We start from the raw sequence: 56627 nt of genomic DNA, 5'->3' as shown, positions 1-56627 counted from the left end.
GGATGCAGGCCCGCACCAACGCCGACGACGACACGCGTTGCCGGGAGAGCGCTGAAGTTGCTGAATGGCGGGCAAGGACCCGGTGAACCCATCAACTCGCTGCATCCTCGGACACCATTATCTGAAAAGGCTGAGGGATTCGAGCGAAGTTTCCCGCGCTGTAGAGCGACATTCCCGAAGGTACACACGATTCATAGCTAGTCACCGGAGCGGGCGGCGGCCTGCCAGCCGCCGCCGTACTCGCTGTGCCTGCCGGGAACTCCAGAAGTGATGGGTAGAATCGGGGGCCAGACGAACGAACACTGCTTTGCCGGAGGTACGGAGAAACAATGTCGGAATGGCTCGAAGTCGGTACGAACAATTATGTGCTGGCCACCGAAGGATCGCTGCTTAATACGGGGCTGATTGTGGGATCCGAACGGGCCATGGTGATCGACACCGGCTGCGGTCCTCGGCAGGGCCGGGAGCTCCTAGACGCGGTTCGGGACAAGACCCAACTGCCTCTCGTCGTCGTCAACACCCACGCCCATTACGACCACTTCTTTGGCAACGCAGTATTCGCCGAAGCCGGCGTCACCGAATTCTGGGGTCATCAGAACTGCGCCACCGAAATTAATGAGCGAGGGGACCTCCAGCGCCGCTTCGTCGGGACGCTGGAACCGGAGATGTCCACCGGGGAAGGCCAGAACGTGGAACTCGTGGTGCCCAACGCCATCGTGAAGGACCAACCCGTCCTGGTGGACCTCGGTGGGCTCGCAGCCACGCTGTTCTACCTAGGCCGCGGCCATACCGACGGTGACCTGCTGGTGGGCACACCCACTACCCTCTTCGTGGGCGATCTTGTGGAACAGGGCGCTCACCCGTCTTTCGAAGACTCCTTTCCGGAGGAGTGGGCGGACGCGCTCCGGCACATCTCAGCGCTGCGCCACCGCTACGAGTTCCTTATTCCCGGGCACGGGAAGCCGTGCAGCGACCAATTCGTCAAAACCATGGCCAACACCATGACAACCGCTGTTCGCCAAGCACGCCAGTCAATCCGCGATACTCCGAGTGATGCCACTAAGGCAATCCCGGTCCTGCCCTATGGACCGGAACAGTCGCGCTGGTTCATTAAGCGCCTCCAGGAGACCCGCCGGGAGCATTAGCTTGCCAGCTCCTGAGGGCTTGACCGAACCCTCGGGCGATCCTTCACGCAATCCTGCGCCTGATCGCGTAGCTTGTCGATTGTCATGCAGTGCAGAGCAGTACGGAGGGAGCAGGACATGACCATCACTGACTACGTTGTAGCCCTTGGCGGGATGCTGGGATCACTCGGGGCCATAGGCATTCTGGCCGTTGGACTCATCCGTGCCAAAGCACCTCACTAGCCGGAAAACCATAGCCGGTTGACCCCCGGAGCCGCCGTAGCGACGCGACGAAGCTCACTACGCCAGCACCGGCGGCTCGAACCGTGTCCCCGGCGAGCCGCCGGCCATTGCCTTGAGGATGTTCTCCGCAACGCTCCGGACCTTGAGGTTCCGCTGGCGCGATACTCCGGCAAGTTTGCTGAACGCCTCGCTGTAGGAGCAGCGGTTCTGCGCCATGATCACCCCGCACGCCACGTCGATGGACGTCCGGCTTTCCAGAACCGTCTTCAGGTTGTCCCCGGCAGACCGGACGCTCCGCACCTCCCGAGCCAGCTTCATACTCGACGACGCAACCTCCGCCAGCCAGTTGGCCTCGCCCACGAGCTCGGGCGTGAACTCGAACCCCGCCGGACCGAGGAACACCAAGGTGCAAGTTGTTCGTGCCTCAAGCTCCAGCGGAACAGCCAGCGCTCCGCCGTAACCCGCGCCCGCCAGTCGGCGCCGGTACGCCTGCCACCGCTGGGGCGTGCCGCCGGTTGTCACCACCACCGGGCCTGCCGTGGCGGCTGCCTGCTCCATGGGACCGTCGCCGTACCGGTCCTCGGAGGACGCCACGTTCACAGCCGGGCTGGTGTTGCCAGCAGTGACGGGGGGACTTCCCGCACACACCATTGTGGCGGCACAGTCAACCCCCGTCCCCGCCGATCCTGTTAGGGCCAGCGCGGCAGCATCAGCCAGCCGCTGTACCGACGCCAGTTCTGTATCCGCTCCACTAATCAGGTCCAACAGAAACCCAGGGCGTTCGGTGCGCTTGCTTCCGGATGCCGGCTGTACTGTCACGCTTCTGCCCCCACTCGACGATCGCTTCCGCACCGCAACAGCGCGGGCCCCTTCCTCGAATCTAGGGGTGAGCCCGGGCGCGGACACGAGTAGCCGGTACTCTAGTTTTCCGGCTAGTTCTGGCCAGTACTTGCTTTACTCTATGGGCGCCATAAGACGCTGCAGAAATGCCAGTAGGCGTCGAGCTAAGGCTCCGAGCACTCCGAACGCAGGCGGGGGGATGCTATTGCCGCACTATCTGCCGAATGCACTGGGTAAGGGGTAGAGGGACTAAAAGTCCTACCGACTGCACAACCAAACGCTGGCAACCAACATGCTCCGGGCAGGCGCAGAAGGGCAGTCATTAGGGAATTGGCTAATAAGGGCATTATGTTCCTCGGTACCAAGCCTAGGCGGTCATTCCGCCGCCGAGACAATGACCGCCTGGGCTTGGCGGTGGTGGCTTAGGTGATCATTTCAGCGTCAGGACGGGCAGTAGTCGAAGGCGCCGGCGACCTTGGTTGTCGAGCGGTGACACCGCTACCGTGGCCTGTCCCGTCCCCCCGAAGTTGCTGCACAGCAGTATATGGCTCGGCACCAAGAGCGACGTCCGCGCCGTATCCCGTGCCGTGGTCGCAGCGCCAGCGGTATAGAAGTCGCCCACGAGCGCAACAGTGGTTGTCGCCGATGTAGGACCACTAACGGCCTGTTTGCCTCGTAGTACTGCTGCACCTTTTCCGAGAAAGGCACGGGTCGCCAGCGCAACCATAGGTACCGGCCAGAGTGCCAGCCACGGCGGCAGAGGAGCCTGGGGGACTACGCGCATTCATACAGCGTGGGATAATTGAGCCCCTGCCGCTAAACACCAGCGCGCTCCTTGAGCACCTACATGAACAGTTGGACTTCATCGATAGCTCCTGCTTCTCTTTCGATGCGGGAGCCAAACATGAGGCAAAGCGCCTAGCGACCCACGTGCGGGTGTTGTTGCATGACACTCCCCGGAGCACCAGCCTGCTGGCTCACATGGAGCTTAAAGAGGGCATGGAATTCACCGAAGGCGTGCCAGCCCACGTATTGGAAGCCGCTAGAAGGGCCAACGGAGCCGGCACGTTTCCGGGGCTAGCCGTGATTGAGATATCCGGCGGCGGGGCGCGGTTTGTTCCCACATTCCGGGCTTTGCCGCTTGGATCCGTAACGCTGCCTTTTGACCCCTGGTGGACTGAACAGCGAATGTTTGACCCGCAGGGAAACGCGGTCAGCCGGAAGCAAATAGTTACGTGGCTCGCGAACAAAGACGGTGGAGCGCACATTGACGAGTTGCCGCCGACCTACGAGGCGCTTTCCCGCAACGGCTCGATGGGCCTCACGTACGACCCTGCAGGTGACGATGCCGGCACTTGTCCTTCGCCGATTCCCGCCGCGATGAGGCAGATCGCCGAAGAAGTCCGCATCTCGGTCCGGCGCAGGATTCCGGAGCGGGAAGCATAAATCCGGTTATTGTCGTTGCCATTTTAGACAAAGTATCGCCCAGTTTCATGAAGGTTGAGCTGCCATTGTTGGTTTTTGAGCTTCGAGCTCTTGATGACGCTCCTCTTGCCAGGCTCGTGCATTAGCGCAACGCGCGGCCCCCTCTTGAGTATTCAGCTGGCACCCCTGACGCTGCGGTGTCCGCACTCGTTCGCAGGGTCAGCGCGTATCCACGTCCTCGAACACCAGGAACGTCTGCGTGTCGAGTACTCCGGGCATGGACTGCAGCTGGTCGAAGATGACCCGCCGCAGGTCGATGTTGTCCACGGCGCGGACCAGCAGGATCACGTCGAAATCGCCGCCCACCAGGGCAATGTGGTGCACCTCCGGGATGGCGCCCAATTGGTCCCGCAGTTCCCGCCACGAATCCTGCCTCAGCTTCAAGGTCACATAGGCGGAGGACCGGAGCCCGGCCTTGATGGGATCCACCAGTGCCGTAAACCTGGACAGCACCCCTTCACTCGTGAGCCGGCCGATCCGGGTGTACGCATGCGCCCGGGAGATGTGGACGTTCTCCGCAACCTGGGTGACGGACATCCTGCCGTCCCGGGTGAGCTCGGAGATGATCTTTCGGTCGATGTCGTCCAACGGCACGGGTTCCGTCCCGGCATCCCTGGCTGCCATTTGTCCACGGCCCCTGTTCGGCGAATTCTGGTGAGACTTACAATTCGTCTTCCAGCATAGGCAGAATCAGCCAGCTTCTCCACGGAACCGGCAGATGCTGGATACGAACCTCCCACGGCAGGGCACTGGCAGTGGATAGTGGCTTCAGGAAGGCCGGTAGCAACGGGTCGCCGTCAGGAGTGCGGATACGGGACGTTACCGCCGTTGGGCATCATGCAGTTCCGCTGCCCGCCGGATGAAGTCGCAGTCGCTGGGGGAGAGGATGCTTTCACCGTGCCGGTCCTGTTCGAACTCGGCTCCGGTGGCTTTTTTGATCTCCGCCGCGATGGTCCGGGGGAGGATCCTGCACCCCGGATTGTCCAGCAGCCACTGCCGCGTTTCTGGCTCGAGCCGGTCCCACAGCTTGTCGATGCCCATTACAGTTACCCCACTCTTGTCATTCCCGGTCCATGAAATGCCGCCTCGCCCACGGGACGGATGACGCAAGTCCCCAGTCCCCGCCAGCCGCAGGGAAGGCTGGCCGCGAAGAGTGATCCAGAGGCGGAGGGGACCTCACTGTCCCCTCCGCGTCCGTCGCCGCACCATGAGCCCCCAACCACGGGAAATCCCTGCCACCTGATGCGGAGTTTTCTGCCTGTAATGAACGGAAGAAATCTTCCGGACATTGACCGATTGACCTTTTCGTCAATCGCGACCATCCGAGTGTGGCCCTCCCGTTGGTGAAGGTCAAGGGCTCATTGAAAAGAGATGAACATTTACTCGAAGGGGCAGGCCGGCAGCATTGGGTTTCTTCAGCAACCGGGCAGGCAGGCAAGGGAGTGCCGGGGGTTCAGGTGGGGCGCTGTTCCTGCCCGTTGCCAAGTTCGTCCCTGGCGGCTTCCAGGAGGGTGACGCCGCGGGTGCGTGCTGTCCGGAAAAGCTCTGCGGCCGCTTCCTCCGGCGTGCAACCGCGCCGCGCGGCGATCGATGTGCGGGCCTCCGCGATCACCGAGCGCGATGCCAGAAGTGACTCCAGCATGGACAACTGTTCGTCGACTAATGCAGCATCCGGCAACTCCTCCCGTACGGGCTGCAGGGAGCCGTCGGCGGACGCCGTCCGGGCCTGGAGTACGGCTTGGGCGGCGGCGAGCAGGCCGGCGGCCTCTGGGTATGCGAGCCGGTAGACAAGACGCCCGCCGGACCAGATGCGGTGAATCAGCTGCTGCCCGCGCAGCTGGGTCAGGTGCCGGGCAAGATGTGTGTTCTTCACCCCCGTGCCCTCGCACAGCTCCGGGATGGAGGATTCGCCGCGGGAGAGCAGCTCCAGGATCTGCGCCCGCACCGGATGGGCCACGGCCTTGAACACGTCCGCCGCAGCAGACATCGTGGGCCCGGCGCCGCCTCCGTGGACCGGTGCGGCCGTCGGAGCCGTGCGGCTCTCGGAGCCGGTGTTATGGCTGCTCATGTTCTTCGCTCCCTGGGCTATGCACGCCATTATCCTCCGCTCTGCGGTCAACCGTCGGGAGATCACGTCCCTACATTCGGGCATCAGAGTTCGCGGGCAGATTCCGTCGGCTCGCTGCCCCCTGATGAAGGTTCGGCGATAAATCTATGTCGCGGCCCCACGGATTGAGTTGTGTTGCTCACCTTGCAGAAGCCCACTCAAGCCAACCTTCAGGGGCAGCTGGTGCTCTTGTCCGTCTAGATTGCCTAAGCCCTGTTATGGTCGCTGTTCGAGAAAGCGATCACGTCTCAGTCACGCACTGATCATGGCTCACAGCTTAGCTAGGCATATCTAGCCCTTGTGACCTGGAGGCAGAGCATGGCCCCTTTTTTGCCCACCGGCCATCAAGCGTGGCCGACCCCTTGTGCTCGCCGGAGAAGCGGTGAGAGCGACGCGCTTCCGATGCTGAGCATCGGTGTTCCCGAGTGGGTGGACACTGCGCGAGCGAGTGGGTGGGGCAAGCCGATCTGGCAGGCCTGCAGCGCTGCACCTCCTACACCTCTTACGTTGGCGCAGGACCCAACCACCCGGCCATGAGCGTCTCTCGATTAGCACAGCCAGGCACACGGCGTTTGCCGCCCAACCACACCCCATTTCCACGGGTGTTCTCCGTGCCCAAAAAGGGTCTGCAGTCCAGCCAGACAGAGACCCGCCCACCTTGGCGGAGGCTCTACGCTAAGAGGCTGATAGCCGCGGATACGGCGGCAATTTGCGCAACTGTCGTGCTGGCTCATCATGGCCAGGCGGGCTTGGTTTTTCCATCTGTGCTGCTCGTGGTTCTGTGGGCTTCCGCACTGATCATTTCTGACTCCAGGTCCGGAGAAGTCGTGGATGTGCGCATTCAAGAATTTCAACGGGTAGCAGGGGCCTCCATGGCCGCATTGGGGGCTTTTGGCATTGTCACACTAGTGACCAAACTTGAGGTACCCGCAGGATATCTGGAGGTAGTACTGCCGGTAGGAATGCTGGCCTTGTGGCTTAACAGGTTAGTTTGGCGCAAACACTTGACGCGCAAGCGCTTGTCCGGCAGCTGTTGCAACATGGTCCTGGTCATCGGCAGGCGCAATGACGCCGCACAAATGGCCGAGCAACTAACGTCACAGCCGAAGAATGGCTACCGCGTGGTGGGTTTTGGCATACCGGGGCAAGATCCTCGCCCTGACGAGCACTTGCACTTTGACGGTCGCACGGCACCTATTCTGTGGGGCGGCGGCCCTGTCACGACCGCGGCGGGCGCTTGTGGTGCTGACACGGTGGTTGTTGTGGATACTGGCGAATTCAGCGGTCAAGACTTCCAAAGACTGACTTGGGATCTGGAGCCTATGGGCATCCATCTCATCATTGCCCCCCGTCTCACGGGTGTTGCGTCCTCCCGACTGTCGGTGCGGCGATCAGGGGATGTTTTCCTGCTGCATGTTGAGGAGCCGCGATACCGAGCTGCGGAACACTCAGTTGTAAGGGCTTTCGATTGCTGCTTTGCCTTGCTCGCGCTGATGGTGAGCCTGCCCATCATCGTGCTGGCCGCCCTAGCAATAAAGATCGACAGCAGGGGTCCAGTCATATACCGGTCGGAACGTATCGGGGTCAACGGCCAGCCCTTTGTGATGTTCAAACTCCGGACGATGGTCGAAACAGCTGATCAGCAGTTGGATGGCTTGTTGGGCTCCAGCGACTGTGAAGGCCCGCTTTTCAAGATCCATGACGATCCCCGTGTTACGTCAGTCGGGCGTTTTTTGCGGCGCTATAGCATCGATGAGTTGCCTCAGTTCATCAATGTCTTGAGGTCAGAGATGCGCATTGTGGGTCCTCGGCCGCCTTTGCCCCGGGAAGTTGAAACATACAACGGGGACATCAGCCGCAGACTTCTTGTCCGGCCAGGAATTACCGGTGCTTGGCAGGTAAGCGGACGATGCAATCTTTCCTGGGAGCAAGCTACACGCCTGGATCTTGCCTACGTGGACAACTGGTCTTTGTGGACCGACCTATTGATTATCGCGAAGACCTTCCGGGCCGTGCTTAAGCACGAGGGCGCCTACTGATCAACACATGCTGAATCGGATTTCGAATCAAAACACAGGCGAAACCTGGACAAATTAGGGAGAAGCTGGCTTGAGCAAACGTGCGTTTATTACCGGAATCACCGGTCAGGACGGTTCATACCTGGCCGAACTGCTGCTGGCCAAGGGATACGAGGTTCATGGCCTCATCCGACGGGCTTCAACCTTCAACACGGCCCGAATTGACCACCTGTACGTCGACCCCCACGATCCTTCCGCCCGGTTATTTTTGCATTACGGTGACCTTAGTGACGGCGCACGACTCGTGACGCTCCTCGCTGAGATCCACCCGGACGAGGTCTATAACCTGGCCGCACAGTCCCACGTTAGGGTTTCCTTTGACGAGCCTGAACATACGGCCGATACCACCGGCGTTGGTACTATCCGGCTCCTTGAAGCGGTTCGCCTTTCCGGAATAAAAACCCGGTTCTATCAGGCATCATCTTCTGAGATGTTTGGCAGCACACCGCCGCCACAACATGAAGACACGCCTTTTTCCCCGCGTTCTCCCTACGGAGCAGCAAAGGTCTACGGCTACTGGATTACCAGAAACTACCGGGAAGCGCACGGCATGTTCGCGGTCAACGGTATTCTCTTCAACCATGAGTCTCCGCGGCGCGGTGAGACCTTCGTCACCCGCAAAATCACCCGGGCCGTAGCATCCATCAAGGCCGGGGACCAGCAGCACCTTTACCTGGGAAACCTCGATGCAGTACGTGACTGGGGCTACGCTGCTGAGTACGTTGAGGGCATGTGGCGCATGCTCCAAGCAGACCAGCCTGACGATTACGTGCTGGCAACAGGTTCTGGCTACACGGTGCGTGACTTCCTCCAAATTGCCTTTCAGCATGCAGGATTGGACTGGCAGCAGCATGTGAGATTTGATGACCGCTATCTCCGACCATCAGAGGTTGACGCACTGCTGGGCGATCCGGCCAAGGCACGCGAGAAGCTGAACTGGAAAGCGACGATCCAGACGCCGGAACTTGCCCGCCTTATGGTGGATGCGGACATTGCAGCGTTGGAGTGCGCTGGCGGGAATTGGACAGACACAGTGCACCTCCACAGCTGGGAAGCCTAGGCCGATGCCCCAGTCCCCGTATCAACCAGGCGTCCTTGATCGAGACTCGGCCTTCTATATTGCAGGGCACCGGGGTTTGGTTGGCTCCGCCATTTGGCGCCTCCTGGAGTCAAAAGGCTTCACGAACCTGCTGGGAAGGAGCTCCTCTCGACTGGACCTCCGCGATCGCGATTCGGTGTTCGCCTTTTTCTCCGAGGCTAAGCCCCGATATGTTGTCTTGGCTGCAGCGAAGGTAGGCGGGATTGCGGCCAACAGTTCGGCACCGGTTGAATTCTTCAGCGATAACATCAGAATCCAAGCCAACGTCCTGGACGCCGCCCTGAAGCAGGGAGTGGACCGGCTGCTGTTCCTCGGCTCCTCCTGTATCTATCCGAAATTCGCCAAACAGCCTATTCGTGAAGAATCACTGATGACGGGTCATTTGGAAGAAACCAATGACGCGTACGCCATTGCGAAGATCGCGGGAATCCTGCATGTTCAGGCTGTCCGTCGTCAATATGGGCTGCCGTGGATTTCAGCGATGCCAACGAACCTCTATGGCCCAGGGGACAATTTTTCCGCCGCCGCCTCCCACGTCCTGCCCGCCCTCATCCGCCGTTACGAGGAAGCAGCTCGCACTGGCGATGCCGTCGTGACCAACTGGGGTACCGGGGCCCCCCGCCGCGAATTCCTGCATGTTGACGATCTCGCTGCAGCCTGCCTTCATCTGATGGAGAACTACGACGATTCGCTGCACGTCAACGTCGGCACGGGCAGCGATACAACCATCAAAGAGCTTGCCGCCATGGTTGCCACGGCGGTGGGCTATTCAGGCACAACGGTGTGGGACGACACCAAGCCCGATGGAACTCCTCAGAAGCTTTTGGACACTTCGAGGCTTACAGCCTCCGGATGGAGTGCGCAAATTGGTCTCCCCGAAGGCATAGCATCTACCGTCCGCTGGTTCCAGAACAACACCGAAAGTGTGCGGACGTAGACTCCCAACCAAAGCCGGCTGCCTAGACTAGGCAGTTCACGGCCGTGCTAGACCTCTGAACTGGGGTGGACATGGAACGAATGGCGGGCAGGACGGGCAAGGGCGCGGTTCATGCGGTGCCTCTGCCGGTTATGCCGCGTACTGTCACGATTGGGCTGCTCTTTGCGTCCGGGGATTATGCAGGATGGTCCACGCACGGCCCCAATGCCAGGTACCTTGCCGTCCTGTTTCTTGTAGCAGCAGTGATCGCCGATTACCGGCGCACCGTCTCCTCTACGCAACACACGGTTGCCTTGACGTTGCCGGTATATCTTTTCCTGGCATGGCTGTGGGTCCTGGCCATCCGCGCGCTGTCCATGGGGACATGGGCGAACAGTACAACGGTCCTCATCGTTCCGCCGTTAATTATCCTTGCCGCCAGTCTGCTCATCAATTCCGGATGGTCCGCCAATTCCAGATGGCCCGCCGTGCCCAGGACGAACCCCACCTGGATCTCGTACGCCCCTTATGCTGCAGCCCTTGTCTTCGGGGGTCTCAGCCTCATAGACACAATAAACGCTCCATTCGGCAGACCGTTGAATCTACTCAACCATGAAAAGACTTTCATCGCTGTCTACATCCTGCTAATGCCCCGGTACAAAGGCAGCCTGCCGGTCAAAGTCGTGGTCGGAGCAGCGTCGGTGCTTTCCCTATACAAGTATCCCGCCGCAACCACAGTTATCGCCCTTGTCCTGGCACTGGGGGCGCTGGTCCTGCTGCGAATTTCCCGGAACCCAAGGCCGTGGTCTCTTTTAGCATTCTCCCTGTTCTTCGTCTTCGTCATAACCGGCGTCCTGAAGGAACTGCTCGATTCCTTCTATAAGACCATCGGCCGCGGAGACAACAACGAGACGAGACTATCCTTGTGGGACCAGGCTTGGTCCCTCATTCAGCCTGATCCCCTGGCTGGTGGAGCAATGGAGCTAAGAATCACCGGTGTAGGACGGATTGATGGTGTGTTGCAGTTGGTTCCGTTCCACAATTCCTATTTGACGTTGATGGCCGCGGGAGGACTTGTTGCCCTTGTCCTATTTTCAGCATTTATTACTGCAGTTTTTTTCAGGACCTTAAAGAGGCCGCGGCCGTTCCGCACCCGGTATGCGGCTCAATGGCTGCCGGCCATCCTCGCGGCACTTGTCAGTATGACTGTGAACCCGGTTTTGGACAAGCTTGGGTCTGCCGTTTTTGTCTATGTGCTCCTGGCCGTTGCCGTAGTAAATCTGACCCGGGTGAGCCGGGAATGGACTGCCGGTTCGCTTGAAGTGCAAGGTGTCGAACCCGGGTCACAGTACTTTGCAGGTACGCCCTTCGCTGCACCCAGGAAATCGCCATGGTGAAAAGCACCCATAAGCGAGCGCTGGACACGGCTGCGTCGCAGGTTCTCCAGTCAGCTTCGAGCTTCCTGATGACGCTCGGCTTCGCGCACTTTCTCCTGCCCGAGGAGTTTGGAATCCTTTCAGGCATCTGGCTGGTTTGGATGCTCGTGTTATCCATGAACAGATCGGTGTTTGCGGAACAATTGCTGGCACAGGGGGTGGGCCACCGTTCCAAGGGTTATGCAGAGTTCTCCGCTTTATGGATAAGTTCACTCCTTGTTGTCACGGTAGTCGTGATCGTCTGGATGCAGGCGTGGTCGGTGTTGCCCGGCAGCGTGTTCGTAGCACTTTTCATGGCCGCCGACTCCATCCGCTATTGGACCATGGCAACTGGCGAACTCCGTTTCTTTGCCGTGCGAACGTCGCTGACGGCGCTGGAACTGGTCCGTTTTTTCCTGGCTGCAGGGTTTCTGTGGCTGTCATTCCGCTTTCCATTTGTCCCCGGCCTTGCCTGGACGGCGCTCCTGCCGGGGGTGGTCTGGCTTGTCCCGGCCATGCCCGGCTTCCGGAGGTTGCGCTACCGCCATGCCTGCACTTACCTCAGGCGACGTGGCAAGTTCGAAGCATTCATGACCACTCAGTTCCTGACTGTCACGGCTGTCTCCCAGCTATTGCCAATGCTGGCACTGCCTGGGTTCGGCGCGGCCCAGTTCGGAGGCTTGCGCCTTACCCAAAGCATTGTTTCACCGGCGGCCTTGGTGGGAACTGCCTTCCAGCCGGCCTTGATTGCCCTTTTTGCGGAGAAAACGGCGCGACATCAGCGCGTGAGGCTCCTCCTGGGGGCGATTGCCAGCTTCTCGCTGTTCTCCGGCCTTATTGTGGCAGGGGGCGTTCTGGTGGTCGAACTCACGGGACACTATTGGTTTCCCGAAGGCTATCGGGCCGCCTTTGATGACCTCCTGCTGCCGTCCCTCGTTGCAATCGCCTTCATTGTGATCGGGCAACCCGCCGGGGCGTTGCTCAGGGTCATGCGTTGGGGGGGATTGAGCCTGTGCGGCCAAGCGGGGGGCGTCGCCGCAGGAATCATCCTGGTTCTGGTGGTCTTTGGAATGGAAGAGGCATCAATCACTCAGTTTGCGTGGGCATTATCCGGTGGCCAGGCCGTCACCGTTATTCTCACCTATACCCTGATATTCCTGCGTCTTACCCGCCGATCGGCTGCTCAGCTGGCCAGCAGGGGGGCCAGCAGTGGTGCGTCTGCCAGGCGTTCTCTAGTTCGGTCCGAAGAGGAATGAGAACGAAAGGGGAAACATTGACTGCTGCATGCTGGCCCACGAAAGTTTGAGGCCAAACAGCTGCAGCCCTTGAAAAGGAACTGTCCAGGATCGTTACCTAATTACAGTCAGGGAAATGATGGTATCAATTACCGTGCTGACGCCGTCCTTCAATTACGGCCAATACCTCCACGTTGCTCTGAATTCGGTTACATTGCCTGGTTGTCCAGTCGAGCATGTGGTGATGGATGCAGAGTCCACAGACGGCACCTCAGAAGTTTTGGCTGCCAGCGCTCAATCGGTCATCTGGCGAAGTCAGCCCGATTCCGGCCAATCTGATGCCCTGAACAAGGCCCTGAAGCTAAGTTCAGGAGATGTCATCGGATGGCTTAACGCGGACGACTTCTATCTGCCGAGCACCTTGCAGCTGGTCATGAAACACTTTAAGGAGGATCCAGCACTCGATGTACTCTACGGCGACACGGTTCTGGTGGACGCCGATGGCAGAATTCTCAGGCTGCTGAAGGCTTATCGACGCCCTGGCAAAGTGATCGAATGGCGAGGCCCCGTCTTTCTTAGTACCGCCACCTTTTACCGACGAAAGGTTTTGGGTGAAGATCCTTTTGATGTCCGGATGAAGATGCTGATGGACTGGGACATTTTCCTTACGCTTGTGAAGAACGACGCCCTGAAGTTCAAATATCTACCCGTGCCGTTGGCCGCTTTCCGCATGCACGAACTGCAGGTTACGCATAACCGGTCCGGGTACAAGTCCCCAGAGCATTCCCTCCTGCGTCAAAAACACCACATTGATGAGCGCCTTGTTCCGCTCACCCGTCGTCTGGGGGTGGCTCTCCACAGAGCCAACAAGCTTGCACGGGGAGCTTGGTTGCCGGAACTCCTGGTGGCACACCGGCTGCGGGGCAGAAGCTTGTTGACCTCGGCTGGGCAGGTGGATGTAACGACCGCGAAGGACTTGATGAAAACAGCACATCAGGCACCCTTTCAACGCCTGCTTTCAACATTGCAAGGTGGCCAAACCATATGACGCCGCTCGCCTATTCGACTCGTGCCGGGACAGTCAAATGAGGATCCTGCATTATTACCGCGTGATGACGAAGGCATCCGGTGTCACCAGCGCAATCGGCAAGTGGCAGCAAGCACTGTTGGATGCCGGAATCGAGAGTCTTGTACTGCACAACGCACCCGCCGACACCTGGCAACTCCCCAGCCGGCAGGTCCGCCACGTGGGTTATGGACGGCACGGCGAGGTTCCTTTATTGGCCAAGCACCTCCTGCCGGGCGACTTCCTGGTCATCCACGAAGGTTGGACGACTTCCAACATTGTCGCCGCGCTCACTGCCAAACAGGTTGGCGTGCCGTATTTGATCATGCCACATGGGGTTTACCAACCGCAGATTATCCGCGATCTCAAACCGCCGCTAAGGCTCCGGATGGCGGCCGAACGGCAATACCTGCGCAACGCGGCAGCAGTGCATACATTTTTTGACACGGAAAACATCTTGGCGAATGATGCGGCAGGACAAGCACTTCGATACATCACAGTCCCCACTGGTATGGAGGTTGGAGAGTCCGCCTGGACGGCCGGCGGTTCGTACCTCGCCTGGTACGGCAGATACAGCGTTCGGCACAAAGGGATTGATCGAATGCTGCAGGCCTATGCCCTAATAAGGCCAGAGCGCCGGCTGCCACTGCGGCTGCACGGCTTCGAATACCACAATGGCCGCGCTGAGGTTCTCGAACTTGTCAGGAAATTGGGAATCGCGGATGACGTATCCGTCGGCGGTCCTGTATCCGGCAAGGAGAAGACTGAGTTCCTGAAGGAGTCGGCCGGATTTGTCTTTCCATCCCGCTGGGAAAGCCACAGCATTGCGCTACTGGAAGCTTTGTCCCTCGGTCTGCCCGTGGTGGTGGGCGAAACTCTTCACAATTCCGGCCAGTTGAAGGAAGCCGGAGCAGCTGTAGTCATTGACTTCGACGACCTGCACTGCGCTGCAGCGGCTATGGCAGATCTCCCAGGGCAAGCGTCAATTGGAAGCCGCGGGAGGGAATACGTGCAGAATCAGCTGAATTGGTCCACCGTAATGAGGGAGTACCTGGCGCAATTGGCCACGCTTGCCGACGGACATGTTCCCCCTCCGAAACCTACGTCATGACCGCCTCAGGAGTACAAACCATAGGCCATGTGGACCTTCTGGCCACCACAACCGAAAAGGCCGCCCACCATCTGATCCAGTTGGCACTAAGCGGACACTCCCACGCCTCACACGTACATCTGGTCAATGCCTACACTGTCGCGCTGGCAGAGAACGAACCACTATACCGGCAGGCGCTATCCGGGACTGCCTTAAATCTTCCCGACGGGAAACCGGTGGCCTGGGCTTCCGCTTTACGACGCCAAAAACCCCATCTCACTCAAGTACGCGGACCTACGCTCTTCGTGGATGTCTTCCGGCTGGGCGCACCCCTGGGACTGAAGCACTACCTGCTTGGGAGTACACCGGAGGTTCTCGCCCAGTTGGTTAGGGAACTTGAACGACGTTACCCCAACGTCAAAATCGTGGGCGCGGAAAGCCCGCCATTTCGGCCCCTAACGCAGGACGAGTTGAACCGGCAGGATGCACGGATTAGCGACAGCGGCGCCCATATTGTCTGGGTTGGGCTGGGGACGCCGAAACAGGACTTTGAGGTTGAGCGCCTGGCGTCCAATGTGACCGCTCTTCCCATCGCTATAGGAGCCGCCTTTGATTTCATCGCGGGGAGCAAAACAGAAGCTCCTGCCTGGATGATACGGATGGGGCTGGAATGGGTCTTCCGCCTCGCCACAGAGCCCAGGAGACTGTGGCGGCGATACTTGCTGGGAAATCTCCTCTTTATCCGGGCTGCGACACGAAGGCCGGATAAATGAAGATTTCGATTGTTCACAGCTTTTACTCCGGCGACGCTCCAAGCGGAGAAAATGTCGTGGTCCAGCACCAGGTGCAGCGACTCCTGGACGTCGGTCACGACGTCCAGGTGGTCAGTGTAAGAACAGACGACCTTAGTCACCGGTCGTCCTACAAGTTCGAAACAGCGTGGAACGTGGCAACCGCTGGGGGCGTGAGCCCTGTCGCCGAGCTTAGGAAATTCGCGCCCGACGTCGTCCATATCCATAATTTGTTCCCGAACTATTCAACCCGTTGGCTGGCTGCTTGGCCCGGGCCCGTTGTTTCCACCGTCCACAACTTTCGCGCCGCTTGCGCCAACGGGATGCTTCTGCGCAACGGTTCGCCGTGCACGTTGTGCCCCGATAAATCTCCGGTGAACGCGGTGGTGCATGCCTGCTACCGCGGCTCGAGGCTGGCCACCATCCCCTTGGCCATCAGGAACCGCCGGGGTGTGGCAGGCGACGCAGTGATAGCCCGGAGTGACCGCATCATTTATCCGGCGGAACACGTGCGCGAGCAGTACGAAAGAATGGGCGCACCGGTGCCGAAAGGGACGGTAATACCCCACTTCACACTGCCGGCAGGACCCCTGCCACCGCACTTTGCAGTTCCCGGGCCTGAAGCCCCGTGGCTCTACATAGGGCGCCTCTCAGAGGAGAAAGGGATTCTGCCCTTGCTGGACTACTGGCCCGCAGACAAGCAACTGGTGATTCACGGCAGCGGCACCCTCCAGGACACGGTCATGGATCGCTGCCGCAGGAACATCCGCTACGGCGGCTTAGTGCGGCATGAGGACATTAGGGCCCTCATCCAATCTTCGCGTGGGGTGGTCATACCGTCGCTCTGGCTTGAAATTGGTCCCCTGACCTACGCGGAGGCCCTGTCCTGTTCCCGACCCGTCATCGCAAAAAGTGGTAACGGGGCTGCCTTCGACATCGAAAAAGCCGGAACCGGGGGCGTTTTCGAAACCTTCGAAGGGCTGCCGCAGGCAATTAGGACGGTTGAAGCGGACTGGCCGGGCTTCAGTGCCCGAGCGAACGTCCGGTACGCGGAAATGTATTCTCCACAAACGTGGACGCGAAAGATGGTCGGCTGCTACGAGTCCGTGGCTGGACAGTAGCCGATGCAGGGCAGAACACGGATTATAGAAGGCCACCCGTATTGGGTGGCTCCTGCAGCATAACCAAGTGGGGAGTTATCAGTGATGATGCAAGACTTCACGACCATGATCCGGCGCCGGTGGTTGCTTATTGTCGCCTGCACTGCTCTCGGAATCACGGCCGCCGTCGCCACACTGGCGGCCATACCACCCACCTATACTGCAGAAACCCAGGTGCTTGTGTCGCTCAACAACGCCCGCACGCCCGCGGAGCTTGAGCAGGGGAACAACTTCATCCAGGCCCGGACCCGATCCTACGTCGTGGCGGCCCGCTCACCATTGGTTCTCGATTCTGTTATTGATGAACTGGGTTTGCCTGAGAACGCACAGAGCTTGGCCAGAAAGATAGATGCAACCGCGGAGCTGAATACGGTGGTGATCACCATCTCCGTCAAAGATGCTTCGGCAGTTCGAGCAACCAGGATCGCCGAGTCGTTGGTGCGTAACTTCATCCGCAGCATTGAAGACGTGGAGAGTACTCCGGATCGCTCCGCGTCACTCATCAAGCTTTCCTTGATTTCCCCCGCGACGGAGCCAACCAGTCCGTCTGCTCCAAACAGCGCTGTCGTTCTGACTGTTGGAACACTGTTGGGGCTTGGTCTCGGTCTTGCCGTGACGTTGGCCCTGACCCGGCTGAATTTTCGTATACGGGATGTGCGGGAATTGGGCTGGCTCACCCGACTGCCGATCCTCGGCACACTTGTCTTTGACACTGCAACTCCAACGAGGCACCGGGAACGCTCACCTCTGCACTTCTCCCGCTCGGAGTCATACCGGGCAATCCGTAACACAATCCTGGCCTCGAGCGGCCCGGCCGCAAAGCGAACGATGCTTGTTACATCGTCCATTCCTGACGAAGGGAAAAGCGCCGTCGCCCTGGACCTTGCGGACTCGCTTTCCCAGGTGGGCGAGAAGGTCATTCTGGTTGACGCCAACTTCAGGTGCGCCAGCCTCACTGATTATCTCGGGCTGACCCCCGCACCGGGACTATCGGACATCCTCAACCGGAGACTGGAGGTAGGGGACGCCCTTCATAAGCACGGGACTCATGACGTGCACGTCCTCACGGCAGGCACGAGCGTGCCCGACCCAGCAGAAGTGATTGATTCCCCTGCCTTGGGTGAGCTCATACAGGACCTTCGTCACAACTATGACACTGTAATCCTGGACGCTTCACCGCTTTCCACCGACGCAGACGCAGCTGTCCTCTCAAGACATGTTGATGGGGTCATCCTCGTGGTGCGCCTGGGCACGTCTTCGTCGCGTCAACTGAAACAGGCGCTCCTCCTACTTGAGTCCTCGAGGAGCAACGTACTGGGAATCATCGTGAATTCATTCCCACGGAAAAGAGGACTCGATAAAGAGACCCTTCAGGGAATGCACTCGTCCTTCCGACCTACCGAGCCAGTGCGGCAACGAAGCGGGCGCATCATTTGACAATGTTCCCCGGATTTACGAACGGACGGTGATGCGGGACGTACACCTCCAGGCCGAGCGGACGACAGTCATGGGGTTGGGCCGCGCCCAGGAGTGACGACCGCCGGGATACCATCCGCAGCAGTGGCTGGTCTAACCGGCAAGACATTGATGGGCCGTATTCCGAGTCACACTGACAATTCGTCTTCCAGCAGAGGCGGAACCGGCCAGCTTCTCCACGATTCCCGCAGATGCTGGATACGAAACCTTCCCGGGGCCAATACTGGGAGTAAATAGTGGCTTTCGAAGGATGGACCAATGACGATCTCCGCAGACCACACCGCACCGGACACGGCCAACGCCAACCAGGCTGGGAATCCGCCGGCCGAGGACGCCCTCACCGAGGCCGTCAAGAAGTTCGGGATCACGGTGGAGGACTATATGCTCCCGGCCCGGCATCAGATCCAGATGGTGGACCCGGACGGGCGGCTCAAGCCCGAAGGTGAGCAGGGCACCGAACCCGGCCACGAGTACCCTTTGCCCGGCGATGCTGAACTGCTGGCAGCGTACGAGCAGCTCGTCGTCGGGCGCCGCGTCAACGACCAGAACTCGGCACTGGTCCGGCAGGGCCGCATGGCGGTGTACCCGTCCAGCCACGGGCAGGAGGCCTGCCAGGTGGCGGCCGCCCTGTGCCTGTCCGGCGGCGACTGGATGTTCCCCACCTACCGTGACGCCGTCGCCGTGATGGCGCGCGGCGTGGATCCCGTCCAGGTGATGACCATCTTCCGCGGCGACTGGCACGGCGGCTTCAACCCCCTCGAGCACAAGGTGGGCATCCAGTGCACGCCGCTGACCACCCAGCTGCTCCACGCCGTCGGCGTTGCCCACGCGGCCAAGCTCCGCGGCGAGGACACCGTGGTGCTGGCCATGTGCGGCGACGGCGCCACCAGCGAAGGCGACTTCCACGAGGCCCTGAACTTCGCGGCCGTCTTCCACCTGCCGGTGATCTTCTTTGTCCAGAACAACAAGTACGCCATCTCGGTGCCGCTGGCACACCAGTCCGTGGCGCCGTCGCTCGCGCACAAGGCCGTGGGCTACGGCATGGCGGGCGAACGCGTGGACGGCAACGACGTCGTCGCGCTCCTCGCCGTCCTGGACCGGGCCGTGAAACTGGCCCGGGAAGGTTCCGGGCCCCTGCTGGTTGAGGCGCACACCTACCGGATGCAGGCCCACACCAACGCCGACGACGACACGCGCTACCGGGAGAGCGCTGAAGTTGCGGAGTGGCGGGCCAAGGACCCGGTGCACCGGATGCGGACCTACCTCACCGACCGCGGTCTGCTGGACGACGACGGCGAGGCACGGATCCGCGAGAAGGCGGAAGCGGTGGCCACGCAGCTGCGTGACGGCCTCAGCGAGGACGTGCCGGTGGACCCGCAGGACCTCTTCCGCCACGTCTTCGCTGCGCCGACCCCGCAATTGAAGGAACAGTCCGCCCTGCTCGCCGACGAACTCGCCCGCGACGCCGCATCATCTACCAAGGAGGCCGCCAAGTGAGCCCCACAGTCACCACCTCGTCCGAGGCCAACGGCAACGTTTCTGCCGCAACTGCCCGTGCCGCGGCTTCCGCCGCCGCTTCAGCGGAAGCCGCCGGGCCGCAGCCGGTCACTCTTGCCAAGGCTCTTAACACTGCCCTGGCCGACGCGATGCACGCCGATCCCTCCGTCCTGGTGTTCGGCGAGGACGTGGGCATGCTGGGCGGGGTCTTCCGGATCACCGACGGGCTCACCGCGACGTTCGGCGAGCAGCGATGCTTTGATACTCCGCTGGCCGAGTCCGGCATTGTGGGCATGGCCGTGGGCATGGCCATCAACGGGATGCGCCCGGTGATTGAGATGCAGTTCGACGCGTTCGCGTACCCGGCGTTCGAGCAGATCGTCAGCCACGTGGCCAAGATGCACAACCGTACCAAGGGGGCGGTGAAGCTGCCGCTGGTGATCCGGGTGCCGTACGGTGGCGGCATCGGGGGAGTGGAGCACCACTGCGACTCCTCCGAGTCCTACTACGCCCACACCGCCGGGCTGAAAGTGTTCACCCCGGCCACCGTGGCGGACGGGTACCGGATGCTCCGCGAGGCCATCGACTCGGATGATCCCGTGATGTTTATGGAGCCCAAGAAGCTGTACTGGTCCAAGGACCTGGTGGACCTGTCCGAGCTTCGGTCTGCCCACTCTGCCGCTGCTTCGGCGGGGCAATCCTCGGAGGGGCGTGCCGCCGTCGCGCGTTCCGGCACCGACGCGACCCTGATCGCGTACGGGCCGTCCGTCCCCACGGCGCTCGCCGCCGCCGAGGCCGCCGCGCTGGAGGGGCGCTCGCTGGAGGTCATCGACGTGCGCACCATTGTCCCGTTCGACGACGTGACGGTCTGCGAGTCGGTCCGGAAGACCGGCCGCGCCGTGGTGATCGCGGAAGCGCACGGCTTCGCGTCCGTGTCCTCCGAGATCGTGGCCAGGGTGCAGGAGCGCTGCTTCCACTACCTGGCCGCGCCGATCCGCCGCGTGACGGGGTTCGATATTCCGTATCCGGCGCCGAAGCTTGAGAAGTATTACCTGCCCGGCGTGGACCGGATCCTCGACGCCGTTGACGACCTGCAGTGGGAGAACTGACCATGAGTGAAGCACGCGTGTTTTTGTTGCCGGACCTGGGTGAGGGGCTGACCGAAGCGGAGCTGGTGTCCTGGCACGTTTCGGTTGGTGACACTATTACCGTGGACCAGCCGATCGCGGAGGTGGAGACGGCGAAGTCCACTGTTGAGGTGCCGTCGCCGTATGCCGGAGTTGTTGCGGAGCTGCACGGGCAGCCGGGGGAGACCCTGGACGTGGGGAAGCCGCTGATCTCGGTGACGCCCTTGGCTGAGCTGGGCAACGCCGCAGATGATGCCGCCCCCGCCCCTGCGCCGGACGGCAATGCTGCAAGCAGCATGCCGTCCGGCTCCGACAGGCCCGATGCCACTCCCGGGGCGGCATCATCCGCGTCGGCAGTTGCTGAGGCGGAAGCCGAGACCTACCGGGAAGAGGAGAAAGCGGGATCGGGGAATGTCTTGATTGGGTACGGAACCCCGGGCGGTCATGGTGTTGCCCGACGCACCCGGGCGCCCAAGTCATCAGTTGCGGTGGTTGAGCCTGTCGAAACCAAGGAAACCAAAGAGGACGACCTTTCCCTCCTGCGCACCCGCGTCCCCGGCAAGCTCGGCGCGGTGATTTCCCCGCTGGTCCGGCGGATGGCGCGGGAGCACGGCGTCGACCTCGGCGAAATCCCCGGCTCCGGCGACGGCGGACTGATCATGCGCAAGGACGTCGAAGCGGCCATCCACCCGGCGGTGGTTGAGCCGAGCCCGGTGGTTGAGCCTGGGGCCACGACCGCAGGGTTCCCTGGCCGAGCTAGCGAGGTTAGGGAGCGGGTGGGGAGCGAAACCAAGGGCAGCACAGACGCCCGCACCGGCCTGGCCGTCTCCTCGCGCACACCGGTTCGAGGAGTACGCAAAGCCGTGGCTGCCAACATGTCCCGCAGCCGCTCGGAAATCCCCGAGGCAACTGTGTGGGTAGACGTCGACGCTACTGCCCTCGTTGAGCTTCGCAAGGAACTCAAAGCCGGCGGCTCCGAAGTCCCCGGCTTGCTCGCGTTCATTGCCCGCTTTGTCACCGCTGGGCTCAAGAAGTACCCGGAGCTGAACACGCGCATCGAGACGGCACAGGACGGGTCGCAGGAGATCGTCGGTTTCGACGGAATCAACCTCGGCATCGCCGCCCAGACGGACCGGGGACTCGTGGTGCCGTCGGTCCGCTCCGCCGAAAAGCTCAGTGCTCGCGAACTGGACGCCGAGATCCGCCGACTGACCGACGTCGCCCGCCAGGGCAAGGCAACTCCCACCGAACTGGGCAGCGGTACGTTCACGCTGAACAACTACGGAGTGTTCGGCGTGGACGGCTCGGCGGCGATCATCAACCACCCCGAGGTGGCCATCCTGGGCGTGGGCCGCATCATCGACAAACCGTGGGTGGTGAACGGCGAGCTGGCCGTCCGCAAGGTCACCGAGCTGACGCTGACCTTCGACCACCGCGTCTGCGACGGTGGGACTGCCGCCGGCTTCCTCCGCTTCGTGGCCGACGCCATCGAAAACCCGACCACCCTCCTCGCCGACATTTAACCCGCAATGCGCCTCGATCCTGACGTCTAAACCCTGACGTCATTCTCGATGCACATACGCACCGCCGACGCGCAAAGAGGCTGGCGCTACCCGAATAAGGGGAGCGTCAGCTTTTTTGCGCGTCGAGATCAAAATTGCGTGTCGCCCGGCCGGTCCTGAAAGGTGAGCCCCAGGGCAATGGCGCATGCCGCCATCGTATGAGCTTCGTGCCGGCGGGCCCTGCTGCGCCTTCACGCTTGCAACACGGTGCACTGTGCACTGCCGCGGTCAGGCCACCTCAATCGTTACTACTGCCCGGCTTGGGATGGTCTGCGTACCAGCCTGTGAACCGTCTTGGTGCAACAACCCGGGAAACGCAGCAACATATTTTTGCGGCAGAGTTCTTTTGGCGTTGGCTGTAGAACCCGCGGTGGTCGAGGGCGCCGTCGAGTTGCAGGACGCGCACCTCGTAGAGGCCACATTCCCCCTTGCGGCAGTCGAGCAATTTGTTGATGGTCGAACTCATGGACTGGACGGTAGTCATCGCATATTTCCTCCGTTTAGGGGCATCCCGTCGCCAATGACGGGGGGCGGCCCCGGTTTGTTTTCTGGATGCTACTGGCTCAGGTGAGCTGGCGGTCCCGCTCAGGTGACGTTATCTGGACACCGCGGGGGTTCGTGATGATGTGCGGAAGTATGGTGGTCGCTTGCTGCACCGCCAGGGCTCCCCATGAGACGGCGCGCCGCAACGCATCATGAGGCCACCCCGGCACGTGGCTGTCACGACGGGCGACGCTGAGGTAGCCCGCCAGCGCAGCATCGCCCGCACCCGTCGTGTTGACCACCTGCGCATGGGGCCCGTGTGCCCAAAAGGTTCCCCGGCCGCTGACTTCAAGAATCCCATCCGGTCCAAGGCTGGCCAGGACCGTCTCGACTCCGCGCGCCCTTATGAGCGTGGCTGCCTCGACTGCGTCCTGCAGTGACCGCACACTCATCCCGGCCAGGCTGGCCAGTTCCTCGGCATTGGGCTTCACCAGATTGGGTTGGCATTCTTTGGACCAGCCTGCCACAGCGCCGCCAACGGGAGTGTCCAGGCAGATGGCGACCCCAAGGGAACGCACCGCGTGGAGAAGAGGCCGTATGTCGACCGGCTGCCCGGTAGCCGTGTTGATGGGCAAGGCACCGCCGAGGACAAACCAGTCCGCGCCGATCCTTTCGATTTCGGCCGTAGCTGCCTCACATAACCGCGTCCACTGGACCGGAGCCAGGGGGGCCGGGAGCGCATTGATGTTCGTTGTCGTGCCCGATTCGTCGACAAGGATCACATTTGTTCGTACCGGCTGCTCCACTTCCACCCGACACATCACCAGCCCAAGCCCATCGTCGGCATCGCTTGTGGAGGTTCCGTTGTTGCCCGCCGGGAGCACGGCAGACACTGCGTTCCCGGCCAAGTGAAGGCTCCTGGCTACGTTGACACCGTTTCCGGCAAGATAGGTGGTTACGCTCTTGGCCCTGTTGACATGGCCTTCCCGGACGCGTTCAAGGAAGTACACCCTGTCAATTGAGGGTGCGGGTGTCAGGGTGACCACCCGGGGGTAAGCCTGGACGTGCGGGCCGGAACTACGGGAGCCTGCCGCTCCGCTTCCGCTGTCCGGCTCCGCGCGTGTTGTTCCAAAGCTGCCCCCCACGATGTGCCCCGGCAGGGGCATGGTCGCAGTCATGTCTTATCCCTCTCGGCGTTGCGGTCCAGGGATGAGCCCGTCACAGCGGGTAGGACCCAGGCTCCCGGCGCATGGTGATCCAGCGCGTCTCGGTGAACGCATCGATGCTCGCCTGCGCCCCACCGTGGCGGGAACCGGTGCCTGAAGCGCCGACGCCTCCGAAGGGTGTATTCGCTTCATCGTTGACCGTCTGGTCGTTGATGTGCACGATGCCCGTCGGGATGCGGCGCGCCATTTCGAGCGCCGCCATCGCATCAGCCGTCACGATGCCCAGCGAAAGCCCGAAGTCGGTGTCGGCGGCAAGTTCAACGGCCTCGTCGTCCGAGGAGAACGGCACTACCGAGGCGACCGGGCCGAAAACTTCGTCGCAATAGGCGGCTACGTCATGGGGTGGATTGGCCAGAACGGTCGGCCGGTAGAACAGTTCCTCGTAAGTGCCTCCCGCACGAAGAACAGCCCCCTGTGCAACAGCATCCTGAACCAACGCGTGCACACGGTCCCGCTGCACTTCGTCGATCAGCGGACCGAGGTGCGCCGGTCCGGCGGCCGGATCTCCGACGTGCATAGTTTCCGCCTTTGCCGCCAGTTTGGAAACGTACTCCTCGAACAGGGACTCATGCACGAGGTGGCGCCCCACTGTCATGCAGATCTGTCCCTGGTGCAGGAAGGACCCCCAAGTGGCGAGGTTGACGGCTTTGTCCACGTCGGCATCGTGGCGTACAACGAACGCTGAATTGCCTCCGAGTTCGAGGTGGGCGCGGGTGAGGTGCCTGCCGGCCAGCTCGCCAACAATACGCCCGGCGCGCGTGGAACCGGTGAAGGCGATGACGCGGACGCGAGGATCCGCGACCATAGACTCACCGACGTCGGCGCCGCCGGGGATGAGTTGAAGCAGGCCCGGAGGCAGTCCGGCTTCCTCAAAGATGCGCACCATGGATACCCCGCCGGTGATGATCGTGCGGGGGTCCGGTTTCAGCAACACGGCATTGCCCAGCGCAAGTGCCGGCGCGACAGCGCGGATGCCGAGGATCAGTGGAACGTTGAAGGGCGAGATCACGCCTACGACGCCTACTGGAACCTGCTCGGTGAGGGAGAGGCGGGGCTGCTCGCTCGAAAGGACTGCACCCCGCGGTGCGGAGGGAAGAGCAGAAGCTTCATAGCACTCAGCAGCAGTGACGTGGAGGGCGAATGCCGCCAGTGGGGGAATGGCCCCGACCTCGCGTATGTTCCAACCCGCGATCTCCTCGGTGTGCTCCTCCCACAACTGTCCGGCCCGCCGCAGCACAGCGGCGCGGACAGGATGGGGTGTGGCCGCCCACTCCTTCTGTGCCATTGCGGCTCCCTCCGCGGCCAGTGCCACATCCTCTGGACCGGCAAGGCCAACCATCGCGAGGGTGTTCCCGGTGGCGGGCTCGATTGAGGCAATTTCGCCTGCAGCGCCCGTGACCCACTTGCCGTCGATGTAGATCTTGCCCGCGAAAGTTGCCTCGTCAATGAGGCTGCCACGGGTTTCCAAGGTCGTAGTCATGTTCCTGCCTTTCGGTGTATTCGTTTGGTTGTTGTTCAGACGCGGGCGGCGCTCTTCGCCGCCCAGCCCGTGTCGATTGTGGCGGCTGCATCCGCGGAGAGGGCTGCAGCGCGTTGGTAGGGGCTCCGCCAGATGGAGAGCATGTCGGACGCCGGGAGGCCGAGGGTGGAGCGCGAGAACGCCTCGATGCCCCACCTTCCCTCGTAGCCGTCTTCCAGGGCCTGGCAGACGACGCCGGCTATGTCCACCGCACCTGAGGACAATAGACCTCGTCCGGACTGGCCCAACTCGAGGTAGCCGAGCCGGGGCATAGCTGTACGGATTGCCGCAGACGCGTCGGCTTCTTCGATGGCCATGTGAAAGGTGTCCAAATGGATCCAAAGGTGCTCGGAGCCGCTTGCGGCGACGTATTCCATTGCCTGGGCGGCAGTGTTGACCACGGAGGTTTCGTAGCGGTTTAGGACTTCGAAGGTCATGAGTACACCGCGACCGTGAGCCTCGTCGGCGATGGTTCCCACCTCAGCCGCCGACCTTTCGAAGACATCACGCCCAGTGGGGCCAGTCGGATGGCCGAAAATGCCGTAGGGCACCCCGTTCATCTGGTCTGCACCGAGGGCGACGGTCAGATCCAGCGTCCTCCGAAGGAGGGCGGCTCCGGCTTGCCGCACGTCTACATGTGGTGAGGAGACGTCCGCATCAGGGCTCTGGCCTACCATGGTGATCGGAGCCAAGCCACGGCCCGCCAGGAGCCCACGGAGTGCTGGCACGTCAACGTCGTCCGGGTTCAGTGGCGGCAAAACAACCCGCCGGTAGCCGGCGGCGGCCATTGCATCCAGTGCCGCGGGCAGCTGCTTCGAGGAAAGACCGGGCGCGAAGATGTTCAGGTGACAGGCCACATCCAGATCGGCGTACATCATCCGTCTCCCTAGAACGTGGGCAGATCGAGACGCTGTTTAAAGCTGGAGTATCCGTCGTCGACGTGCACCACGGTTCCGTTGATCGCGTTGGCTTCGTCGGACGCGAGGAAAGCGACGACATCGGCAATCTCGTCGGGTTCGGTCAGAACGCCGCGCATCTGCTCGGTTGCGAACGTACGCCTCAACTCATCGCTGAACTGGTTAATGATCGGGGTTCCGACCCTTCCAGGGGTGATTGCCACCGAACGTACCCCGTATTCGGCGAGCTCGTATGCCGCCGAACGGGTGAAGGAGATGACGGCGGCCTTCGCAGCGCTGTACGAGAAGGACAGCTCTGCGGCCTGCTCGCCGTAGATCGATGAGGTGTTGATGATGACCCCGCCCCTGCCCTGGTCACGGAACTGGCGGCCCGCTGCGAGGATGCCGTGGTAGACGCCGTCCTGGTCGATGCGGATCATGGGCGCGTAATCGCGCGACGGGTCGTGGTCGAGCAGCGGCCTGCCGCCTGCAATGCCCGCGTTGTTGAAGATAATGTCGAGTCCGCCGAACAGTTCCACGGCACGGGCAACAGTGGCTTCAACCTCGGAGAACTGCGACACGTCTAGTTGTGCCGCCGCGGCGGCACCCTCGAACCCGGCTGCCGTTACCTCGGCCACGACCTTTTCCGCCTGTTCCATATTGAGGTCGGCGACCAACACCCGGGCGCCCTCGCGGACGAACTTGTGTACGGTGGCCCGGCCGATGCCGCTGGCTCCGCCGGTGATGATGGCTACTTTGCCTTCCAAACGCATGATTGTTCTCTCTCTGATTGCTGGTGGTTTGCCTGTGCAGTGCCCGGGGCCGGCTTTACCAGCCCCGGGCGAACGTGTCAGTCGGTCGGCTTGATGTCGTTGACGTTGGTGCGGTCAACCAGGGTGACGTCGGTCTCGATGAAGTTCTTGGCCGGTTTGGCGCCCGTTTTCTCGTAGGCCGTCATGTCATCCATGACCAGGTTGAGAACCAGCGGCCAGTCCTGCACCACCGTCGCGTAGAAGGGGCCGTTCTTTTTAATCTCCGCGAGGGCGATGCCTACCGCGTCGACGCCGGTTACGGGGGTGTCCTGGCGGCCTGCCTCGTTGAGGGCTTGCACGGCGCCCAGTGCGGCGTGGTCAAAACCCACCCATACGCCGTCAAGCCCGTCCGGGTTGGCCTGGAGGTAGTCGGTGACGAATTTCAGCGCTTCTTCCTGCGACGTTCCGGGGTTCAGGATCTGCTTGATTTCGCCGCCGGCAATGTTCGCGCCGGCAGACTTTAGAAGGTCTTCCGCCATGTGGCTGCGGGTCATGATTCCGACGTGCGGGTCGTGACCGATGACCATGACATTCTTGCCCTTCAGGCTTCCCATGGCCTTCTCGAGGGAACCCACGGTGAGGTCGGCTATTTGTTGCTGATTCGTCGTCGCGTCAACTACGAAGTCGTCGTTGGGCTCTACGCCGCCGTCAATGGAAAAGATGGGAATGTCCGCGGCCTTCGCGGCGTTTGCCAGCGGTGCAATTTGGCGGGGGTCCGGGAATCCGGCGAAAATTGCGTCCACGCCTTGGGTTATTGCGCCCGTGACATCGGTGTTGATCTTGTCGTAGTCGAATTCGCTTGTATACAGTCGTACGTCCCAGCCGCGCTCCTTGCCCTTTTGGACGAAGGCGTCGACTGTGGATTTGCCAACGGGGGTGCCATAGCCGGCGGTGAAGGCGGCCACGGTGAACGTGTCCGAATCTCCTGCGGCCGGACCGGAACAGCCGGAAAGTGCCATTGCCGAAGCCATCGCCAGTCCGGCGAGGGCAGTCATTGTCTTACGCATCATCTACTCCTTTGTTTGAATGCGTGGTTGGATCAGGGCGGTAGTTGTCGTGCTGGTTGGTGATGCTGCTGCGCTACGCGTCACGGGCTTTGAGCGCTGAGAGGGTGACGGCCGCGATGATGATGAGCCCGGTGAGTACTTGCTGGATGTAGGTGTTCACGCCGATGATGTTCAGGCCGTTGCTCATGACTCCGATGATGCCGACGCCCACGAGGGTGCCGCCGACATTCGCTTGTCCGGATTTCAGGATGGTCATGCCCAGGAAGACGGCCGCTACTGCAAGCATCATGTAGTTGTTCGCGCTTGCCGAGCTCGCGCTGCCCAGGCGGCTGACCAGGATGATGCCGCCGATCGCGGACGCCAGACCGGCGATGACGAAGGCCAGGAAGCGGGTCCACTGCACGTTCACGCCGGAAAGCCTTGCAACCTCAGCGTTGCCGCCTACGGCATACCACCGGCGGCCCAGGGTGGTGAACCGCAGGACCAGCCACAAAATGAGGCCCACAGCCACCGCAAAGAAGATGGGGAGAGGGATTCCAAGTGGCCTGCCCTGGCCGATGACAAAGAAGTCTTCCGGCATTCCGTAGAGCGTCGTTCCACTGGTGACGAGGAAGGCCAAGCCGCCCACCGTCGTCATCGTTGCCAGGGTGGCCACGAATGCGGAGAGCTTGAGGAAGGCGACGAGGAAACCGTTCACCATGCCCACGAGGATTCCGACACACAGCCCCGCGATGATTGCCAGGGGAACCGGGGTTCCTCCGATCATTAAAGCTGCTGCTGTTGCGCCTGAAAGCGTGGCGTTCGTGCCCACTGAGAGGTCGAAGTCGCCAACAACCATCACGGTGGTTTGTCCCACGGCGATGATCGTGAGAATGGCGATCTGCTCGAAGATGTTCCGCACGTTACCGAAGCTGAGGAACACTTCCGGCCGCATCAACGTGAAAAAAGCGATGAGCAGGATCAGGGCGACAACGGTGCCGCCCTGCCGGAAGAGCTGAAAGAGGGGGTTTTGCTCGCGTGTGGGCAAAGCTGTCGCCGGCGAGAGCGTGTCGGTTTTGGTCATGTCAGTCGACCCTTCCGTAGCAGTAGGAGAGGAGTAGTTCGTCGTCGGCGCTGGCGGCCGGCACTTCACCGGAAATCCGGCCCTCGTGCATGATGATGATGCGGTCGGACATTCCGATGAGCTCGGGCAGCTCTGAGCTGACGGCTACGACGGTGGTGCCGCCGGCAACCAACTCGCGGATGAGGCGGTAGATTTCGGCTTTGGTGCCCACATCGATGCCGCGGGTTGGCTCGTCCATCAAGAGCACCTTGGGTTTGCGGGCGAGCATCTTGGCCAGCACCACTTTCTGCTGATTGCCGCCGGAGAGCTGACCGACGGCCTGGCCCGGTCCGCGGGCCTTAATCCTCAGGTCGGTGAGCCCCTGCCGGGAGAGGTTTGAGATCTTTCGGCCGGATACCCAACCCAGCGAGCTCACCGCCTTGAGGTTGGCGATCGCAATGTTGTCCCGGATAGGAGCGCTCAGGATGACGCCCTGGCTGCGTCGTTCCTCGGGGACGAGGGCTATTCCGGCTTCCAGGGCTTGCCCGACGCCGAAGGCGCGCGGCAGGAGTTGGCCGGCGACTTCGATCGTTCCCGAGGAGTGCTTTTGGGCGCCGGCGAGAAGCCGCAGCAGCTCGCTGCGGCCGGAACCGGCCAAACCCCCGATGCCGAGGACCTCTCCGGCGCGTGCCTGAAAGGAAACGTCTTTGACCCGGCGCCCGTTCAGGCCCTCGACGGAGAGGACCACCTGGTCGGTCGCGGTGCTGCGCTCCGGGAAGAGCTCACCCGCCGGACGGCCAACCATTGTGGAAATGACCTCGTTGACGGTGGTCTCAACGACTGGTTTGGTAATGATGGTCTCGCCGTTGCGCATGACGGTGAGGCGGTCGCACAGTTCGAAAACCTCCTCGAGGCGGTGCGAAACGTAGACAATGGCGACTCCTTCGGCACGCAGGGCCCGGAGCACCGCGAAAAGGTCGGTTATTTCAAGATCAGTGAGCGCCGCTGTGGGTTCGTCCAAAATCAGCACCCGGGCGTCGGTCGCCAGCGCACGGGCGACGGCCACCATGGTCTGCTGGACCGGTGAGAGGCTGCCTGCGAGCTTGCCAAGGGGTATGCGCTGATTCAACCGGTCGAGCTGCTCCTTGGCGCGGTTCCGAAGGGCACGCCAGTTGACTACGCCGCCCCGGCTTGGTGTCTGCTCACCGAGCAGGATGTTCTCCGCCACGCTGATCGTGGGTACGATCGAGAGCTCCTGGTAGAGGGCTACGACGCCTTCTTTGTGGGCATCCCGGACGTTTCCGAACTCAAGCTCTTCTCCGTTGCGGAGGATCTGCCCGGAGTCAGGGGTGTACAACCCTGTCAGGATCTTGATGAGTGTCGATTTGCCCGCACCATTTTCGCCAAGCAACGCGTGAATCTCACCCGGCCGGACGGAGAGGCGGACGCCATTGAGAGCGTGCACGCCGTCAAAGCGTTTGACGATGTTTCGCGCCTCCAGGGCAGCTGCAGGCTCCAGTAGGGCCGTCTCGGTCTGAGGCGGATTCAGGATGGTCATGACGCCTGTCCTCCATCATCAATGGGGTTGCACCGGATGACTACTTTCGCGTGTTTGCCGCTAACGTGCATGGCGAAGGCGGCCTCTGCGTCGTCGAGGTCAAAAACCATCCTGGTCAGCTCGTCCACCTCGAGATACGGCAGGATCTGCAGCGCCCGCGGGAATGCGTACGGGGACACGAAGACCCCGGTCAGGGTAAGTTCCTTGAGATAGAGGTGCTTCGAGAGGTTAAGGGGCATCTCGAAGTCGTGCGGATACATCGCGCCGTAGACGACGGTTGCCCCCTTGGCAGCGATGTCGAGGAGGCCGCGCACGGCGCGGGCCGATCCGGATGCGTCAATGACCACATCGAACCCCCGGCCACCAGTGATCTTGTCCGTGCGCTGGTATTGGTCTTCGCTGACCGGGTCGATCACGACGTCGGCACCGTGGCGGAGCGCCGCCTCCCGCCTCTCCGCGATGGGTTCAATGAGGGTCAGCGAAGTGGCGCCGTTCATTTTCAGTACTTGCAGGGCGAGTTGTCCGATGGGACCACCGCCGCAGATGGCAACGCGGTCGCCGACCTTGATATTGGTCTTGTCGGCAATCCGTACTGCAACGGAGGCGGGTTCAAGCAAGCAGCCCTTCAATAAGGAAACATTCTCAGGCAGCTTGTAGACCTGTGACTCATGCCAGGTGACTGTCTCGGCCATGCCGGGCCGGTTGTACTCCTGAATGTGCTCGCAGAACTGCTGTTGCCCGCCACGGCAGGGTGTGCAGGTACCGCAGAACCGCAGGAAGTTGCCAGCGACCCTGTCGCCGACGTTAAGTCCGTTGCGATGCGCCCTCTCTCCCAGGGCCTCGATCACCCCGGATAGCTCATGACCGAGCCCAATCGGCACATCCGTGCCAAAGAAGCCTTCCGCGAGGTGGGGATCTGAGCCGCAGATGGCCGAATATGCGACTCGGATCCTGACATCCTCAGGTCCCAGTGGCGGCTCCGGGAAGTCGACGAGACCGATTCGGCCGCGGACCTGCTCGTCGGGATCGCGGAGGCTCCCTATTTTGGTGACAGCTACTGTTTTCATAAGTCTCTCCGTTGAGCGCGTAACCGGTTCTTTGATCAGGGCTGCGCGGCGATAACGCGCCTGGTGGCGGCGATCGTCGCCTCAAGTCCGTAGCCGTGTTTGTTGCGTAGCTCCTCGTCGTCCCCGAAACCCGCGTAGACCTGTGGGATTCCGAGCCGCTCGAAGGCAGAAAGGTGGATGTTCCGGTCGGCGACGACGTCGGCTACCCGCGTGGCGAGACCACCGTACGAGAGGTGATCCTCCACGATGACGAACCTGCCGCCGGTTTCCGCGGCGCATTGCACGATAAGTTCCTCGTCGATCGGCTTGAGCGTAAACATGTCAACGACCCGTACTGAACGGCCGTCCTTTGCCAGTTCTTCCGCTGCGTCCAGGGCCTGCGAGACGACGGTCCCGTGGGTGAAGATTGTGGCCTCTGTGCCTTCGCGGGCGATAATTCCCTTGCCGATGCGCACATCGTGCTGGCCGGGCTCGTAGAGAACCTTGTCCTTCTTGCCCACGGCAAGCCGGATGTAGATCGGCCCCTGCATCGTCATCGACTGGCGGATAATTTCACCGACCATCAGCGGGTCGCCTATGGAGGTAACGGTCATGTTGGTGAGGGCGCACATCAGGGCGAGGTCCTCGACGGCGTAGTGGGTTGAGCCCCCGTTGCCGACCAGCCCTCCATGCGTACCAATGATCTTTACGGGGAGGTTGGGGTAGCAGATGTCGCTACGGACTTGCTCAAGAGCGCGCATGCTGAGGAAGGGGAGCATGCCTGAGACGACCGGGATGTTCCCGTCATAAGCAAGGCCTGCGGCGATTCCGACGCATGCCTGTTCGGCGAGGCCAACATCGAGAAAGCGTTCCGGGAACTTGTCGCGGAATTCAACCAGTGTGGCTCCGATGTCGGGCGTGAGCACCCAAAGGTTGTTGTAGTCGTCACCGAGTTCGGCAAGGGTTGACCCGATGACGGATCGTGCGGAGAGCATCTCTCCGAAGGTGAATGTGACGGGCATCAGACTGACTCCTTTTCGCGGGATGCTTCAAGCGCTGCAAGGGCGCGGTCCAGGTCTGCAGCTCCAAGGGAGCCGGCGTGCCAGGCAAGGTTGCGCTCCATGAAATCGACGCCTTTGCCTTTGACGGTCTCGCAAATGACGACGGTAGGTCGGTTGCTGTCGCTCGCAGGCAGGGCGTCCAGCGCGTCGACCAGTTCCGCCATGTTGTGCCCGTCGATGGTGACCACGTTCCAACCGAAAGCTGCCCACTTGTCCGGGTAGGGCTCAAAGACCACACGTTCCTCCGCGAAACTCGTCATCAGCTGACGGTTCCGATCGACGAACGCAACAAGATTGCCAAGTTTGTTGCTGCGGGCAGCCATTGCTGCCTCCCAGACGGATCCTTCACCGGTCTCCCCGTCACCGAGCAGGCAGAAGACTCGGTGCGGTTCACTGCGGCCGCGAGCACTCATGGCCATTCCGACGGCCAGGGGCAGGCCGTGTCCGAGAGACCCGGTGGAGCACTCCACACCAGGCAGCTGCACTTTGCACGGGTGCATGCCGTACGCGGAATCAAGTTGGCCGTAGGTCTCCACAATTCCTTCGTAGGAAAAGAACCCCCGCATTGCCATTGCTATGTACATGCAGACAGCCGCGTGGCCCTTGCTCAGAACGAAACGGTCCCGCCCAGGGTTGCCGATGTCCGCGGGGTCGACGTGCAGCCCATAGTGGTAGAGCGCTGTAAAAATATCCGCGGAGGACAGGTCACCCCCGATATGCACGGCACCCTCGTACGTGCCGCACAAATGCAACAGCTTCGACCTCAGCTCAAAAGCGAGGTCCTCCAATTCCTTGACGGTATGCGGGCTTTCACCCCGCCGCAGCGTTAACTGGCTCATCTCATGCCTCCTCATTGAATGACACGGATGCCGATGTACCGCCTTCTCGTGGCGTTTTCATCGACTCGATCGTGGTCAGTGAGCCGCTTTTCCGGCTCCAACGTGATGAGACTAACAAAGTGTGGTTTACCTGTAAACAAGTACACCGTTAAACTTGTTACTGTTGCCTGGCAGTGGATTCCCGCATGGCGGGTTCACGACATAATCGTTTGACAGGCACTAGGACGGGGAACCCTGCGTGAGACAATCCATCACTACCGGCCCTTACTCGGCAGAAGGAGGGTCATGACCACCGAAAAGGATGAACGGCCGCGTTCACTCGCTCCACCCGAAGCCGTCACGGATCCGCTTGAGGTGTCCATAGATCCGGAGAACTTTACGCCAAGGCTTCTTCACCTGCTCTCCAACTCCCTTGTGTGGCGGGAGTCCCATGAGATGCGGCGGAACTTCGGGCTTGGCACCAACGATTGGCGGGTCATCTCGGCCCTAGCGAGCCGCCCCGGCGCATCCGCAACGGAGGTGACGGAATTCCTTGGGCTCAATAAGGCGGTCGTCTCCAAGAGTGTGAATACTCTGCTCAAGCGTGACCTCCTTTTGATGATCGATGGGCCTCGCGGCTCGAGGCCCATGTATCTGACCAAGGCGGGAGCGGAGATGCACGATGCCATGCTGCCCATCTCGATGCGGGGACAGGAGATTATCCTGGCCGACCTCTCAGACAGCGATGTCGACCGGCTCAATCACTTGCTGCGCCGCATGCTCGAGAAAGCCCGGGACTTGCAGACTTTCGAGAACGGGGCATAGCTCTGCCCCGGGACTACGTGCCTCTAACCGCTGCCGTCGTTTTGGACGTGTGCAAGTTATTTCGATACGCAAAGAGGCTGGCGCTACCCGGATAAGGGGAGCGCCAGCCTCTTCGCTCGGCGAGATCAAAAGTGCGTGTCGCCCGGCCACTGCGGAAGGTGAGCCCTAAGGCAACGGCGCGTGACGCCCTCGCACTGAAGTAAAAACCCGCGGCCGCAGGCCGCGGGTTTCGGCAAACTCAACCACCGCCGATTACTGGGTAGTCAGGGTGAACGTGGCTGCCTTGTCGCCAAAGTCGTCGGTGACCACGATGGTGGTGGGGCCCTTCTTGACGTCGAACACCACCACGCCCTGGCGTGCATCGCCGGCGGCGACTTCCTCGGTGGGCAGGCCGTCAAGCCCGTCCTCCAGGTAAATTCCTTCGCCCTCGTTGCCGTCGGCGTCGTAGGCCTCGAAGTTTGAGGAGCTGGCCAGGCTGGTTCCGGTCAGCGTCTCCCAGGAGACATTGATGGCGAGGAAGCCTCCGTTTGCCGGCTTCATGTAAGACATCCCGGGAATCTCCTGAGTGTAGATGGCGTCGATGACGCCCACCTTCACGGTGTTCCCATCGGAGACGGTGACGGTGAAGGAGGTGTCATCACCGGCGGTAACGGAGGGCTGTGATGCCGCTTCGCTGACCTGGGGATCGGCGGCCTGGGTGACCTCGGGTGAGGATTTTCGCAGCTCCTCCAAGGCGCTGTTGGCCAGGGCAAAGGACATCACGGTGTACAGGATGCCGACAACCATCCCGACGAGCCAGACGGCGGCGGTGATGATCCAGGCCGTCTTCTTGTTCTCCGGGTAACCCTCCAGCGGCAACCCGTTCTTGTCCCGCATGTTCCAGGTCAGGATGATGATCAGGTCGATGATGGACCAGATGCCAAAGCCGCCCATGGTCAGCAGCTTGGCGATACCGGTGCCGATCTTGCCGAGGTAGAAGCGGTCCACACCAAGGCCGCCCAGCAGGAGGGAGAGGAGCCAGGTAACCACGAAGGACTTCCCCGGGGCGGTGGCATAAGGAGGGTGTCCATAGGCGCCCGGCTGGTATCCGCCCTGTTGTCCTCCCTGGTACGGTCCGCCAAAGCTGGCAGGTGCGGTGGGGATGGGTGGAGCTGAGTTTTCATTCACCCGTTGAACGTACTGGAGACGGCGAAGAACGGCGATGGGCAGAAATGCCCATCGCCGTCGTGCGTTCTCTTCAGACGTCAGTGCTGCAAAGCCCGGATTCCCGCCTCGCGGACGACCGCCCGGTAGTATCCCTTGGCGTAGCCGGTTTCAGTGGGGTGGAAGCCGGCGTCACTTCCGGGCAAGTGGATCCAGGGTGCCGGCGAGCCGATGCCGTGCCCGTCGAACTCGTCGGTGACGTCGACGTACACCGTCCCGGAGACCTGCCTGGCCGCCTTCCTGATGACCTTGTTCAAGGTGTCCGTGCCCTTGTTGAAGACCTTGGCGGCCTCGTCCGTGATGTAGGTTTGGTCGCCGAATTCCGGGGAGAACTGGTACGGATATCCCAGCGCGACGATCGTCGCGTTGGGGGCCTTGGCGCGAATGGCCGCGTAGGCATTGGTGAGGGCGGCCAGAACCTCAGTCCTAGCAAGTGCTTCGCCAGCTTTGACGGCCTGCTTGCAATCGTGCAGCAGGCTGGGCTTCAGGCAGGCTTCGAGAATGCTCTGGAAGCCGACGTCGTTGCCGCCGGCGGTGATGGTGACCAGATCCGTTTCAGCATTCAGCCGGCCGGCGGCCGACGCGACATCGACCTGGAGGGGAACCATCGCGGCGGTCCAGCCGGCGCAGGCGGCGTTGGCTGCCAGTTCCACGTCGGGCCGGTCATCCAGCACGTCCACATAGCTCGGCGATGCCTGATAGCACGGCGCCGGATTAACGGGGTAGAGCGGGGAGACGCTGACATTCGGCGCGCCGATGCCTGACGTGTAGGAATCGCCGAAGGCTACGTAGTCCAGTGTTTCGGATTCATGTGCGGCTGCTGGCGCGGCTATGGAGCCGGCCACCAGTGCGGTGGCAGCAACGGCCAAAGTCGCGAGGCGCCCCGCAAACTTCCTCATGGTTCTGTCCCTTCGCTTTCTGTCCGGGTTACGGCAGATGCCCTGACGTTCGTGGAGAACGATGTCCCACAACTACTTCCAGCGGCGTTACTGCGGCGTTACCGCTCATCCTGTTTGAGATCGGCGGGGTGAACGTCGCCGTCGGCTTTGGGAGAAGCCCTGTCCACGAGAAGGAGCCCGGCGCTACCATTAGTCCCTGGTTTAAGGAGGCGCGTGATGCTCGACGAGGCGGACCTCATGCAGGCCCTGCGGCGTCACTGGGAGTACTCAGGCAACGACGAGGACGTCGCCCATGAGATCTACCACGACGACGCGGTGCTGGAGTTTCCCCAGTCCGGGGAACGTTTCGAGGGCGTGGAGAACTTCCGCGAATGGCGGCGCCAGTATCCGGCAAAGCTCAAATTCCACACCCGGAGAATCAGCCACCGGGCCGACCTGGTGGTCGTGGAGAACCTGATCAGCTACGACGGAGGCCCCTGGATGTTCTCGGTCAACATCCTGGAATTCAGGGACGACCGGGTTGCGCACGAGCGGATCTACATCATGGACGGGTGGGAGGCAGCAGAGTGGCGCGCTCCATGGCGGTCCGATGTGCCTGCAGACGAGCCCCCGCCGCCAGTCCGCTCCTGACTAGAGGCGTACGACGGCGGCGCGCACCGCCGTCGTACGCCTACAGCTGTTTCAGGGAGCCTTCAGGATTGGTTCACCGGGCTGATGCCGCGGGTAGCCAACAGGGCATCCAGCTCGGCGGCCTGGTGTGCTTGAAAGGCCCTGTCCGCGTTGGCGTTTGTGCTGGCGAGTAGAGGCACGTCGAGGCTGGCGTTGCATCCCCGGCAGCGGATCTCGTCTGTCCACGCCCAGCTGTACGCCGCGTGCGCTTCCCGTACCCGCTGCATCGCTGTGGTGATGATTTCCGTCTTGGCCGCAAAGTGCGCCGCGTCCTCGTTGCTGAGGCTGCTACCAATTTCGATGTCGATGCTCATCGTCGCCTCTTTTCCGTTTTGTCCGGATGGTGGAGTCGACAGTAATGGCTGTTGCGCGGCGAAGGAACGACCGGAAGGTTACGGTTGGTTAACCCTTTGAGCAGTGCTGCCATCGTAGGCAGGAGAAGAGCCCCGCTTCGAGTCCCTTGTCCGCAGGGCTCTTCGCTCGTTGTTCACCTGGGAGGCCGGAGCTCTAAACCGGCGGCTCCCCAGATGGGCTCGCTTCCGCCGGTAAGATGTGCCGGGTGATGGGAAACGGCGGGCGCAGGTATGAGTGGATCAAGTACGCCGCACTTTTCGTGCTGGCCGTGGCCGCGTTCGGGGTGGCAGCGATCGCCCTGATGGGCCCGCGCGGCGTGGACGAGGCCGGTCCTGTCCCTTCGACCACGTTGGCCGCCACTGCGACGGCTACTGCGTCTGCGGCTCCCACACTTCCGGCTCCCACCCCCACGGCTACTGCCACCGCGCCGCAACCGGGGATTGAGCTGCCGGCCGAGCCCGTCCTCCTTGTTATGGGGGATTCGTACACGGCCGGTGTTGGTGCAGACCAGCCGGACCAGGGGTGGGCGAACCTCGTTGCCGGGCAGCTCGGATACCCGACCAACATTGACGGCGTGTCCGGCACCGGTTTTGCCTGGGGCGGCGGCGAGCAGGACCAGCTGGCCGGCGAGTACGAAGTCCGCTTGCAGGAAATTGCCGCAAACCCCGCCTTCGTGCCCAACGTCCTGATTCTGCAGGGCGGACAAAACGACTCCCAGATTGCCAATACTGAAGAAGTCACTGCTGCCACGGCTCAGACCATCGAGGCCGCCCGCAGGTTCTGGCCGGGCGTCCAGGTGGTGGTGCTTGGGCCGTCGGCGCCCCAGCCCCTCGCGGAGGAACTCCGTGGCGTGAACAGCGCCGTCCGCGCCGGTGCCGCAGCTGCCGGCGCTCCATTCATTGACGCCCTCGAGTCGGGTTGGTTCACAGCCGCCAACAGCCCGGGATTCGACGCTGACGGCGCCCACCCGAACTCCGCCGGCCACGCCTACATGGCTGACAAGTTCCTGGAGGCTTGGGCCACGCTGGTGCAATAAGCCAGATGCCTCCGCGGGGACCAGTTGCCGATCGGTCCTGCTAAGGTCCCCCACTTCGAAGCGCATCCTGCCAGCCAGCCTGTCGGGTCCCAGTATGGTCAAGGAGTGATGGCAGCGGTGGGAGCCTCTTCCGGGTTCAGACGCATCCACTCCGGGTCGACCGGGTCCATGTCCGGGTTGACCTTCAGCAAGCGGATCTGCTGGCCAACAGGGCCCCACGCCTTGACTAACTCGCTGTGTGAGAGAGCGGCATGCGCTTGCGGAGCGTTTTCTATCCCTAGGATTTCTCCTCCCACGAACACCTCCATGGCACGGCCCGTGAAAATGTAGTCAACGTCTTTCCACCCGCCGGGCAAATGTTCCGCCTGCTCCAACGGGTCCCGGTCCAGCTTGAAATGCCAGAGCGGACCGGACCAGCCGTCCGAGCTCCACCCCATGTCCACCAGCTCGTTCCATGCGTTGTCGTCAGTAAGAATCGTCGTGTCCCGAGGAAGATTGGAGTCGATATAAGCCAGCGCCTCCTGGTACGGCACGTTCTGGTTCTCGGTCACTGCGCGGAACGATTTCGCGGCCCAGGACGGAGCCACAGCGAACACAGAGGACGCGACCAGGCCCGCCACGACCGCACGACCCGTCCACTTGACCGCCCCTCGAGATCGAAAGCTTGCAGTGTGCCAGAGCTTCCAGGCGAGGTAAACGATGATCAACGCGAAGAACGGCAGCGGGGTGATGATGTACATTCCGGGGATGTAGCCGCCGCGCAGCGCTACCACGAGGTAGACCACTGGAACGAGCGCGATGCCGCGCGACTGTCGGAAAAACAGCCCCACGAAGCTCAGCAGCATCCCCGCGGTGACGAGGTACGGATCGAGCCCCAGCCACCCCTTCAGTATGTTGTTCGCACCCGAGCCATCCGTGAACATAAAACCCGCACTGCCTCGGCCGTGGAGCTGCCAAACTATGGTTTCCCAGAGCGAGACGTGCCCGGGTCCCGGGACCAGTTCATTCTTGATAATTGCGAACAGCACCCAGCCGCTGATCACTAACGCCCCGGTTCCCAGGAACCCAACGAAGGAGAAAGCACGAGTCCGGGCCCATGAGGATACCCACAGGGCTACCAGGGCCGCGGGCAGAGCCACCGCCGCGGTCTCCTTACTGAGGACGGCAACGCCGAAGGCAGCTCCAGCCGCAATGTGGTACTGGAGCTTGGGCTTACCCGTGACCAGTGCGAAGCAGGCGAGCAGCCAGACAAGGGCGATGTTGTCCAGGAAAATCTGCCGCCCCAGATTAATCGTCATGGGAGACAGCGCCCAGACCAGCGGAGCCACGAGTGCAACGTACTTGGGCAGCCCCACGTTACGGGCAATTTTGTACATCAGCGCAGCGGAGATGACCGCGATCAGGGCCATCACTCCGCGCCCTGCAGTTTGAACTGGGATGTCGTCGCCGCTCCAGAACCACTGCAGCGGCGTAAGCAGTACGGCCAGCTGGATCCATCCGAGCGGGGGATGGTCGTACCAGTACGTGTAGTGCGCCATGACTCCTTGATTGGCTACTGCCCAGGCCTGTGCGAAGTACGTGCCCTCATCGTCGTTGCTGAACTCCGGGTATCCGTGAAGATTGACTCCGTAGAGGACTGCAACGAGTGTTAGGACCAGAATCAGCGGTATTGCTCTGAGCAGCCGGTAGCTCCAGCGATGCGGATCAGCCTGCTTTGTCTTAGAAGGAGGTGCCACCGCCCTGGGGACGATGGGAGTCGTGTCCTGGATTGCGGTCATGCCTTGGCCCCCTCAGCCGGAGGATTAATGATGCTGGTGGCGAAGACATTGAGATGCGTACCGGTGTGGGGAGTCTTGTCCCAAATAAAGTTCCTGCGGCGGAACCTAACCACGGCGGCAACGGCGGCGTATAGAAGCATGCCTTGGTAAAACGGAGTCGAGACGACCAGGAGGATATAGTCGCGCAGTCCGATCTTGAAGTTCATGTCACGCCCGAACTCCCGCAACACCAGGACCTCGAAGATCACAGTCAGCATCAGTGGAATGAGCGGTACGTAGGTGGTCAACACGATGCCGGTAGGAAGCGAGAACGCGATGGCAGTGAGGAACGCTATGGGCAGGAGGACCCCCGCTAGTGCCATCGCGTACTGCTGGACCAGTGTCCACCAGCCGCTCAGGCGACGCTGCCACGAGGGAAGCTTCTTCCACTCTCCCTTCGCCAGCACCTGCATAAAACCGAGGCTCCACCGGGTCCGCTGCTTGATAAACGCCTTCACCGTGGTCGGCGCCTCTTCCAGCGTTGTGAGCGCCGGATCATAAACACACACGACGTGCTTGCCCAGTGCTGAAAGCCGCACGCCGATTTCGCAGTCTTCTGCGAGGCAATTGTCATCCCAGCCGCCTACCTCTTCCAGAAGGTGACGCCACACGAAGACCGTGTTGCCCCCGAGCGGGATGAACCCGGAAACCGCGTGGCCGTGCAGGCGTGATCGGAACCAGATGCGGTACTCCAGGCAGTTGCGCAACGTGAACCAGCGACTCCGGTAATTGATGAGGTGAACCGCTCCCTGAACGACGTCCGCACCGGTGAGCTGGAATGTTCCGTCGATGTGGTCGAGCAGTCCGGGAGCGGTCAGGGATTCAGCGTCTATGATCCCGACAATGTCCCCGGTGCAGAGCTGGAGCGCGGAGTTGAGCTGACGTGGCTTGTTTTTGACGGGGTCGCTGTTGACCGAAACCTTGATGTTCTGAGGGTGCAAGGCGGCGAGCATCCGAGCACGGTCGACCGTGTCCACGTCGTCGTCCCCCACGGAGATGACGATCTCGACTTCCCTGTGTGTCTGGTCGAGGAGCCGCTGAACGGTCGCGGTCATGACCTCATACGGTTCGTCCCGGCAAGGCACGATGATCGAGAAGGAGCGTTGACTGGACACGCTGTCGGTGGCGAAGTTGGTTGACTCGTAGTTCTCAGGAGTCCGCCAGGCATGGAGCATCCACCACAGTGTTCCTACGCAGACTGTGAAGAGCAGGACCGTGCCGAGCAGCAGGAAGAAGATCAGCGCGCTCATGCGGAGACCTCTTCTACTCGGTCGCCGGCTGCACGGTGGCGTGCGTCCTGCTTCACCAGCTTGGGACGATAGACCACGCGGCTCGCGAAGAGGAATCGGGCGATGAACGCGATGGCCAGTGTTACCGCTTGGGCAAGTACTGCCAGGACGTGCATCGTTTCGACAAGGAGGATCAGAAACGGCAGACGGATAAGCGCCTCCACGTTGTTGAACAGCAGGTGCTGAGTCAGGCGGCCCTGCCATGACTGGGTGCCGTCTCGCAGGTCGCGAAACACGAACCGCTCTTGAAGCAGGAAGTTATGAAGGATGGAAATTTCAGCGGCAATGACTGCGGCGGCAACGTAGCCGATTGCGACTCCGTCGTGGACGAGCAGTGCCATGACGAGCAGATTTACAACGGTCCCCAGCGCTCCCACTGCCGCGAACCGGGTCATACGGCCCAGGCGGAGGCTCGCCGCTTGGTAGAGAGACAGAGGTCGGTTGCGCCAGCTGGCCTTGTTCTCTGCCGCCAAGCGCTTACTGAAGGTGAAGGGCAACTGTCGCCAGTGCAGATCCTTGAAGCTGCGTTGAGGCAGCTGCTTCATGCCGAAAATCATGGTAGCTCCCGGTGAGTTTTCGCAGTTTTGACTCCATGCAGGCAGGCTGCAATGGCGCCGAGGTCATGAGCGTTGTGCACTCTCAGCGGAGTTAGGTTGGGGTTCGGTGCTGCCATACAGGGAACAAGATCCAGGGATCAGCCCTGGAATCCCCGTGTGGACGAGCGAAAAATTGATTCGAATGGTGCGGCAGGTGGTAACCGATACCGATTTGGGCTATTAGCTTTATTGCCGTTGGCTCGACGTAAAGTCAGCGTAGATCGCCTTCAACCAGCTTCTACATAAGGTCGAGTACCTGTTTTTCACGAAGCGGATTACTTGCCTCAATCCGGCGTAGATACCGATCGCCGCCTCTTGTGTTTCCGCACGATTACTCAGGGTTCACCGATGCATCGGCATATTTTTCCTTTTAACTTTGACTCGGAAATTTGGACCGTAAAGGCCGTGCTTGCGGTTATATCCATCCGGATATCAGCGGTTAGACCGAGATTCTTTCTCACGCTCTAAATGATGGCTAAATCACCTGACTGAGCCCCTCGCGCACGGAAATCATGGCGCGCGCATGATTGTCAATGTCTTAGTCGCATTTCAATTGAGGACGTAATCTTGCGTGTCCAGCCTCCTCGTTCTGCACGGCGGACGGGACGATTCCCGGATCGCCAATGCCGAAAAAACTACATTGCCGCTGCGCAGATCATGAGGCGGCCTCCAAGTGACGCGATTGTCTCAAGATACCCCCGGGGGGTATAATCGAGCTTGTTGTCAGTGACGTGGTATGTCCCGGCCGGCGCCCTGCGCCCGCCCTTACAGCCGTCAATCCCAGCACTCATTGATGCTTCGTCAAGGAATGGAAACTGACGTGTTTGAATCTGAAAACCGCACCGAACTGCCCCTCGCCTCGGCGGCCGGCGAATGCAGCTGCTGCTCATCCGCACCTTTCACCTCCCGCACTGGCACCGGCGACGTTGAGCTCACTGTTGAGGGACTGGCCTGCGGGCACTGTGTGCAGACTGTCGAGAAGGCGGTCTCGGCGCTGGCGGGTGTGGAATCCGCCTCCGTCGAGCTCGTTCCCGGTGGCCGTTCCCGTCTGGTTGTCCGCGGCCAAGCGGACGCCGTCGCTGTCCGTGACGCCGTCGTCTCTGCGGGATACACCTTTACCGGCAACTGAGCCGGCCGTACTTCGCGCTTCCCCTGCAACAACGCTCATTTCGGATGCGTGAGCAGACGCTTGTGAACTTCGGGTCCCTCGCGGCCCGCCAACTTTGAAGGACATGTTGTGACAAAAGAAGGACAGCGGCGCGGTTTGATACCGCTGCTGGTGATTGCGACCTCGCAGCTGATGCTGGTGCTGGACGACTCCATCGTGAACATTGCTTTGCCCAGCATCCAGCAGGAACTCGGAGTGGAGCCGCTGCATCTGCCCTGGATTGTGAACGCCTACATTCTCGCGTTCGGGTCCCTGTTGCTCCTCGGCGGGCGGATCGGCGACCTTTACGGACGTCGTCGCGCTTTGCAGGCAGGCCTCGCCATCTTCGTGCTCGCATCGCTGGCCGGCGGAATCGGGGTCAACAGTGAAATGCTTATCGCTGCGCGCGCCCTCCAGGGGCTAGGAGCGGCGCTGGTTGCCCCGAACGCGTTGGCACTGATCACCACCACGTTCTCGGAGCGCAAGACCCGTGACACGGCACTGTCGCTGTACGGTGCGATGTCCGGCCTCGGAATCGTGGTCGGCCTGCTCCTCGGCGGCGTGTTAACCGGCACACTCGGCTGGCGGTGGGTCTTCTTCATCAACGTCCCTATCGGGATCCTGGTCCTCCTTGGCAGCCGGAACCTCGTCGAAGCTGACCGCCACCCCGGCAGCCTCGATGTGAGGGGCGCGGTGCTGGGAACCGGCGGCATGGTGGCCCTGGTGTATGCCATCACCCGCTTTGGCGAAGATGGCTTCACCGACCCGATAGGGCTTGGGCTCATCGGCGCCGCACTGGTCCTGCTCGCGGTCTTCATCACCACCCAGGCCCGCAGCCGCACGCCGGTGGTTCCCACTGAGCTTGTTCCGGGACCGCAGCCGCGCCGGGGCCTACGCGTCCATGCTGCTGCTCGCCATCGGCCCCATGGGCACCTTTTACGTCATCACCCTCTACCTCCAGCAGGTTCAGCAGTACAGCCCCCTGCAGACCGGTGCTGGGTGGCTGCCCTTCTCAGCAGGACTCGTGGTGGGTGCAGGATCGGCGCCCAAATTGCTCAACCGGGCCGCTCCACGCTTTATCGCCGCGGCGGGCGCGCTGCTCAGCGCCGTGGCCGCGTTCTGGTTCTCCTTCATCGGCATCGACACGAGCTACTGGCTGAATCTGGCACCGGCAATGTTTGTCCTTGCCCTTGGGTTCGGACTCGGCGTCATTGCCCTGACCCAGGCCGCGGTCTACCACACCGAATCGAAGGAAGCAGGGATTGCGTCAGCCCTGCTGAACTCCGCCCAACAGATCGGCGTGGCGCTCGGTTTGGCCGTTCTGGCCGGTATCACCGCCACGGTCACCGGAAGCCCGGACCATGCGGAACTGTCGGAGGCCGGTCAGCTTGTGGTCGGCTACGGCAGTGCACTCACCGTCGCCGCCGTCCTGCTCCTGGCTGCCGGAGTACTGGCCGCCGCCACCTTGCCCTCCAAAGTGGCGGCTCAAGTGGATGGTAAGGCCGCTGCGGCTCCTTGCGCTCGTCCGGATATTCCCGTCCCAGCTCAACGAGCTTGATGTCCACTTGCCGGAAGTGCCCGGCTTCGGCGAGCCCCGCAGCTTACGGAGTTGGGTGGCCCGGTATTCGTCGCGGGCCAGCGTGAATGTATAGAAGGTGAAGGCGGAGGCAGTGCCGCTGTTGATGCGCCAGCACGTCTTCTCGGACTGGGTGAAAAGATAGCTGACCAAGGGAGTGATCCAATCGGCTTTCGATCCACCCTGTTCCGTGGAGGCAGTCTCGGCGATCAGGCTTTGTTTTACAGTGGCAGCGGGCTCTGCAACCTGGGCGATATTGGGGCTCGGGGATGTTAGCTTTCGTTCGCGTGAATATCCGCAGCAAGGTTTGCAAGGTGTTCCGTTGGTTTTATTCCTAACTCAATCTGCAGATTGGTTCTGAAAGCTTCAAATGTGCGCAGGGCTCGCGCCCGATTCCCAGCCTTCAGCTCAGCGCTGATTAGCAACGCGACTGCGCTTTCATGCAGCGGCTCAAGTTCGAGCGCGCTCTCCGCAGCCTCAACGGCCCTGTGAATTTCCCCCTCTTCCAGCCAGCGGTGGGCCAGCATAAGGAAGGCGCGCAGCCGAACTTTCCGTAAACGCTGTTGCTCCTGAAAGACCCAATCGTCGTACCAGCCTGGAAGCAGATCTCCGCAGTTCAACCATTCCAAGCAAGCTTCGTCAGATAGTGCAGCGCCGGGTGTTCCAGTCTCTTTTGCCCTCCTGACTAGCTCGTGCAGGTCGACAGTGACGCGGTCGGACAATGACAGTATCTGGCCTTCATTTACTAACAGCCCCGGCACTTGGCTGGAAATCAAATGGACGGAAGTACGAAGGCTTTCCATGGCACGAGCTTCAGGGCGCTCGGGCCACAAGAGTCCGCTGTAGTAACGACGGGGACGTGTGCCATGGATGGCGAGTGCAGCTATCAACCGCTGTTGCCGCCAGGCGACTCGAACTTCGGTCTCGTCCCGCCACAACTGCCAACAGCGGAAGAGGCTGAGCTTGAACTCGCCGTCATTGCCACGCTCCGTGCTTGCACCCGCAGGGCTTGATCCGTTCCTTGGGACCATAAGAAGTTCGCGTGAGTCCGGATAACTTCCGGCTCCCCCCACTGGGTGCCGGCGCTGGTAAGTATTGTCTACACTCATGAGCTTTGCGCACTTGTTTTGCCGTGGATAATCCGTGCGGTCCTGACCTCTTCGTTTTGGGCGAGAAGGAGCGGGATCATTTGAGCAGGCGGCCGGGCGCGCCCGACATAAAGCGCCGGGGGGCTCTGGCTGAGGCCATTGGTCAGTCCCATAACGCGCCTCCGTGCCGGGCTTTGGCAGAGCGCCGCTGGACTCGATTGCGCCAAATAGTGGTTCTCCCTCCACTCCGGCGCCGGCGAAAGGTAAAGGGCAAATCACGCACGCACGGGCCATGACGTGCGAAAACCTTGAAGCCGCGGGATGGCGGCTGCTTCATACCGAAAATCATGGTGGCTCCTGGTGACTATTCGCTGCTTCTCTCCAGACACGCATGCCGCACTGGCGCTGAGGTCGACATTAGGTGCTCCAATGCACCACCCCGAGATCAGTTGTGTCAGGTTTGAAGTACCGCCCGCCATGTAGGGGCAGGGTTTAAAGGGCGTTAGCCCCTGTCGTGGCGTAAACCGCGAATTGCCATCTGCCCGAACTAGCGGTCGTGGCCATTGCCGCTACGGGTCTTTTAGTTTTACCGCCGTTTGCTCGACGGTGAACTCAGCCTAGGTTGCCGCTAGTGGACATTCACAGAAAAGTGAGTACTTGTTTTCAAAATACGGGGCTACTTGGAGTTGCTCTTCAGCCCCTAACGAGCCGTCGGCTAAACTTCCTCTCGCCGCGTCCGCGGCCTTTCCGGGCCTGGACGAGGGCTGCCGGAGGCTCACCTTGTCAATTCTTGTGTCGGCAGGCGGGATCAGGGGGCCAGTCGCCGCGGCAGAAACCGCGTGCTGACGGGATACTCCTGGTGCAGTTACTCAGTCGGATGACGTGCCGGCCGCAGCCGCCGTGAGTAGAATCTCGGTTACCAAAAGCGTTAACCACTGAACGCGCTGTCATGGGCCGTGCACCTTCTTGAAAACTACGGAGCCACAAATTACCAATCGGTCATACTGGCCTTGCATTCCTCTTGATGAATTCTTGAGGCTTTCGACTTATTTCGCGGAGAAGCGTCATTTTTCTCGCTTCTGATAGCTCCCATCCAATTCCACTTGCCAAGCGCGAGCGTAGTTTCGACAGGCTCGACCACCGACTCCCAGGCTCAACCACCGGCACACCCGGAGAATGAACTATGGATGACGCCCAAGCCTTGGATCAGAAGCAGTCCCTGCCCGACCGGCTGCAGTTCGTCCGCGTGGTGGCCTGGCTTATGGTGGCCGTGTCCGCCGTCGGGCTCTTCGGCATCACCGATCTCATGACCCTCCCCGGCTGGGTGGACCAGCGCTACGTCTGGGCCGTCTCGCTGGAAGCCAGTTGGGGGAGCCTGATGACGTTCATCGTGGCAGGGTCTTACGCCAGCATCGCCCTGAACCCGCGTGACCCCTGGCCCGGAACATTCCTCTTGGCCGTGGCGGGCATGGCGCTCGTACTGTGCACCATTTTCGGTGCTGACAGCCGCCCGCTGCCGTTGGCGCTGATTGTCGCCGTCCCGGCCATCGGACTCCTCTATTCTGCGCGGAAGGAGATCGAGTCGCCCAGCCGTTCCCTGCTGCCAGGTTGGCTGCACCTCCTGATGGGGGCAGTTGGAGTGCCGCTGTGGCTGCCGTACTCGGTGCACGCCCTTCAAATGTCCAGGCTCGAACCGAATGCAGGACACGACACCTGGGGGATCGAGCACTGGCCGGTCCAGGGCGCCGCCGGCATCACCATCATGGTCGCTGCCCTGATCATGGCCTGGTGGGGCCAGGGCCGCCCGCTTCTGAGGGTGAGCATCAGCCTGTCCGCCGTCTATATAGGAGTGGCCATGCTCGCCTACCCCGACCGGGCAGGCGCTATGGAAACCCCGATGTGGGGTGTGGCAATGGTCCTGTGGGGGACGGTCCTGGCGCTGCTGCCCGCGAACGGAACCACAGCCAGGCCGCCAAGGCAGTCCGCACGATAGCCCACGCGGCCGCCAACACCAGGGCGGGCACAATGAACAGCCCGGCGTCCGGGACCGTGCGCACGATGACCGGCAGGTCGGCGTCGAAATGGTTCGGGATGTAGACCAGTCCCAGCCACAGGATGGCTGCGTCCAGCAACAGGGGCAGAACCCCGACGGCTGCGATCCGGCGTCCCGGAACCGGCCGCCCGCTCCGTCCCCACCTGTACATCGCGCGGCCCACGAAACCCAGCGACACGAGCTCCGCGAGGAGGGCCAGCAGTGCCACCGCCCAGCCGTATTGCTGAAGCGGCTCCTCCCGGATTTCCGCCGGTACGGGAGCCTTGCCGTGAAGGATCCGCAAAATGTTGCTGTCCATGGCGCGGGCCAGGGAAGCAGTGGACTGGCTGGCGCCGTTCACCAGCAACACGACGCCCAGGCGCTCGCCGGGAACCATGGCCAGGAACGACTGCGTATTGGACCACGAACCGGTGTGTTCCAGCACAAGGGGCAGGCCGTACCACTGCTCCCTGGGCGCCACCGGGTCCAGGGCCTCCCACAACGGCCGGCCGAACCATGCCATCGCGTACGAGCTGAAGCTGTCCACCGTGACCGTCGGTTTCAGGAGCGCTGCGGCGGATTCGGGGGAGACGATCGCCCTGCCGGCGTACCGTCCGCCGGAAAGTTCTGCGATCAGCAGGCGGCTCAGATCCTCGGCCGAGGAGTACATGGTGGACGAGGGCGCGCCCATTGAGGGGACCGGCATGTCAGCCGGATGCCAAACGGCGCTGAACCACTGGTAGTAACCGTGGGCTGCCCCGTTGGCCGCTGCGTAGTCGGCAGAGGCGTGGCTATCAGCCATCTGCAGGGGCGTAAAAACGTAGAGCTTCATGTACTGGGCGAAACTTTCACCCGTCACCGACTGCACCAGCAAGCCCAGGATGTCGTAGTTGAGGTTTGAGTAGGTGAAGTTTTTGCCCGGGTCATCAACGAGGACCGCGTCCGACAGGTCCCTGACACCCCGCTCCAGGGACTGGGGGCTGCGGTCATCCGCGGCCTGGTAGGCGCGGCCGTCCCGTTCCGAAAAACCCGCCGTGTGGTTCAGCAGGTGGGCCACGGTAATTTGTGCAGACTTTGTCTCGTCCGCGGTGCGGAACCACGGAAGGTAGCTCTTCACCGGCGTGTTCAGGTCCAGCAGGCCGGCGTCCACCTGCTGCATCACGGCGACGGCGGTCAGCGCTTTGCTCGTTGAGGCGAGCAGCACCGGCGTCTGCGGGGTCATTGCGCGGCCGGAGGCGTCAGCCACGCCGAACGCGGCAAGGTGGACCAGCTGGTCACCCTCCACCACCGCCAGCTGAACCCCCGGCAGGCCCAGCTGCTCCATCTGTTCCTGCAGGTACTGGTCCGCGGCCTGGAACCGGTCAGCACCTATCTGCGCAGTGGCGGCGGGCGGGTCCTTGACGTCCACCTGGGAAGCAGCGATCGCCCCCAAGGCGATGACAACGGCAAGAGCCACCCGAACGACGACGGCGCGTGCCGCCGTCGTACGTGCTTCCACACGCCAGACCACCGGGGCTGTTTAGAGAGTCTCGGGAATCGGGCGTCCCGGAAAAAGTGTGGCGTACTGTCTCCGGTACATGCCGCGCCCCACGAGTTTGTAGGCCAGGCGGACGGGTGCCGGGATCTCGTTGAACAGTTCCCTCCGGTCCGCGGGAGGGTTGGTGGCCAGCACCATCCCGAGGTAGGCGACCATGAACTTCTTGTCGAACTGCTTGATCCCGTGCTGCCCGATGTTCTTGTTCTCCTCCTCGGTCATCACCCTGTCCGCCACGGGCATCACCTCCGTGACCTCGCGCCGCAGGTGCACATTCAGGACTCGCGATAAGTCCTCATAGCGTGCGGCGAGGTCCGAGCCGGCTTCGAGGTCCGCGGTCTCCATCCAGCGCAGGCGGTTGGGCTCGATGTGCTCCAGCCGCTGGGTAACCTGCCGGTGCTGCTCCAGCATCTGCCCCACGTGCAGCGCGCAGGCCGGGGCCCGCTGCTCCAGCTGCGGGTACATGAGCAGGTCCTCGCCCTCGTGGTGCACGTGGAGGACCTTGTCGAAGTTGCCCAGTACTTCCCCCACGTAGGCGGCGCGGCCGGTGTCGCCGGCACTGACGGAGCGCACCAGGCCGGGCGCCTCGTCGTACGCCCACAGGAAAAAGCGATGGATGCGCCGCATGGACGCGGACCCGGTGCACAGCACGGGCCCCGGCGGAAGGGGAGCAGCGGTCTCGCCGGGCTGCATGGTGAAGAAGTCGGTCATTGGAGAATCCTTCAGCGCTCGTCATGCGAGACCCGGACCTCTCCCCGCCAGCATCGTAACGCCTGCCCATGTGCCGCACAATGGCCACTGCTGCCTGCCACTACGGTGTTTGTCGCGACGGCGGCGCGTGCCGCCGTCGTACCCCTTTATTCAAGTAGTTGGCCTTTCAAAGACAGGTACGCGATGCGCGGGTGCCGGCGCCCGGGGCTGCATAGACTCGGCGCATGGCAAATGTAATTGAGCGCAGGCACGGGCGCCGCAGAGGGCCTGGTCCTGCCAAGGGAAACGGCCAGCCTCTCGCTGTTTTGGGCGTCGTCGTCCTGATGATTGCCGCGCTGGTCACCGCTTACGCCCTGATGCGATAGTCGAGCTGATGCACGTCGTACTGCCGGCCCCGGATGGGCAGGATTTCGATTGCCCGCATCAGTTTGTGGGACGTTGTGACGCGTGCAGCGGGTCATTAGCGGGACAGGGGGCGCTGGGTGGCTCCAGCACTTTTGATCCCTCCCACAGTGGTCCCTCGGCCGTCACGGAAGCTCCGGGCGCAGCGTAGCGTCCTGGGAGGAAGGCGTACGACGACGGCCGCGCGCCGCCGTCGTACGCCTCGCCGTGGAGGTTCCGCCCAGCCTTCACCCAGCGCAGTTACCGGAACGTTATATATGCTTGCTGAGTGGTTTTTAGGTCAAGCAGCGGAATTTCATCAGTCAACGAACGCGCGGGAGCCCCTGAAACGGGGCTGATATCAGGGCGCCAGCATGCCCTGGACGGGCTCCGCACCATCGCCGTGGCGGGCGTCTTTTTCTTCCATACGGCAACGGAACTCATCCCCGGCGGGTTCATCGGTGTGGACGTCTTCTTCACGCTGAGCGGTTTTGTGATCACCCTGCTGATCCTGAAGGAACGCCTCGCCACCGGAAGGCTGCGCCTTGGTGTCTTCTACGCCAAGCGGCTGGCCAGGCTGTGGCCCGCGCTGCTGGCGCTGTGCGCTGTGATCCTCGCGGTGGGGCTGCTCTTTCCCGCGTCCGGGTGGGGCGGCCAGGAAGGCTTCGTCCTGCCGGCCGCCGGGTACGTCATGAACTTGGCCCACTTTGGCGTGTTCGGCAACTCCATCACCGGGGAGACCCTCGGCCCCACCTGGACCCTCGCAGTGGAGGAGCAGTTCTACCTGGTGTGGCCGCCACTGTTCCTGCTGATGCTCCGGTTCTGGAAGCTGCGCACCGTCACTTGGGTGACGGCCGGGCTGGCCGGCGCCTTCCTGCTGGAACGGTTCGTGCTGGTTGCACTCGGCGCGCCGCTGGGCCGACTCTACAACGGGCCGGACACCAGGGCCGATGAGCTGCTGATCGGCTGCGCGCTGGCCCTGCTGTTCACCTGCGTCCGCCGTGGCTCAGGACTCCACTGTTCCCTGCAGGCGGCAGCGCGGTGGGGCGCCCCGCTCGTGGCCGGCATCCTGGTGGCTGCGGTGTTCCTGCTGAAGGAACCGGACACCCCCGGCCCGTGGTTCAGCGTTTTTTGGACGGCCGGACCCACTGTGCTGTCCGTGCTGGCGGCAGTTCTGATCGGATCGTTGGTCCTGCAGCCGGCCGGCTTCATGGCACGGTTCCTCAGCCACCCCTGGCTTGCCGGCCCCGGCCGGGACCTCTCCTACGCCATGTACCTCTGGCACATCCCCGTCTACCTGCTGCTGATGCCCTTGATCCCGGCGTTGACTCTCCGCATCGCGCTGGCGGCCGTCCTCACCGTGCTGCTGGCCTGCGCGTCCTTCCGCCTGGTGGAGCGGCCGCTCCGCCGCTGGGCCAACGCAAGGCTGGAGCCCGCCGTCGTCCGTCCAGCTCCTGCGGACGCGCCGGAGTGTGAACTGGTGTCCGCCGGGCGGGGGACGTAGGGTGCCTGCTTGCCCGCTGCCTGTCCTCTGCAGCGTCCTCCACCTGCGCGGATAATCTCCAGCGAATTTCTTTTGCCGAAGCACTTTACGTAGGAGGCCCGGGTTATTACAGTCAGTTCTTGTCATATCCGGATGGGCGCTGAGGGGCGTCCGGGAAGGGGGAGTGCATCACCGCTGACCGTTACCAGAAGACAAATGACCACTACGTTGAAAGCCCCTCCTAGGAGGGGCTTTCCCCTTGCCTGGGCCCCGGAGCCAAAGCTGCTTTTGCGGGTCTTTACCGGAAGAAAACGTAGAAGAGCACTGACAGGCCGGGAAACAGTGCCTGTCCAATGGCACTGGTCAGCAGGCGCTTTTCGGTGACCCACAGCCAGAAGCCCAGGAAAACGTGGCTCGCGCAGCAGAAGAGCACGATCGCTGTCCCGCCGGCGGCGTTCCCGGTGTTCACCATCCACAGGCCCGCGGCGATGCCCAGGCCAAACGTGATGTTGTAGGCGCCAACGTTCATCGCCCACATGCGTACGGCCGGAACATCCTCAGGTTTGATCAGGAAGATCCGGTAGAAGCGGCGGTCACCGTGGAAGAAAATCTCCAGGGGCCCGACGGCGAGCAGGGCCAGGGCGGTCCCGCCGGCGAAGATCTGGCTCAGCAGGTTCATCCGCGTCCTTCCTCATCCCATGGGCCGCAGGCTTTTCGTGCAGAGTACGCCGCAGCGGCAAGCGCGTTCAAGGGCTTTCGGGGAGGTGCGCGTCGTCAGAGGACCAGATTTCCCCAATGTTTTCTCAGGGTGGTTATTCCAGTCTTTTGCCATGTCAATTACACGCCGGCAGGCATTGCAAATAGGTGGAGTTGGAATCATCGGCGCCTTTGGTCTGGCGGTGCCGTTGACCTCAGTGGATGCGAAGTCGGCAAGCCGGCTGGCACCCAGCAACATGCCCAGGCCCTTCCAACGGACCCTCGAGGTGCCCACGGTGCTTGCGCCGACGCGCACCACGGTGGACCCGGACGGCCACAAGCGGCATCACTACCGCATCGAGCAGAAGCTCGGTTCGGCCAATATAGTCCCTGGCTTGAGCACACCCATCCTGGGCTACAACGGGACGTTCCCGGGCCCCACCATCAAGGTGAACCAGGGCGAACGAATCACCCTGATGATGGACAACATTCTGCCGCTGTTCCACCCGCAGTGGGGGTACCGGCTCGATACGTCCACCCACCTGCACGGTTCGGCCTCGCTGCCGCAGTTCGACGGGTACGCCAACGACCTGACCGGGCTTGGCTTCTGCAAGGACTACGAGTACCCGAACTTCCAGCCGGCACGGACCCTCTGGTACCACGACCACGCGGTCCACAACACGGCGCAGAGCGTCTACTCGGGGCTCGCCGGCCAGTACCACATGCATGACGACGTGGAACGCAGCCTGCTTCCCCAGGGCAAGTTCGACGTGCCGCTGACGGTATCCGACGCCATGTTCGCGGCCGACGGCCAACTGGCCTACGACGACAACACCCACTCCGGCCTTTGGGGCGATGTCGTCCTGGTCAACGGGGCACCGTGGCCGGTGATGAAGGTCCAGCGGCGGATCTACCGCTTCCGCATCCTCAATGCCTCGATTGCACGTTCCTACCGTTTCTCCCTGAGCACGGGGGATCCGGTGACGATGGTGGCCACCGACGGCGGGCTGATGCCCACTGCCCAGCAGGTGTCGTCGTGGCGGCATAGCGGCGGGGAGCGCTACGAGGTCCTCATCGACTTTTCCAAGTACCCGGCCGGAAAGCGCGTGGAACTGCGCAACCTGTCCAACGACAACAACGTGGACTACGACTTCACGGGCAAGGTCATGGCCTTTGATGTAACCGACGAACCGGTGGACACCTCCGGTCCGGCCGCCAAGGTCATGCCCACACTGCTCACCCCCAGCACGCCCATGAGCCTGACCCCTTCCCAGTCCGTGAAAAGCCGGCACATGCGCGTGAAGCGGGACAACGACATCTGGACCATCGGCGGCATGACGTGGGACGAGGTGGTGGAAAGCGGCTACAAGAAGGTTCTGGCTGACCCGGACCTGGACGACGTGGAAATCTGGACCATCGAAAACAGCTCCGGCGGATGGTTCCATCCCGTCCACATCCACCTGGTGGACTTCCAGATCCTCAGCCGCAACGGACGTCCGCCCTTTGCCTACGAACGCGGGCCCAAGGACGTTGTGTACGTGGGCGAGGGCGAGACGGTCCGGCTGCTCATGAAGTTTGAGCACCACCGCGGCAGGTACATGATTCACTGCCACAACCTCCCGCATGAGGACCACGACATGATGGCCCAGTTCAGCGTGGGCATCGATCCGAACGAACCCGACCCCAACCACCCCATCGACGCCTCGAAGCCGCATCCGATCAATCAGACTGCACCGGTGGAGGAACCGGGGGACGAACCTACGGATGAGCCGACACCGGAAACGCCGGAACCGACTGCCAGCGCAACCGCGACTGCCGAGCCAACGGAGACGGCTTCCGCTGCCCCCGCGGAGCCGACGGCGACAGCAACCCCGACGGCAACGAGCGACGTCCTCACCATCACCACCGCGCGGCACCGCCTTAACAAGGACTTGGACGTCACGGGAACCTCCAGGATCGACGGGGCGGTCCCCACCGGTTCAGCTTCGGTGAAGGTCTATGACGTCACGCTCGGCCGTGCCGAAACCCTGCTGGGAACCGTTCCCATCAATTCCCTGGGCAGCTGGTCCCTGTCAGCTAAACCCGGCCCGCGCCAGCAGGTCACATCCGTCAGGGCCGTGTCCAGCCGCGGCGGAACGGCCACCCGCCGGATGGATACCCGGTAACAGGTTCGAAAGCCCCCGGCGGTTTTACCGCCGGGGGCCGAACCATGCCGTGAGGGCTTCGGGGAGCCGGCCTGGGTAGCGAGGCTCCGCTCCTGCCCCTACTCTCGGGTGGCCATTTGGAGAATATCCCGTGCTACCTCATGGAGTGGTGTGCTCTCTCCACGCGAGCGGGCCAACAGCACCTCCAAAGCCTCCTGTGAGTTCAAATTCATGCGCTCAATCAGGATCCCTTGCACTTTTGAAATCATGTCTCTGTTGGCCAGGGCCTCCGCGAGTTCCTCACTCGTTCGTTGTGCAGCTTCCCGGTCCCGGATGTGGCGCAGCAAGACCGCGGCTGGGCTGGCGAGCCGCTCGATCAGGAAGACCGAGTTGTCATCAAATGACAGAGGGAGGGGGGAGTAGACCTTCAGGGCACCAATTTGTCTTCCCCTAGAGGTCAGCGGTGCGCTGAGAACAGAACGAAGGGGAAGATCCGACACCGCCGCCGTCCATGAAGGCCAGCGAATCTCTTCCCGGGTGTCCTGGATGATGATGGGGCGCTGTTCCGCCCACGCGCTGAGGCACGGTCCCTCGCCGAGCTCGTACTGCAGTTTGTCCGCTCCGAGTACGACCATATCGGTGGCACCGGTGCTTTTGCTACGGCCGCGGGAGTGGATGATTGACGCCCCGGCCCCTGCCGAGTTCGGGATCGAGTCCTTCAAAACGTACGCCAGGGACTGCACCGCCTTGGAGGCATCGTCCTCGGTGAGGAGGCCGGAAGCCATCCTCCCTGTTACTCCGGCCAGTTCATAGGCCTGTGGAAGGGCATCATTCATGGCTGTTTCTCTAACCGGACCCGCCGTATGTATGGACATGATCAAGCCGCAGTCGGGTAGCTGGAGAGGATATAGTCCGCGGCCGCCGGGCCCACCATTCGAAGCCGGCTGTCATGAACGTCGACGTCCCGGCAGTGCATTGCTGCTCGGAAAGTGACGTCCGGTTTTGCGTCTATCCCCTGCAGGACACACCAGCTGACGTACAGGCCGTAAAGGCAGTCGGCGGTCAGGGGGCAGTCCGTGTCAAATTCAGGGACGGTGGCTTCTGCAAGGAACATTGTGAAATGCGAGGTGGCCATGTCGGCTCTCTTTCCCCGGTGTGCATCTGTCCGCCAGCAGGCTCTAGCGGTACTCCTCAAGGCCCTGCACTCGGCCACAAGGGAAACGCCCCCACAAGAGTGTGACGCCTACCACCCAGAATGGACCAATCCCATGCCACCTGTCCAGCCGGCGGCGTGGACCATACAGGTTCCAGGAGAAGCCCTTCCTCCGGCTCATCCTGAAAATAGGGGGATTCCGTGCTGCGGCAGAA

The 56627-nt window shown here is 62.0% G+C and carries 51 protein-coding genes and 2 pseudogenes (1 of these 53 only partly in view); 26 read left to right on the top strand and 27 right to left on the bottom strand.

What is annotated here, in order from left to right; genetic code table 11:
- Both DXK94_RS21120 and DXK94_RS21115 read left to right on the top strand, forming a co-directional pair.
- Positions 1–77 (top strand): annotated as a pseudogene (locus DXK94_RS21120) (thiamine pyrophosphate-dependent enzyme) (its annotated part extends 363 nt beyond the left edge of the window); the annotation flags it as partial.
- Between the two features lie 252 nt (positions 78–329).
- Positions 330–1145 carry an MBL fold metallo-hydrolase gene (locus DXK94_RS21115; RefSeq protein WP_115526447.1) on the top strand — a complete coding sequence of 272 codons (816 nt, stop codon included), beginning with the start codon at positions 330–332 and terminating at the stop codon, positions 1143–1145.
- 279 nt (positions 1146–1424) lie between these two features.
- Here DXK94_RS21115 and DXK94_RS21110 read toward each other — a convergent pair whose 3' ends face one another.
- The gene (locus tag DXK94_RS21110; RefSeq protein ID WP_258868658.1) at positions 1425–1967 is read right to left on the bottom strand and encodes an ANTAR domain-containing protein; all 543 of its coding nucleotides are present in this window, start codon (positions 1965–1967) and stop codon (positions 1425–1427) included.
- A 1239-nt stretch (positions 1968–3206) separates the two neighbouring features.
- Between DXK94_RS21110 and DXK94_RS21300 the strand changes: the two genes are divergently transcribed.
- On the top strand, positions 3207–3653 hold the full coding sequence (locus DXK94_RS21300) for a hypothetical protein (protein ID WP_147294418.1): 447 nt from the start codon (positions 3207–3209) through the stop codon (positions 3651–3653).
- Between the two features lie 198 nt (positions 3654–3851).
- Here the strand turns inward: DXK94_RS21300 and DXK94_RS21100 are convergent, their stop codons facing one another.
- The 3 genes from DXK94_RS21100 to DXK94_RS21090 all read right to left on the bottom strand — a co-directional run bounded on the left by DXK94_RS21100 (position 3852) and on the right by DXK94_RS21090 (position 5760).
- Positions 3852–4316, bottom strand: coding sequence for an Lrp/AsnC family transcriptional regulator (locus DXK94_RS21100; protein ID WP_115526444.1), 465 nt, complete (start codon positions 4314–4316; stop codon positions 3852–3854).
- 195 nt (positions 4317–4511) lie between these two features.
- On the bottom strand, positions 4512–4733 hold the full coding sequence (locus DXK94_RS21095; RefSeq protein ID WP_115526443.1) for a hypothetical protein: 222 nt from the start codon (positions 4731–4733) through the stop codon (positions 4512–4514).
- 412 nt (positions 4734–5145) lie between these two features.
- Positions 5146–5760, bottom strand: a complete 615-nt coding sequence (locus DXK94_RS21090; protein ID WP_181884902.1) for a metalloregulator ArsR/SmtB family transcription factor — start codon at positions 5758–5760, stop codon at positions 5146–5148.
- Between the two features lie 572 nt (positions 5761–6332).
- Between DXK94_RS21090 and DXK94_RS21085 the strand changes: the two genes are divergently transcribed.
- From DXK94_RS21085 to DXK94_RS21025, 13 genes are all read left to right on the top strand, one after another.
- Complete coding sequence (locus DXK94_RS21085) at positions 6333–7838, top strand: sugar transferase (RefSeq protein WP_115526441.1); 1506 nt, start codon at positions 6333–6335, stop codon at positions 7836–7838.
- A gap of 70 nt (positions 7839–7908) precedes the next feature.
- Positions 7909–8937: a GDP-mannose 4,6-dehydratase gene (gene gmd / locus DXK94_RS21080; RefSeq protein ID WP_115526440.1), complete on the top strand. Its 1029-nt coding sequence runs from the start codon at positions 7909–7911 to the stop codon at positions 8935–8937.
- Positions 8938–8941: 4 nt separating this feature from the next.
- Complete coding sequence (locus tag DXK94_RS21075) at positions 8942–9913, top strand: GDP-L-fucose synthase (protein ID WP_115526439.1); 972 nt, start codon at positions 8942–8944, stop codon at positions 9911–9913.
- A gap of 71 nt (positions 9914–9984) precedes the next feature.
- A complete protein-coding gene (locus DXK94_RS21070) occupies positions 9985–11289 on the top strand; it encodes an O-antigen ligase (RefSeq protein WP_147294417.1) in 1305 nt (434 codons plus the stop codon).
- Complete coding sequence (locus DXK94_RS21065) at positions 11283–12563, top strand: hypothetical protein (protein WP_115526437.1); 1281 nt, start codon at positions 11283–11285, stop codon at positions 12561–12563. The genes DXK94_RS21070 and DXK94_RS21065 overlap by 7 nt, the downstream gene beginning before the upstream one ends.
- A 115-nt stretch (positions 12564–12678) precedes the next feature.
- Positions 12679–13590, top strand: a complete 912-nt coding sequence (locus DXK94_RS21060; protein ID WP_115526436.1) for a glycosyltransferase family 2 protein — start codon at positions 12679–12681, stop codon at positions 13588–13590.
- A 37-nt stretch (positions 13591–13627) separates the two neighbouring features.
- Positions 13628–14719, top strand: a complete 1092-nt coding sequence (locus DXK94_RS21055) for a glycosyltransferase (RefSeq protein ID WP_115526435.1) — start codon at positions 13628–13630, stop codon at positions 14717–14719.
- The gene (locus tag DXK94_RS21050; RefSeq protein ID WP_115526434.1) at positions 14716–15471 is read left to right on the top strand and encodes a WecB/TagA/CpsF family glycosyltransferase; all 756 of its coding nucleotides are present in this window, start codon (positions 14716–14718) and stop codon (positions 15469–15471) included. Before DXK94_RS21055 ends, DXK94_RS21050 begins: the two co-directional genes overlap by 4 nt.
- Positions 15468–16610 carry a glycosyltransferase family 4 protein gene (locus tag DXK94_RS21045; RefSeq protein WP_115526433.1) on the top strand — a complete coding sequence of 381 codons (1143 nt, stop codon included), beginning with the start codon at positions 15468–15470 and terminating at the stop codon, positions 16608–16610. The genes DXK94_RS21050 and DXK94_RS21045 overlap by 4 nt, the downstream gene beginning before the upstream one ends.
- 84 nt (positions 16611–16694) lie before the next feature.
- Positions 16695–18086, top strand: coding sequence for a polysaccharide biosynthesis tyrosine autokinase (locus tag DXK94_RS21040; protein ID WP_258868663.1), 1392 nt, complete (start codon positions 16695–16697; stop codon positions 18084–18086).
- A 297-nt stretch (positions 18087–18383) separates the two neighbouring features.
- The gene (gene pdhA / locus DXK94_RS21035; protein ID WP_115526431.1) at positions 18384–19622 is read left to right on the top strand and encodes a pyruvate dehydrogenase (acetyl-transferring) E1 component subunit alpha; all 1239 of its coding nucleotides are present in this window, start codon (positions 18384–18386) and stop codon (positions 19620–19622) included.
- A complete protein-coding gene (locus DXK94_RS21030; RefSeq protein WP_115526430.1) occupies positions 19619–20731 on the top strand; it encodes an alpha-ketoacid dehydrogenase subunit beta in 1113 nt (370 codons plus the stop codon). The genes pdhA and DXK94_RS21030 overlap by 4 nt, the downstream gene beginning before the upstream one ends.
- 2 nt (positions 20732–20733) lie before the next feature.
- On the top strand, positions 20734–22272 hold the full coding sequence (locus DXK94_RS21025) for a dihydrolipoamide acetyltransferase family protein (protein WP_115526429.1): 1539 nt from the start codon (positions 20734–20736) through the stop codon (positions 22270–22272).
- Between the two features lie 277 nt (positions 22273–22549).
- Here the strand turns inward: DXK94_RS21025 and DXK94_RS21020 are convergent, their stop codons facing one another.
- The 11 genes from DXK94_RS21020 to DXK94_RS20970 form a co-directional block, all read right to left on the bottom strand.
- Positions 22550–22777, bottom strand: coding sequence for a hypothetical protein (locus DXK94_RS21020; protein ID WP_181884900.1), 228 nt, complete (start codon positions 22775–22777; stop codon positions 22550–22552).
- A 97-nt stretch (positions 22778–22874) separates the two neighbouring features.
- Positions 22875–23972 carry a 1-phosphofructokinase family hexose kinase gene (locus DXK94_RS21015; protein ID WP_258868657.1) on the bottom strand — a complete coding sequence of 366 codons (1098 nt, stop codon included), beginning with the start codon at positions 23970–23972 and terminating at the stop codon, positions 22875–22877.
- Between the two features lie 40 nt (positions 23973–24012).
- Positions 24013–25500, bottom strand: a complete 1488-nt coding sequence (locus DXK94_RS21010; RefSeq protein WP_115526428.1) for a benzaldehyde dehydrogenase — start codon at positions 25498–25500, stop codon at positions 24013–24015.
- A gap of 35 nt (positions 25501–25535) precedes the next feature.
- Positions 25536–26417 carry a sugar phosphate isomerase/epimerase gene (locus DXK94_RS21005; protein ID WP_115526427.1) on the bottom strand — a complete coding sequence of 294 codons (882 nt, stop codon included), beginning with the start codon at positions 26415–26417 and terminating at the stop codon, positions 25536–25538.
- 8 nt (positions 26418–26425) lie between these two features.
- Positions 26426–27208 (bottom strand): SDR family NAD(P)-dependent oxidoreductase, encoded by a 783-nt coding sequence (locus DXK94_RS21000; RefSeq protein ID WP_115526426.1) that lies wholly within the window; start codon positions 27206–27208, stop codon positions 26426–26428.
- A 77-nt stretch (positions 27209–27285) separates the two neighbouring features.
- A complete protein-coding gene (locus DXK94_RS20995; protein ID WP_115526425.1) occupies positions 27286–28257 on the bottom strand; it encodes a sugar ABC transporter substrate-binding protein in 972 nt (323 codons plus the stop codon).
- 70 nt (positions 28258–28327) lie between these two features.
- Positions 28328–29317 carry an ABC transporter permease gene (locus tag DXK94_RS20990; protein ID WP_115526424.1) on the bottom strand — a complete coding sequence of 330 codons (990 nt, stop codon included), beginning with the start codon at positions 29315–29317 and terminating at the stop codon, positions 28328–28330.
- Position 29318: 1 nt separating this feature from the next.
- Positions 29319–30854 carry a sugar ABC transporter ATP-binding protein gene (locus tag DXK94_RS20985; protein WP_115526423.1) on the bottom strand — a complete coding sequence of 512 codons (1536 nt, stop codon included), beginning with the start codon at positions 30852–30854 and terminating at the stop codon, positions 29319–29321.
- On the bottom strand, positions 30851–31921 hold the full coding sequence (locus DXK94_RS20980) for a zinc-binding dehydrogenase (protein WP_115526422.1): 1071 nt from the start codon (positions 31919–31921) through the stop codon (positions 30851–30853). The genes DXK94_RS20985 and DXK94_RS20980 overlap by 4 nt, the downstream gene beginning before the upstream one ends.
- Positions 31922–31956: 35 nt before the next feature.
- The gene (locus tag DXK94_RS20975; RefSeq protein ID WP_115526421.1) at positions 31957–32922 is read right to left on the bottom strand and encodes a transketolase family protein; all 966 of its coding nucleotides are present in this window, start codon (positions 32920–32922) and stop codon (positions 31957–31959) included.
- Entirely contained in the window at positions 32922–33800 is an 879-nt protein-coding gene (locus DXK94_RS20970; protein WP_115526420.1) for a transketolase, read from the bottom strand. The genes DXK94_RS20975 and DXK94_RS20970 overlap by 1 nt, the downstream gene beginning before the upstream one ends.
- A gap of 285 nt (positions 33801–34085) precedes the next feature.
- Between DXK94_RS20970 and DXK94_RS20965 the strand changes: the two genes are divergently transcribed.
- Positions 34086–34604 (top strand): MarR family winged helix-turn-helix transcriptional regulator, encoded by a 519-nt coding sequence (locus DXK94_RS20965; RefSeq protein WP_115526419.1) that lies wholly within the window; start codon positions 34086–34088, stop codon positions 34602–34604.
- Positions 34605–34856: 252 nt separating this feature from the next.
- On the opposite strand, the gene DXK94_RS20960 is transcribed toward DXK94_RS20965, so the two are convergent.
- Positions 34857–35771 (bottom strand): TM2 domain-containing protein, encoded by a 915-nt coding sequence (locus DXK94_RS20960; RefSeq protein WP_258868656.1) that lies wholly within the window; start codon positions 35769–35771, stop codon positions 34857–34859.
- Between the two features lie 77 nt (positions 35772–35848).
- Positions 35849–36706, bottom strand: a complete 858-nt coding sequence (locus DXK94_RS20955) for an SGNH/GDSL hydrolase family protein (protein WP_115526417.1) — start codon at positions 36704–36706, stop codon at positions 35849–35851.
- A gap of 216 nt (positions 36707–36922) precedes the next feature.
- On the opposite strand from DXK94_RS20955, the gene DXK94_RS20950 reads away from it, so the two are divergent.
- Entirely contained in the window at positions 36923–37336 is a 414-nt protein-coding gene (locus DXK94_RS20950; protein ID WP_115526416.1) for a nuclear transport factor 2 family protein, read from the top strand.
- Between the two features lie 62 nt (positions 37337–37398).
- On the opposite strand, the gene DXK94_RS20945 is transcribed toward DXK94_RS20950, so the two are convergent.
- Complete coding sequence (locus tag DXK94_RS20945) at positions 37399–37689, bottom strand: hypothetical protein (protein WP_115526415.1); 291 nt, start codon at positions 37687–37689, stop codon at positions 37399–37401.
- Between the two features lie 248 nt (positions 37690–37937).
- On the opposite strand from DXK94_RS20945, the gene DXK94_RS20940 reads away from it, so the two are divergent.
- Complete coding sequence (locus DXK94_RS20940; RefSeq protein ID WP_115526414.1) at positions 37938–38765, top strand: SGNH/GDSL hydrolase family protein; 828 nt, start codon at positions 37938–37940, stop codon at positions 38763–38765.
- A 98-nt stretch (positions 38766–38863) separates the two neighbouring features.
- On the opposite strand, the gene DXK94_RS20935 is transcribed toward DXK94_RS20940, so the two are convergent.
- Genes DXK94_RS20935 through DXK94_RS20925 form a run of 3 tightly spaced genes read right to left on the bottom strand, consistent with a single transcriptional unit; the run spans position 38864 to position 42428 of the window.
- Positions 38864–40543, bottom strand: coding sequence for a glycosyltransferase family 39 protein (locus DXK94_RS20935; RefSeq protein ID WP_115526413.1), 1680 nt, complete (start codon positions 40541–40543; stop codon positions 38864–38866).
- Positions 40540–41832 (bottom strand): glycosyltransferase, encoded by a 1293-nt coding sequence (locus DXK94_RS20930; protein ID WP_115526412.1) that lies wholly within the window; start codon positions 41830–41832, stop codon positions 40540–40542. Before DXK94_RS20930 ends, DXK94_RS20935 begins: the two co-directional genes overlap by 4 nt.
- A complete protein-coding gene (locus tag DXK94_RS20925) occupies positions 41829–42428 on the bottom strand; it encodes a GtrA family protein (protein WP_115526411.1) in 600 nt (199 codons plus the stop codon). Before DXK94_RS20925 ends, DXK94_RS20930 begins: the two co-directional genes overlap by 4 nt.
- Positions 42429–43287: 859 nt before the next feature.
- Between DXK94_RS20925 and DXK94_RS20920 the strand changes: the two genes are divergently transcribed.
- The 3 genes and pseudogenes from DXK94_RS20920 to DXK94_RS21795 all read left to right on the top strand — a co-directional run bounded on the left by DXK94_RS20920 (position 43288) and on the right by DXK94_RS21795 (position 45172).
- Positions 43288–43596, top strand: a complete 309-nt coding sequence (locus DXK94_RS20920; RefSeq protein ID WP_258868655.1) for a heavy-metal-associated domain-containing protein — start codon at positions 43288–43290, stop codon at positions 43594–43596.
- Between the two features lie 171 nt (positions 43597–43767).
- Positions 43768–44193: pseudogene (locus DXK94_RS21800) on the top strand (MFS transporter); the annotation flags it as partial.
- Positions 44194–44476: 283 nt separating this feature from the next.
- Positions 44477–45172 (top strand): MFS transporter, encoded by a 696-nt coding sequence (locus DXK94_RS21795; RefSeq protein WP_258868654.1) that lies wholly within the window; start codon positions 44477–44479, stop codon positions 45170–45172.
- A gap of 290 nt (positions 45173–45462) precedes the next feature.
- Here the strand turns inward: DXK94_RS21795 and DXK94_RS21510 are convergent, their stop codons facing one another.
- Complete coding sequence (locus DXK94_RS21510; RefSeq protein WP_181884899.1) at positions 45463–45993, bottom strand: bacterial transcriptional activator domain-containing protein; 531 nt, start codon at positions 45991–45993, stop codon at positions 45463–45465.
- Positions 45994–47461: 1468 nt separating this feature from the next.
- Here DXK94_RS21510 and DXK94_RS21295 point away from each other — a divergent pair.
- The gene (locus DXK94_RS21295; RefSeq protein ID WP_147294415.1) at positions 47462–48271 is read left to right on the top strand and encodes a hypothetical protein; all 810 of its coding nucleotides are present in this window, start codon (positions 47462–47464) and stop codon (positions 48269–48271) included.
- On the opposite strand, the gene DXK94_RS20905 is transcribed toward DXK94_RS21295, so the two are convergent.
- Entirely contained in the window at positions 48162–49820 is a 1659-nt protein-coding gene (locus DXK94_RS20905; RefSeq protein WP_147294414.1) for a serine hydrolase, read from the bottom strand. The two genes, DXK94_RS21295 and DXK94_RS20905, sit on opposite strands and share 110 nt — an antisense overlap.
- Positions 49821–49829: 9 nt before the next feature.
- On the bottom strand, positions 49830–50555 hold the full coding sequence (locus DXK94_RS20900) for a hemerythrin domain-containing protein (protein WP_115526407.1): 726 nt from the start codon (positions 50553–50555) through the stop codon (positions 49830–49832).
- A 224-nt stretch (positions 50556–50779) separates the two neighbouring features.
- Here DXK94_RS20900 and DXK94_RS21505 point away from each other — a divergent pair, with 224 nt between their 5' ends.
- Both DXK94_RS21505 and DXK94_RS20895 read left to right on the top strand, forming a co-directional pair.
- Positions 50780–50920 carry a hypothetical protein gene (locus DXK94_RS21505; protein ID WP_176156809.1) on the top strand — a complete coding sequence of 47 codons (141 nt, stop codon included), beginning with the start codon at positions 50780–50782 and terminating at the stop codon, positions 50918–50920.
- Between the two features lie 305 nt (positions 50921–51225).
- Complete coding sequence (locus DXK94_RS20895; RefSeq protein WP_258868653.1) at positions 51226–52440, top strand: acyltransferase; 1215 nt, start codon at positions 51226–51228, stop codon at positions 52438–52440.
- 277 nt (positions 52441–52717) lie between these two features.
- Here DXK94_RS20895 and DXK94_RS20890 read toward each other — a convergent pair whose 3' ends face one another.
- A complete protein-coding gene (locus DXK94_RS20890; RefSeq protein ID WP_115526406.1) occupies positions 52718–53098 on the bottom strand; it encodes a DUF1304 family protein in 381 nt (126 codons plus the stop codon).
- A 151-nt stretch (positions 53099–53249) separates the two neighbouring features.
- Between DXK94_RS20890 and DXK94_RS20885 the strand changes: the two genes are divergently transcribed.
- Positions 53250–55280: a multicopper oxidase family protein gene (locus DXK94_RS20885; protein WP_115526405.1), complete on the top strand. Its 2031-nt coding sequence runs from the start codon at positions 53250–53252 to the stop codon at positions 55278–55280.
- 98 nt (positions 55281–55378) lie between these two features.
- On the opposite strand, the gene DXK94_RS20880 is transcribed toward DXK94_RS20885, so the two are convergent.
- Together DXK94_RS20880 and DXK94_RS20875 are read right to left on the bottom strand one after the other, a co-directional pair.
- The gene (locus DXK94_RS20880) at positions 55379–56095 is read right to left on the bottom strand and encodes a GAF and ANTAR domain-containing protein (protein ID WP_181884898.1); all 717 of its coding nucleotides are present in this window, start codon (positions 56093–56095) and stop codon (positions 55379–55381) included.
- 41 nt (positions 56096–56136) lie between these two features.
- The gene (locus DXK94_RS20875; RefSeq protein ID WP_115526403.1) at positions 56137–56394 is read right to left on the bottom strand and encodes a hypothetical protein; all 258 of its coding nucleotides are present in this window, start codon (positions 56392–56394) and stop codon (positions 56137–56139) included.
- Positions 56395–56627 lie beyond the last annotated feature (233 nt).

It is taken from the genome of Arthrobacter sp. RT-1 (assembly GCF_003367205.1).
Lineage (GTDB): Bacteria > Actinomycetota > Actinomycetes > Actinomycetales > Micrococcaceae > Arthrobacter.
Note: the sequence above shows the minus strand (reverse complement) of the source record. Positions and strands in the feature narration are given on the sequence as shown.

What these genes read in the sequence shown, in the direction of transcription:
- DXK94_RS21070 (WP_147294417.1), top strand. Translation starts at nt 9,985, where the DNA reads ATGGAACGAATGGCGGGCAGGACGGGCAAGGGCGCGGTTCATGCGGTG.
- DXK94_RS20970 (WP_115526420.1), bottom strand. Translation starts at nt 33,800, where the DNA reads ATGAGCCAGTTAACGCTGCGGCGGGGTGAAAGCCCGCATACCGTCAAG.
- DXK94_RS21040 (WP_258868663.1), top strand. Translation starts at nt 16,695, where the DNA reads ATGATGCAAGACTTCACGACCATGATCCGGCGCCGGTGGTTGCTTATT.
- DXK94_RS21510 (WP_181884899.1), bottom strand. Translation starts at nt 45,993, where the DNA reads ATGGAAAGCCTTCGTACTTCCGTCCATTTGATTTCCAGCCAAGTGCCG.
- DXK94_RS20880 (WP_181884898.1), bottom strand. Translation starts at nt 56,095, where the DNA reads ATGAATGATGCCCTTCCACAGGCCTATGAACTGGCCGGAGTAACAGGG.
- DXK94_RS21045 (WP_115526433.1), top strand. Translation starts at nt 15,468, where the DNA reads ATGAAGATTTCGATTGTTCACAGCTTTTACTCCGGCGACGCTCCAAGC.
- DXK94_RS20940 (WP_115526414.1), top strand. Translation starts at nt 37,938, where the DNA reads ATGGGAAACGGCGGGCGCAGGTATGAGTGGATCAAGTACGCCGCACTT.
- DXK94_RS21300 (WP_147294418.1), top strand. Translation starts at nt 3,207, where the DNA reads ATGGAATTCACCGAAGGCGTGCCAGCCCACGTATTGGAAGCCGCTAGA.
- DXK94_RS21050 (WP_115526434.1), top strand. Translation starts at nt 14,716, where the DNA reads ATGACCGCCTCAGGAGTACAAACCATAGGCCATGTGGACCTTCTGGCC.
- DXK94_RS21020 (WP_181884900.1), bottom strand. Translation starts at nt 22,777, where the DNA reads ATGAGTTCGACCATCAACAAATTGCTCGACTGCCGCAAGGGGGAATGT.
- DXK94_RS21100 (WP_115526444.1), bottom strand. Translation starts at nt 4,316, where the DNA reads ATGGCAGCCAGGGATGCCGGGACGGAACCCGTGCCGTTGGACGACATC.
- DXK94_RS21090 (WP_181884902.1), bottom strand. Translation starts at nt 5,760, where the DNA reads ATGAGCAGCCATAACACCGGCTCCGAGAGCCGCACGGCTCCGACGGCC.
- DXK94_RS20965 (WP_115526419.1), top strand. Translation starts at nt 34,086, where the DNA reads ATGACCACCGAAAAGGATGAACGGCCGCGTTCACTCGCTCCACCCGAA.
- DXK94_RS21015 (WP_258868657.1), bottom strand. Translation starts at nt 23,972, where the DNA reads ATGACTGCGACCATGCCCCTGCCGGGGCACATCGTGGGGGGCAGCTTT.
- DXK94_RS21065 (WP_115526437.1), top strand. Translation starts at nt 11,283, where the DNA reads ATGGTGAAAAGCACCCATAAGCGAGCGCTGGACACGGCTGCGTCGCAG.
- DXK94_RS21505 (WP_176156809.1), top strand. Translation starts at nt 50,780, where the DNA reads ATGGCAAATGTAATTGAGCGCAGGCACGGGCGCCGCAGAGGGCCTGGT.
- DXK94_RS20890 (WP_115526406.1), bottom strand. Translation starts at nt 53,098, where the DNA reads ATGAACCTGCTGAGCCAGATCTTCGCCGGCGGGACCGCCCTGGCCCTG.
- DXK94_RS20930 (WP_115526412.1), bottom strand. Translation starts at nt 41,832, where the DNA reads ATGAGCGCGCTGATCTTCTTCCTGCTGCTCGGCACGGTCCTGCTCTTC.
- pdhA (WP_115526431.1), top strand. Translation starts at nt 18,384, where the DNA reads ATGACGATCTCCGCAGACCACACCGCACCGGACACGGCCAACGCCAAC.
- DXK94_RS20980 (WP_115526422.1), bottom strand. Translation starts at nt 31,921, where the DNA reads ATGAAAACAGTAGCTGTCACCAAAATAGGGAGCCTCCGCGATCCCGAC.
- DXK94_RS20875 (WP_115526403.1), bottom strand. Translation starts at nt 56,394, where the DNA reads ATGGCCACCTCGCATTTCACAATGTTCCTTGCAGAAGCCACCGTCCCT.
- DXK94_RS20935 (WP_115526413.1), bottom strand. Translation starts at nt 40,543, where the DNA reads ATGACCGCAATCCAGGACACGACTCCCATCGTCCCCAGGGCGGTGGCA.
- DXK94_RS21060 (WP_115526436.1), top strand. Translation starts at nt 12,679, where the DNA reads ATGATGGTATCAATTACCGTGCTGACGCCGTCCTTCAATTACGGCCAA.
- DXK94_RS21000 (WP_115526426.1), bottom strand. Translation starts at nt 27,208, where the DNA reads ATGCGTTTGGAAGGCAAAGTAGCCATCATCACCGGCGGAGCCAGCGGC.
- DXK94_RS21025 (WP_115526429.1), top strand. Translation starts at nt 20,734, where the DNA reads ATGAGTGAAGCACGCGTGTTTTTGTTGCCGGACCTGGGTGAGGGGCTG.
- DXK94_RS21295 (WP_147294415.1), top strand. Translation starts at nt 47,462, where the DNA reads ATGGATGACGCCCAAGCCTTGGATCAGAAGCAGTCCCTGCCCGACCGG.
- DXK94_RS21085 (WP_115526441.1), top strand. Translation starts at nt 6,333, where the DNA reads ATGAGCGTCTCTCGATTAGCACAGCCAGGCACACGGCGTTTGCCGCCC.
- DXK94_RS20945 (WP_115526415.1), bottom strand. Translation starts at nt 37,689, where the DNA reads ATGAGCATCGACATCGAAATTGGTAGCAGCCTCAGCAACGAGGACGCG.
- DXK94_RS21075 (WP_115526439.1), top strand. Translation starts at nt 8,942, where the DNA reads ATGCCCCAGTCCCCGTATCAACCAGGCGTCCTTGATCGAGACTCGGCC.
- DXK94_RS21055 (WP_115526435.1), top strand. Translation starts at nt 13,628, where the DNA reads ATGAGGATCCTGCATTATTACCGCGTGATGACGAAGGCATCCGGTGTC.
- DXK94_RS21095 (WP_115526443.1), bottom strand. Translation starts at nt 4,733, where the DNA reads ATGGGCATCGACAAGCTGTGGGACCGGCTCGAGCCAGAAACGCGGCAG.
- DXK94_RS20975 (WP_115526421.1), bottom strand. Translation starts at nt 32,922, where the DNA reads ATGCCCGTCACATTCACCTTCGGAGAGATGCTCTCCGCACGATCCGTC.
- DXK94_RS20950 (WP_115526416.1), top strand. Translation starts at nt 36,923, where the DNA reads ATGCTCGACGAGGCGGACCTCATGCAGGCCCTGCGGCGTCACTGGGAG.
- DXK94_RS20885 (WP_115526405.1), top strand. Translation starts at nt 53,250, where the DNA reads ATGTCAATTACACGCCGGCAGGCATTGCAAATAGGTGGAGTTGGAATC.
- DXK94_RS20925 (WP_115526411.1), bottom strand. Translation starts at nt 42,428, where the DNA reads ATGATTTTCGGCATGAAGCAGCTGCCTCAACGCAGCTTCAAGGATCTG.
- DXK94_RS21005 (WP_115526427.1), bottom strand. Translation starts at nt 26,417, where the DNA reads ATGATGTACGCCGATCTGGATGTGGCCTGTCACCTGAACATCTTCGCG.
- DXK94_RS20990 (WP_115526424.1), bottom strand. Translation starts at nt 29,317, where the DNA reads ATGACCAAAACCGACACGCTCTCGCCGGCGACAGCTTTGCCCACACGC.
- DXK94_RS20900 (WP_115526407.1), bottom strand. Translation starts at nt 50,555, where the DNA reads ATGACCGACTTCTTCACCATGCAGCCCGGCGAGACCGCTGCTCCCCTT.
- DXK94_RS20985 (WP_115526423.1), bottom strand. Translation starts at nt 30,854, where the DNA reads ATGACCATCCTGAATCCGCCTCAGACCGAGACGGCCCTACTGGAGCCT.
- DXK94_RS20955 (WP_115526417.1), bottom strand. Translation starts at nt 36,706, where the DNA reads ATGAGGAAGTTTGCGGGGCGCCTCGCGACTTTGGCCGTTGCTGCCACC.
- DXK94_RS21115 (WP_115526447.1), top strand. Translation starts at nt 330, where the DNA reads ATGTCGGAATGGCTCGAAGTCGGTACGAACAATTATGTGCTGGCCACC.
- DXK94_RS20995 (WP_115526425.1), bottom strand. Translation starts at nt 28,257, where the DNA reads ATGATGCGTAAGACAATGACTGCCCTCGCCGGACTGGCGATGGCTTCG.
- DXK94_RS21010 (WP_115526428.1), bottom strand. Translation starts at nt 25,500, where the DNA reads ATGACTACGACCTTGGAAACCCGTGGCAGCCTCATTGACGAGGCAACT.